The 57671-nt window shown below is 37.8% G+C and carries 40 protein-coding genes and 1 tRNA gene; 29 read left to right on the top strand and 12 right to left on the bottom strand.

Translation table 11 applies throughout. The features are described 5' to 3' along the window. Window positions 1–156 precede the first annotated feature (156 nt). From IEV57_RS11315 to IEV57_RS11300, 4 genes are read right to left on the bottom strand one after another with little or no spacing between them, the layout of a single operon-like run. Window positions 157–417 carry a CBU_0592 family membrane protein gene (locus IEV57_RS11315; RefSeq protein WP_188442842.1) on the bottom strand — a complete coding sequence of 87 codons (261 nt, stop codon included), beginning with the start codon at window positions 415–417 and terminating at the stop codon, window positions 157–159. 1 nt (window position 418) lies between these two features. Further along, window positions 419–1669 carry an alkaline phosphatase family protein gene (locus IEV57_RS11310; RefSeq protein WP_188442840.1) on the bottom strand — a complete coding sequence of 417 codons (1251 nt, stop codon included), beginning with the start codon at window positions 1667–1669 and terminating at the stop codon, window positions 419–421. Between the two features lie 60 nt (window positions 1670–1729). Beyond that, on the bottom strand, window positions 1730–3184 hold the full coding sequence (locus IEV57_RS11305) for a SusD/RagB family nutrient-binding outer membrane lipoprotein (protein ID WP_188442838.1): 1455 nt from the start codon (window positions 3182–3184) through the stop codon (window positions 1730–1732). Between the two features lie 11 nt (window positions 3185–3195). Continuing rightward, window positions 3196–6312 (bottom strand): SusC/RagA family TonB-linked outer membrane protein, encoded by a 3117-nt coding sequence (locus IEV57_RS11300; protein WP_188442836.1) that lies wholly within the window; start codon window positions 6310–6312, stop codon window positions 3196–3198. A 183-nt stretch (window positions 6313–6495) separates the two neighbouring features. On the opposite strand from IEV57_RS11300, the gene IEV57_RS11295 reads away from it, so the two are divergent. Both IEV57_RS11295 and IEV57_RS11290 read left to right on the top strand, forming a co-directional pair. Then, window positions 6496–7092, top strand: coding sequence for a TetR/AcrR family transcriptional regulator C-terminal domain-containing protein (locus tag IEV57_RS11295; protein ID WP_188442834.1), 597 nt, complete (start codon window positions 6496–6498; stop codon window positions 7090–7092). 277 nt (window positions 7093–7369) lie between these two features. Next, window positions 7370–9421 carry a transporter-like protein gene (locus IEV57_RS11290; RefSeq protein WP_188442832.1) on the top strand — a complete coding sequence of 684 codons (2052 nt, stop codon included), beginning with the start codon at window positions 7370–7372 and terminating at the stop codon, window positions 9419–9421. A gap of 388 nt (window positions 9422–9809) precedes the next feature. Here IEV57_RS11290 and IEV57_RS11285 read toward each other — a convergent pair. Next, window positions 9810–9882 (bottom strand) — tRNA-Met (locus IEV57_RS11285). 328 nt (window positions 9883–10210) lie between these two features. Between IEV57_RS11285 and IEV57_RS11280 the strand changes: the two genes are divergently transcribed. Beyond that, window positions 10211–10942 carry a LytR/AlgR family response regulator transcription factor gene (locus tag IEV57_RS11280; protein WP_188442830.1) on the top strand — a complete coding sequence of 244 codons (732 nt, stop codon included), beginning with the start codon at window positions 10211–10213 and terminating at the stop codon, window positions 10940–10942. A 1058-nt stretch (window positions 10943–12000) separates the two neighbouring features. Beyond that, a complete protein-coding gene (locus tag IEV57_RS11275; protein ID WP_188442828.1) occupies window positions 12001–12423 on the top strand; it encodes an energy transducer TonB in 423 nt (140 codons plus the stop codon). A 436-nt stretch (window positions 12424–12859) separates the two neighbouring features. On the opposite strand, the gene IEV57_RS11270 is transcribed toward IEV57_RS11275, so the two are convergent. After that, window positions 12860–13000: a hypothetical protein gene (locus IEV57_RS11270; RefSeq protein WP_188442826.1), complete on the bottom strand. Its 141-nt coding sequence runs from the start codon at window positions 12998–13000 to the stop codon at window positions 12860–12862. 123 nt (window positions 13001–13123) lie between these two features. Between IEV57_RS11270 and IEV57_RS11265 the strand changes: the two genes are divergently transcribed. Further along, on the top strand, window positions 13124–15337 hold the full coding sequence (locus tag IEV57_RS11265) for a histidine kinase dimerization/phosphoacceptor domain -containing protein (RefSeq protein ID WP_188442824.1): 2214 nt from the start codon (window positions 13124–13126) through the stop codon (window positions 15335–15337). A 32-nt stretch (window positions 15338–15369) separates the two neighbouring features. Here the strand turns inward: IEV57_RS11265 and IEV57_RS11260 are convergent, their stop codons facing one another. From IEV57_RS11260 to IEV57_RS11245, 4 genes are all read right to left on the bottom strand, one after another. Next, on the bottom strand, window positions 15370–15828 hold the full coding sequence (locus IEV57_RS11260) for a hypothetical protein (RefSeq protein ID WP_188442822.1): 459 nt from the start codon (window positions 15826–15828) through the stop codon (window positions 15370–15372). Continuing rightward, complete coding sequence (locus IEV57_RS11255) at window positions 15825–16754, bottom strand: calcium/sodium antiporter (RefSeq protein WP_188442820.1); 930 nt, start codon at window positions 16752–16754, stop codon at window positions 15825–15827. Before IEV57_RS11255 ends, IEV57_RS11260 begins: the two co-directional genes overlap by 4 nt. A 6-nt stretch (window positions 16755–16760) precedes the next feature. Further along, window positions 16761–17411 carry a uracil phosphoribosyltransferase gene (gene upp, locus IEV57_RS11250; protein ID WP_188442818.1) on the bottom strand — a complete coding sequence of 217 codons (651 nt, stop codon included), beginning with the start codon at window positions 17409–17411 and terminating at the stop codon, window positions 16761–16763. 70 nt (window positions 17412–17481) lie between these two features. Further along, entirely contained in the window at window positions 17482–18777 is a 1296-nt protein-coding gene (locus IEV57_RS11245; RefSeq protein WP_188442816.1) for an OmpA family protein, read from the bottom strand. 172 nt (window positions 18778–18949) lie between these two features. Here IEV57_RS11245 and IEV57_RS11240 point away from each other — a divergent pair, with 172 nt between their 5' ends. From IEV57_RS11240 to IEV57_RS11200, 9 genes are all read left to right on the top strand, one after another. Continuing rightward, a complete protein-coding gene (locus tag IEV57_RS11240; protein ID WP_188442814.1) occupies window positions 18950–19858 on the top strand; it encodes an aminopeptidase in 909 nt (302 codons plus the stop codon). A gap of 88 nt (window positions 19859–19946) precedes the next feature. Beyond that, on the top strand, window positions 19947–20474 hold the full coding sequence (hpt, locus tag IEV57_RS11235; RefSeq protein ID WP_188442811.1) for a hypoxanthine phosphoribosyltransferase: 528 nt from the start codon (window positions 19947–19949) through the stop codon (window positions 20472–20474). Between the two features lie 60 nt (window positions 20475–20534). Next, window positions 20535–21110 carry an adenylate kinase gene (locus tag IEV57_RS11230; protein ID WP_188442809.1) on the top strand — a complete coding sequence of 192 codons (576 nt, stop codon included), beginning with the start codon at window positions 20535–20537 and terminating at the stop codon, window positions 21108–21110. Between the two features lie 82 nt (window positions 21111–21192). After that, complete coding sequence (gene obgE, locus IEV57_RS11225) at window positions 21193–22185, top strand: GTPase ObgE (RefSeq protein WP_188442807.1); 993 nt, start codon at window positions 21193–21195, stop codon at window positions 22183–22185. A 137-nt stretch (window positions 22186–22322) separates the two neighbouring features. Beyond that, window positions 22323–22883, top strand: a complete 561-nt coding sequence (locus IEV57_RS11220; protein WP_188443097.1) for a nucleotide exchange factor GrpE — start codon at window positions 22323–22325, stop codon at window positions 22881–22883. A 5-nt stretch (window positions 22884–22888) separates the two neighbouring features. Then, on the top strand, window positions 22889–24004 hold the full coding sequence (gene dnaJ / locus IEV57_RS11215) for a molecular chaperone DnaJ (RefSeq protein ID WP_188442806.1): 1116 nt from the start codon (window positions 22889–22891) through the stop codon (window positions 24002–24004). Between the two features lie 80 nt (window positions 24005–24084). Beyond that, window positions 24085–24972 carry a toast rack family protein gene (locus IEV57_RS11210; RefSeq protein WP_188442803.1) on the top strand — a complete coding sequence of 296 codons (888 nt, stop codon included), beginning with the start codon at window positions 24085–24087 and terminating at the stop codon, window positions 24970–24972. A gap of 43 nt (window positions 24973–25015) precedes the next feature. Further along, a complete protein-coding gene (locus tag IEV57_RS11205) occupies window positions 25016–25918 on the top strand; it encodes an ABC transporter ATP-binding protein (protein ID WP_188442801.1) in 903 nt (300 codons plus the stop codon). Continuing rightward, a complete protein-coding gene (locus IEV57_RS11200) occupies window positions 25911–27218 on the top strand; it encodes an ABC transporter permease (protein WP_188442800.1) in 1308 nt (435 codons plus the stop codon). Before IEV57_RS11205 ends, IEV57_RS11200 begins: the two co-directional genes overlap by 8 nt. Before the next feature lie 59 nt (window positions 27219–27277). Here IEV57_RS11200 and IEV57_RS11195 read toward each other — a convergent pair whose 3' ends face one another. Further along, on the bottom strand, window positions 27278–27748 hold the full coding sequence (locus IEV57_RS11195; RefSeq protein ID WP_188442798.1) for a Dps family protein: 471 nt from the start codon (window positions 27746–27748) through the stop codon (window positions 27278–27280). Window positions 27749–27893: 145 nt separating this feature from the next. Between IEV57_RS11195 and IEV57_RS11190 the strand changes: the two genes are divergently transcribed. Beyond that, window positions 27894–29126, top strand: coding sequence for a sensor histidine kinase (locus IEV57_RS11190; RefSeq protein ID WP_188442796.1), 1233 nt, complete (start codon window positions 27894–27896; stop codon window positions 29124–29126). Between the two features lie 481 nt (window positions 29127–29607). Here the strand turns inward: IEV57_RS11190 and IEV57_RS11185 are convergent, their stop codons facing one another. After that, window positions 29608–32247: a DUF5686 and carboxypeptidase regulatory-like domain-containing protein gene (locus IEV57_RS11185; RefSeq protein ID WP_188442794.1), complete on the bottom strand. Its 2640-nt coding sequence runs from the start codon at window positions 32245–32247 to the stop codon at window positions 29608–29610. A 502-nt stretch (window positions 32248–32749) separates the two neighbouring features. On the opposite strand from IEV57_RS11185, the gene IEV57_RS11180 reads away from it, so the two are divergent. The 14 genes from IEV57_RS11180 (at window position 32750) to dnaN (ending at window position 57462) form a co-directional block, all read left to right on the top strand. Beyond that, a complete protein-coding gene (locus IEV57_RS11180; protein ID WP_188442792.1) occupies window positions 32750–35749 on the top strand; it encodes a SusC/RagA family TonB-linked outer membrane protein in 3000 nt (999 codons plus the stop codon). Window positions 35750–35767: 18 nt separating this feature from the next. Next, window positions 35768–37267, top strand: coding sequence for a RagB/SusD family nutrient uptake outer membrane protein (locus IEV57_RS11175; protein ID WP_188442789.1), 1500 nt, complete (start codon window positions 35768–35770; stop codon window positions 37265–37267). A 117-nt stretch (window positions 37268–37384) separates the two neighbouring features. Further along, complete coding sequence (locus tag IEV57_RS11170) at window positions 37385–40687, top strand: VCBS repeat-containing protein (RefSeq protein WP_188442787.1); 3303 nt, start codon at window positions 37385–37387, stop codon at window positions 40685–40687. Between the two features lie 20 nt (window positions 40688–40707). Next, on the top strand, window positions 40708–41277 hold the full coding sequence (locus IEV57_RS11165) for a hypothetical protein (RefSeq protein WP_188442785.1): 570 nt from the start codon (window positions 40708–40710) through the stop codon (window positions 41275–41277). Next, entirely contained in the window at window positions 41274–44591 is a 3318-nt protein-coding gene (locus tag IEV57_RS11160) for a VCBS repeat-containing protein (RefSeq protein WP_188442783.1), read from the top strand. The genes IEV57_RS11165 and IEV57_RS11160 overlap by 4 nt, the downstream gene beginning before the upstream one ends. Before the next feature lie 55 nt (window positions 44592–44646). Then, window positions 44647–47916: a VCBS repeat-containing protein gene (locus tag IEV57_RS11155; protein ID WP_188442782.1), complete on the top strand. Its 3270-nt coding sequence runs from the start codon at window positions 44647–44649 to the stop codon at window positions 47914–47916. Between the two features lie 76 nt (window positions 47917–47992). Then, window positions 47993–49336, top strand: a complete 1344-nt coding sequence (locus tag IEV57_RS11150; protein WP_188442780.1) for a vanadium-dependent haloperoxidase — start codon at window positions 47993–47995, stop codon at window positions 49334–49336. A gap of 227 nt (window positions 49337–49563) precedes the next feature. Further along, window positions 49564–50196, top strand: coding sequence for a 16S rRNA (guanine(527)-N(7))-methyltransferase RsmG (gene rsmG / locus IEV57_RS11145; RefSeq protein WP_188442778.1), 633 nt, complete (start codon window positions 49564–49566; stop codon window positions 50194–50196). A gap of 155 nt (window positions 50197–50351) precedes the next feature. After that, the gene (locus IEV57_RS11140; protein ID WP_188442776.1) at window positions 50352–51203 is read left to right on the top strand and encodes a purine-nucleoside phosphorylase; all 852 of its coding nucleotides are present in this window, start codon (window positions 50352–50354) and stop codon (window positions 51201–51203) included. Window positions 51204–51270: 67 nt separating this feature from the next. Then, window positions 51271–52152: a hypothetical protein gene (locus IEV57_RS11135; protein WP_188442774.1), complete on the top strand. Its 882-nt coding sequence runs from the start codon at window positions 51271–51273 to the stop codon at window positions 52150–52152. Window positions 52153–52299: 147 nt separating this feature from the next. Beyond that, window positions 52300–53211 carry a gliding motility-associated ABC transporter ATP-binding subunit GldA gene (gene gldA / locus IEV57_RS11130; protein WP_188442772.1) on the top strand — a complete coding sequence of 304 codons (912 nt, stop codon included), beginning with the start codon at window positions 52300–52302 and terminating at the stop codon, window positions 53209–53211. Window positions 53212–53214: 3 nt separating this feature from the next. Further along, the gene (gene gldF, locus IEV57_RS11125) at window positions 53215–53937 is read left to right on the top strand and encodes a gliding motility-associated ABC transporter permease subunit GldF (RefSeq protein ID WP_188442770.1); all 723 of its coding nucleotides are present in this window, start codon (window positions 53215–53217) and stop codon (window positions 53935–53937) included. Continuing rightward, the gene (gene gldG / locus IEV57_RS11120) at window positions 53934–55628 is read left to right on the top strand and encodes a gliding motility-associated ABC transporter substrate-binding protein GldG (protein WP_188442768.1); all 1695 of its coding nucleotides are present in this window, start codon (window positions 53934–53936) and stop codon (window positions 55626–55628) included. The genes gldF and gldG overlap by 4 nt, the downstream gene beginning before the upstream one ends. A gap of 709 nt (window positions 55629–56337) precedes the next feature. Next, window positions 56338–57462, top strand: a complete 1125-nt coding sequence (dnaN, locus tag IEV57_RS11115) for a DNA polymerase III subunit beta (protein ID WP_188442766.1) — start codon at window positions 56338–56340, stop codon at window positions 57460–57462. Window positions 57463–57671: the final 209 nt, after the last annotated feature.

Genomic DNA, 57671 nt, shown 5'->3' with positions numbered 1-57671 from the left:
ATTCATGATAATGATACTACATATCTATCCTTGATTGAATAATCGTATTTTATCTTATTATGAAGTTTTTACAACACTAAATATTCTACAATCATCCGAGTGCACCCACTAGACGGGTATGCCTGTGATAGCATAGCAGAATAATGTGTTTTCTGGTTATATTTTTGGAGATTTATCTTTCTTTTCTCTGTCTTCGATGAGCCCATAAATAGCAATAAGTCCCCAACATCCATTAATAAACACGCTTGGGAATGAAGCGTCATGAATAGTATTAAATACAAGTAGAACAGCACCTAATATATTAGCAAAATGGTATTTGAAACTTGTGGACTCCCATTTTTTTGTAATCAATAGAAAGTAAGAAACCAAAAAGCACAATGCCCCTAACCATCCAAAACTATCCATCCAGAATTTCATATTACTTTTCCTTTTTATCAGCCACTAACCATTTATTGACTGTGTTATGCTTTGCCTTAAATAATATTTTTAATTGTTCTTGCTCAAGTCTGTTTTTCGGAATTGAATAGCGACCTTTTTTACCTTTGACTTTTGCTAGAAGCGCGTAATCATCTTTCTTTCCAGAAGTCCTAAACTTATTGCTGCTTGATATCCATATCTCTACCAGTTCCTCTTTTTCTCCTGAATATTTCCAGCTCATTTTAATTTTATTCTTAGTCTTTTTTACTTCAGGCTGATAAATCGAAATAGCTCCGATTAAAGGCACACCATCTATTTCTTCAGAATTCTCTTCTGGAATAGAAATACCCAAGTGTCTAATCATAGTTGGTAAAATGTCTACAATAGCAACGTTTTCATTGTGGAAATAGGAGTTTAAATCTTGTGCATTAGTAGCAACCCATATTTCCCTCTCTCTGTCTGATTGGCCTCCATGGTGTAATCCAGTTCTTGGTTGTCTACCATGATCTGTTGTCACCACAATCAGCCAATCTTCTCCCTTTTTTATCCTGGATAATACGGTATCGTAAATTTGTCCAGTTTGTCTATCGGCTTCTTTGACAGCATCATATAGCTGGGGACTGTCACCAAACTTATGTCCCATATCATCAGGATATTCTAGATATACCCAACTCAAATCAGGACCATTTTCATAAATATATTTTGCTGCTTCCTGGGTTACATGTTCATCAATATTAAAAATATATCTTTTTTCAGGATCATGCGGATAGGCTATGGTATCCAACTCAAATCCGTCAAAGGAATAATCTAATTGTAAATTCCCTGTTGCCTCAAGATTTTCACCCAATAATTTTGTCCTATTGTCAAGCCAAGTAGAAAATATAGCCATTTTTGACTCAGGTTTGGTCTCTTTCAAATACCTGAAAATAGTCCAATAATGGTAATTTGGCCTTCTGATACTATTTCCGAATACATTATGCTTATTTACCCAAGTGCCTGTCAATAGGCTATTATACCCAACGGCAGAGATGGTGGGAGTTTCTGAATATCCTCCTTTGTCACCACCAACGTATGCTTTTGAAAAACCACCATCAGCAGATATCCTATCGATATTTGGAGTTTCTACCTGTTGAATTACATCGTATGAAATACCATCTAGAATTATAAATACTACTTTTTTAGGCTGAACCTGACTAACAGAAGAGAAATGAAAACTTAAGAGCGCTAATAAAATAAGTAAAAGCTTTTTCATAGGAATAGTAAAATGGACGGTTCCAACGAACCGTCCTGACTTATTAGGATTGAAAGATAATTATGGTTTGAGAAGCCACATCAACGAATTGATGTCATCTTGACCTCCAAATTGTCTTTGAAGTGCGGCATTCATATTTTGAAGATTAAGTTGTATCTCATTTTGTGGATACATCCATCTTTTAGGTATTCCTCCAGGATTGATGATTTGGTCTGATAAACTGAATGTTGGTATCCCTGTTCTTCTTTGATTATAAAACGCTTCCCATCCGGAATTCATAAAAAATGAAGTGTGTTTTTCTTCGAGTATCTTTCTTAGACCATCAGAAGTTGAATACTGCACAGCTTCTTGAGCAAGATAGTTCTCTATAGCCTCCTCTGAAATTTCATTGAATTCCATTGATGCTCTTATTGCTGCTTCATAATATTGAGATGTATTCAAATCAACCCAGCCTCTATGCGCTGCTTCTGCAATTGTAAATGCGAGTTCTGAATATCCCATTAATAAAGAAGGCTGATTTATAGGATCACTGTGATATCTTCGTTCTATTGGAGAACCTTCTCCCGAAAGGATTTGATTGGTGTTTTCTGCTAAAGGCTCAGCTCCTCCCATTCCTTCGTAAGCATTGAAGTTACTCTCTTCTAAATCACGTCCATTTGCAGTTTGATCTGCAAATGTGAATAGCCTTGGATCATTTTTAGATTTTAGCCTGTCGACAAAAGATTTCTCCATGTAGTAAGCCGTTCTCAATTCATTGGAATTGAAAAAAGGATACCTGTTTCCCTCTAAATCCAAAAATCTGAGCGCCCCATTATCCTGATTGTCTCGCATGATGGGATAGATCGTTGGAGCATTGATGATCTCAGCGAATCTACCTGCTAAATTAAGGCTAGAATCACCTTCTTTAATTGACATACTCATCAAAACACGCAAGGTAAAGGAATTGATCAACCTTTTCCATTTGTCCTGACTACCGTTGTAAATAATATCTCCTAGGATCTCACCACTTTCTGGATTCAATAATGAATTTGCTGTTTTTAAATCTTCTAAGACTTGCAAGAAAATACTTTCTTGAGAATCATATATGGGCAGGAAGTTTCCTTCTTGTCCTTTGATTGCCTCAGTGAATGGGATATCACCAAAAGTATTGGATAACTTAATGATGTAATATGATTGAAAGAACAATGCTAATGCTCTGTAGCTATCATTTTGAGTTCTATCAGCTTCTTCTCTAAGCTTCAAAACTTGTCTAAGTTGATCATAATCACCAAATCCAGATCGCTGCCATCCATAGTATTGATTGTCTGTAGCGGAATTAGTGTAAATTAATTGTCGCGAAGCTAGTGCAGCTCCTGCACTTACAGTAGAAAACGCATTGGCTTCTATAGCTGTTAAGATCAGGCTTGGTTCTGCCTGAACAGGTCTATTAGGATCTAGCTGAAGGTCCTCAAATGATTGACACGAGATCAACATAGAGAAGGCTAGCAAAAGAGAAAGGATATTTTTTAATTTCATGTCTTTGTTGATTAGAAGCTTACATTAATATTAAACCCTATGTTTCTTACTGATGGAGTTTGCAGGTTATCTACTCCGGAATCAGGATCTATATTTTCTACATTTGACCAGAGTAGCAGATTTCTACCTACCAATGAAATTGATGCATTTTGAAGTGAAGTTCTTTTAAGTAGACTAGGTGGTACTTGGTAAGTCAAACTTACCTCTCTAAGCTTAATAAAACTGGCGTCAAAATAGTGAGTATACTCTGCGTTTAGTGTGGTCTTATTCCAAGCGATGTAATTCACTGCTCTTTCATTTTCGGCATAAGTTCTTGAGTCTTCGAGAATATTACCAAAATCGTCATAACTTACACTTCCTCCAGTCACTACTACTCCATCAGCTACATAACTTCTGATCCCATTATTTGCATCCTCACGGAATTGATTAACTGTTCCAGGATGCGTACCGCCCCACCACATTTTTTCATGTGTTGTTGAATAGATCGTTCCACCAATTCTTCCATCAAAGCCAAATCCTAACCTAAATTGCTTATAGCTAAAAGTGTTTTGTATTCCGAGGATGTAATCAGGATTTTGGAACCCCATCATTCTTTGATATGGGTCTCTAATTGGAAATCCATTTTGACCTAAAATCAACCTTCCTTCTGGTGTTCTTTGATACTGACTATTGGAAAACAATTGATCTGTTCGTTCTCCAACTTGAATATTTCCAAACCGATCAGATCCATCAAAACTTTCTGTCAAGACCCTCTTATAAGTACTTAGGTTCAAAGAGACATTCCAGTTGAAATCATTTTTGCTGATGGGATTGGCATTAAGCATCAATTCCCATCCTTTTCTTGTAAACTCAGCACCATTTTCAAGCCTTGAAGTATACCCAGAAGCTTGAGAAACAGGAACTGAAATCAGGTTGTTAAAGTCTCGAATTTGAAAATAGGTCAAATCTAAGCCTAGTTTCCCTCTAAAAAATCTAGTGTCTAACCCAAATTCGAAACTGTCCGAGGTTTCAGGTTGAACGTTAGGATTAATCAAAGCAGATGGAAAAACCAATGATGGACTTCCACCCCAATTGATACCAGGACTGTAAGCTTGAATATGGCTGTAAGGATTGGAAGATATCCTTCCATCAGATACTTGTGACCATCCTCCTCTTACTTTGACAAAATCAATGACTCTCGGAAAAGTAACAAAGTCAGAGATAGTTCCTGCTAAAGTCACAGAAGGGTAGAAGAAGGAGTTGTTATTTACTGGCAAAGTGGAAACCCAGTCATTTCGACCTGTGACTGTTAAGAAAACAGCATTCATAAATTCGAAATCCACAGTTCCAAATACTGAATTTATTTGTTCTTGGGTAAGTCTATTCGACCCTTGTAATGGCTGTTCTGAATTCGCTACATTGTAAAAATTTGGTATCGCAAGTCCATCTGTATTCAAACTCTCACTTCTAAATCTAATGAATCTGTTTGATCCACCAGCATTGGTGTTAATTACAAAATTTTCTCCCAATTGCTTTTTATAACTCATGATGAAATCAGTATTCATGTTGATTTGTCCGGAGTTATAAATGTAAAAATTACCCCTTGACACCCGACCATATTTGACATAACTCTTTGGTTCCTTATCTGTCCTGTCTAGTGCGTAAACATTCATTCCAGACCGCAAAGTGAAGGTCAAATCATCAGTTGCCTTGTAATCTAATTTTATTTGTCCAAAAGTGTTGTCTTTCTGATATCCTCTGAGATATTCATTAGCCTGGAAGTAAGGATTGTTATAATAGCTGTTGTTAAAGTGTTTTTGTTGAAACCCTTCTTGACCAGCTACCCAATAATCTCTCAAATCCCTTACATCAACATCGGTTCCAGTCCATAAAACCAAATTGTAAAGATAATTTTCAGGTCCGTATGGGGTTTCAGGGAAATTCTCTGTGTATTGCCTATTGTAGGTTAAGGATGCATCCGCAGTTAGCTTCTCTGATAATTTGTACCCACCTGCAACAGTAAAGGAGGTGTTGTTAAGTTCTGTATTTGGTACAAGTCCTTTTTGATAAACATTAGATGCTGAAAGTCTAAAATTACCTTGATCATTGCCAGAAGTGACATTGATATTGTTAGAAGAAATTAAACCGTTCTGAAAAAAGTTTCTGATATTGTCTCTACCTCTTGATATAAATGGAATTGGAATTCTTTCTCCTGTAATTGGATCAATTGGACTGTTATATTGTGGTCTTTCTACAAAACCACTCGCAGTTGTAGGGTCTGGAACGTCCATTCTAGGACCCCAAATCCATCCAAAACCTTCAGTGCCACTTCCTGATCCATTAACATAAGCATATTGACCATTGTCACCATTGCCGTAGGTAGTTTGGACCTCAGGAATCACAAGATAACTTGGTTGAAACATCGTACTTGAGTTGATTTCAACGGTTGTCCCTTTCCCACCTCTTTTGGTCGTGATCATCAAAGCTCCGTTTCTACCTATCGCTCCATAAAGAGCAGAAGCGGTGGCACCTTTCAAAACATTGATACTTGCTACATCATCAGCATTGATTTTCCAGAAATCATTATCAGTACTTGGAATACCATCAATTACGATCAAAGGAACAGCACCTCTCAACCGAATAGCAGGATCTTGAAACAATGCTGTCGAATTGTTGATCTGTAATCCAGCAACTTGTCCTGTCAAAGAATTGATGAAGTTAGGCTCTCTTGCTTTATTAAGAGTCCTCCCGTCTACTTCTTGGACTGCATAACCAAGTGACTTCACACTCTTCTCAACTCCTAGTGCGGTAACCACTACACTTTCTAAGTCTGTAACGTCTGGGATCAACTGAATACTAAATAAAGTTCTATTGCCTATATTTTCCTCTACAGTTTTATAGCCGATATAGGAGAACCTAAGTATGTCGTAGGATTGTGGAACGGAAATTTTAAAATTACCATCAAGATCTGTTACTACTCCAATGTTAGAATTTTTCACCAACACAGATACTCCAGGAATTGGATCTCCCAGATCATCGATAACACTGCCAGAAACAGTTTTTTCCTGAGCATATAAAAGCTCAGAATTTGACAAATGCACTGAAATGGCAATTGTCAATAGAAAGAAATACTTGTAGAAATTTTTCATTTACCCTGATAATTATCGGTTCTTAATTTTTTACAAATAAAGCCCCACACTATTACTTTACAGGGAAGTCGTTTTTATGAGATCATTAATTAAATACATTCATAATTAATTTATTGTTAATTCAAATTATTGAATGGTCGTTCAATAAATAGTTTTTGAATATTTTTTACTTATTTTGGCATCATGGGACTATCAAACATTACCGTATTAAGAAAACGGGAGATCGTAAAAGCTTTTTATCAGACAGCTGTAAAAGAAGGTTTAGAAGGTACATCGATTGCGAAAATTGCAAAAACTCTAGAAATACAGCCAAGCCTAATTGTTCATTATTATAAATCTAAGGATGAGTTAATTACAGCTTTGATTGATCATTGTTTAGAACTTTATCTAAAGATCTTTGAGGAATCATATTCTTCCAAGAATGATCCACGTGCAATGTTAGTTGCTTTGATCAATAGAATGTTTTCTAAGGATTGGAATGACCTATTTGATGACGGGGTGTATTACAGCGCATACGCCATGGTATTTAGAGAGCCTGCCTTCAGAGAGAAATTCAGTAAAATCCACAAAACACTTAGAGAGCAACTTAGTGACTTACTCGAAAAATGTGATCAATCGGGAGAGATCAACTGTGAAAACCCTAGCTTGACTGCCAATAGAATATTTTTCTTACTCGATGGGACATATTTTTTTATCAATATGCTCAGCACCCAAAAAGAGCAAAATGAACATTTAAAACAAAGCAAATTGTTAGCTTTTGAAATGTTAGGGTTAAAGTAGAACATCTGAATGGATCAAACCACTTTTATTTTGGTAGCTAAATAAATAATTTATTTGTAAATAGGCTTTCATACCTGTAGCCACTAAAAATAGTCTAAATTCTAAATTTAAAGCACTGTGTACTGTTAGCTGTCGACACTCATGCGCCGCGGCGTAGTTGACAATTCTCTGTAAGATTACTAATGTTAAAATCACAAACCAGTGTCATTGTATTTAATCATAAAAATAAAAGTACCAATAAGCAACAAAGTCCACTAAATTTGAATTTTTACTTTCTATGGATAAAAATAAACAAGATTTAGAGAAGTTCTTCCAAACCTATTTCGAAGATGCTTCAGGGCAAAATGTAAACACAAAACTCGATTTATTGGCACAATTGGTCGACATGTTTAGGCCAAAAATGATTGATAATGCAGCACCCGTTTCTTTAAATCCCCTAATTGAATTATTAAAAAACAACAATACCTACAGGGAAAATTTTGCTCAGTATATCAAAGAGGTATTGAACGAGAAAATTTTTCATGCCGTGCTAAGTGACGCAGGTATCCCTAAGGAATCTGATTTCTTGTTTGAAATAAAAGAGAAATTATTCAATAAATTTTTACCGAGACAGCCAGAAGAAAATAACCTAGAGTATATTCTAAATCAAATTTTCTATAAATCAAACGATCCAGATTGGATAGAAGAAATTGACCAAAGTGAGCTAAGAAGTTTATTTACACTTTTAGAGTTCAAACCAATTCATTCTTCTGTAGAAGTCGATTCGCCATTATCCGAGTTGTTGTTCGCTTGTGAAGTAATGACTTTGCGCCTGTGCGGGAATGCACTTGAAACCAAAGTGATGAAAATGGTTCCAGAGTATAACAACCTGAAAAGTCCTTTTGTAGCCTTTCAAAACGATCTGAGCCTTATCGAAAAACGGATTTTAAATGACGAAAAACATTATATCAATCCAGATGATGAAGAATTTAAGCATCTTTTTGTGTTGCTTTCACAATGTCAAGATTACGTCAATCAAGCATTCAAAAACAGCAAAAAATTTGGAATCTCAATAAGGGTAAATCAAAGTTTAATACGCATAAGAAGACAATTGATTCGCTTGGAAGTTACCCTCCCTCTTCTTACTGCAGCCAATGAAAATGACTTAAGAGAAAATACAATTAACCTCGGGAAAAGACTGATTAAGCTCAATTGCCATAAGAATAAAATTAAAACGTTTTTTGACGAAGGCACACGACTGTTGTCTTATGAAATTACAGAGCAAACCGCCAAAACCGGAGAACACTACATTACCAAAAACAGAACAGATTATTTTAAAATGCTATTGACCTCAATTGGAGGGGGATTAGTGGTTGGTTTAATGTGTGTTTCTAAAATCCTACTATCAAAGTGGGAGCTAAGTAGTTTTGGGGAAGCTTTTTTCTACAGCATGAATTACTCCATTGGGTTTATCATTCTGTATTTACTCGGCTTCACTTTAGCGACCAAGCAACCAGCAATGACAGCGTCCACATTAATTTCAGCCTTAGACAAAGGAATGAAAAATGGAGACTCTAAGCCAACCAAACACAAAGCTTTTGCTAAGCTCTTTTCTGAAGTGTTTCGTTCTCAAATTGTTGCTTTCATGGGAAATCTTATAATGGCTTTTCCTGTGGCCATGTTGGTGGTATATCTGGTAGATCTCAATATGGACTACAATATTCCAGAAGCAAAATGGGAAGAGTTGATAAAAAATCTCAATCCTACTAAATCACTAGCAGTACTTCATGCAGCCATTGCAGGTGTCTTTTTGTTCTTGTCAGGGATTATCGCTGGAGTAATAGCCAATAGAAATAAATTCAACAACATCTATTCAAGAATTGGAAAACACCCTTTTCTTAAAAAGAAATTTGGTAAAAAATTTCCCTTGTGGCTCGCACAATTCATTGAGAATAAGTGGGCAGGAATAATGTCTAATTTCTGGTTTGGCGTATTTATGGGAAGTACAGCTTCCATCGGTATTTTTCTTGGACTTAATTTAGATATACGCCACATTGCTTTTTCCAGTGGCAACTTCGCCCTAGGAATGTATGGCGCTGGATTTACGCTTTCTGCTGACATGATCATATGGTCCCTTATTGGAATCTTCAGCATAGGCTTTATGAATTTTTGGGTAAGCTTCGGCCTTTCTATATTTTTGGCTTTTAGGACAAGACGAATTCCACTTTCTGAGTTTAAAGCAATAGCGCTCTCTGTATTCACTTATTTTTTAAATAGCCCAAGCGTTTTTGTATGGCCACCCAAAGAGGAACAAGAAGAAGAGGATATCAAGACAAAGCTGAATGAATAAAAGGCCCAAATTAGGGGGAATGGATATTAGCTTTCACGCTAGAAACAAATTATTTGTCAAGTATAAATTCTCTGAATTTCTTCTGCATAAATTGAATCAAAATAAACAGATTGATCAATTGATAGAGTGAATTTCATTTTAGGATTCCTTTTTTAGGTGAACCATCTCACAATGAATTCATTCAAGTACAGAAATCTTAATAGGAGTACTCCATTAAAGATGTTCTTACCTCAAATAATATCAAAACAATCTTCCAAGTATGCTACGAAGTGGCGGTGCTATTAACATTTGTCCGCCGTGCCTTTCTGCCGCGGCAGAGTAGGTAAGGGCTTAAAAACACGTTTATTTCAAAACAAAAAAAGGACACTGTTTCCAGTATCCTTCGAAGTAGCGGGAACAGGACTCGAACCTGTGACCTTCGGGTTATGAGCCCGACGAGCTACCAACTGCTCCATCCCGCGATATATTTTTATAAAATCTTATTGCTTTTTTTAAGACTTTATCAGCCTTTGCTGATATCGTGGTACAAAAGTAGAGGTATTTTTGATGCTAAGCAAATATTGAAGGATAATATTCAATATTTTTTCAAAAAACAGAGATTCCTGCTCTCTCTATATGGATATCCACTTTCTTACCCCTAGCCATTTACAATTTTGTATGAAGTTCATTTCCATCAACTGCCGACTATCTGAATAAAAAAACCAAGGATGATCTTTGGTTTTTTTTGTCTTACATATTTAACTTACATTCAATCTTTTATTTTTCTAACCACAAACTATTTGGAAGGCTTTGAATAAATTAAAAATTCTTATTGTTGAAGACGAGCTTGTTATTGCAGAGGATCTGAAGGATATATTAGAAGATCTAGGTTATGAAGTTTGCGGCATTGCAATCAGCGCTAGAGAAGCATTGGCCTTAATTGAAGAATGCAATCCTGATCTTGCACTTTTGGATATTCAAATCAAAGGAGGAAAAGATGGGATAGAACTTGCCGCTGAGATCAATGAAAACTATCACCTGCCTTTTATCATTGTGTCATCCTATTCAGATAGGCAGACACTCAATAGAGCAAAAGAAGTGCATCCTTTCGGATATTTAGTAAAACCATACAATGAAAAAGATATCTTAGCGGCCATAGAAATGGCTATGGCCAACTATGCGAAAGAGCAGGCAAAGAAATCGGAGGACAAATCAGAGGAATTTGTGCTCAAAGACAGCCTTTTTATCCGCACAAATGGCATGTTAGTCAAGCTGAAACTCGCAGACATCATTTATTTTGAGGCAGATGCCAACTACACACATGTATTTACCAAAGATAAAAAGTTCGTTATTCGATCCATCCTAAAAGAACTCGAAGCTAAATTGGATCCCAATCGGTTTGTACGAGTACATAAGTCCTACTTGATCAACCTCGAAGAAATTGAAGGAATACAAGCAGAAGCTGTTCATATCGCAGGCAAAGAAATACCTATAAGTAGAAATCAATACAGTTGGCTCCTTCATCAAATCAAATTACTCTAAATAACTCAAATCCAATTCCCCAATCTTTAAATCCCCCTAACTCTTATCGCGCAAGCCAACTTTCCAACTTTTCAACCTTACAACCTTCCAACATAACCTCCCAATCCCCAATTTCCAATCCCCCACGGCGGACAAGTTCTTCCAATCTTCAAATTTTTCAATCTTCCAATCCCTAATCCCCCAATCCCCATTCAACCAATAACTAATCCCCAATAACCAACCCCCAAATCTTCCAATCTTCCAATTTTCCAATCCCTAATCCCTAATCCCCAATCCCCAATCTTTAAATCCCCCTAACTCTTATCGCGCAAGCCAACTTTCTAACTTTTCAACATTACAACCTTCCAACATAACCTCCCAAAATCTTCCAATCCCCCACGGCGGACAAGTTCTTCCAATCTTCCAATTTTTCAATCTTCCAATCCCTAATCCCCAATCCCCAATCTTTAAATCACCCTAACTCTTATCACGTAAGCCAACTTTCCAACTTTTCAACCTTACAACCTTCCAACATAACCTCCCAAAATCTTCCAATCCCTAATCCCTAATCCCCAATCCCCAATCTTCAAATTTTTCAATCTTCCAATCCCTAACCCAACTAATCCCTAATCCAACTAATCCCCCCAATCCACCAATCCCCAATCTTTAAATCACCCTAACTCTTATCGCGCAAGCCAATTTTCCAACTTTTCAACATTATAATCTTCCAACATAACCTCCCAAAATCTTCCAATCCCTAATCCCTAATCCCTAATCCCTAATCCCCAATCCCCAATCTTCAAATTTTTCAATCTTCCAATCCCTAACCCAACTAATCCCCCAATCCCCAATCTTTAAATCTCCCTAACTCTTATCGCGCAAGCCAACTTTCCAACTTTTCAACATTACAACCTTCCAACATAACCTCCCAATCCCCCAATCCCCATCCCCCTCCCCACTTTTACATTTTTCCTCACTTCTTCCACATTTCATGCATGATGCTCCCATTAGAAATAAGCAGCATGTCTTTTCTGCCTAGATTCATTTATAATTTTTGAACAACCAAAACCAAATGAATCATGAAAAATGCACTAACAGTTTTCGCAGTATCCTTTTTGATTATTCTCTCTGCTGCCGCTCAAGAAGAAAGGCTACTGGCAAACAGCTCTAGTAAAGAAATTAAAGAAGTGAAATTAAGAGAAATGGAGCTCCCTGAATTTCTCGGTGGACAAGAAGCCATGACAGCCTTTATTCATCAAGAAATCACTTACCCAGAAATGGCTTTCAGACAAGGTGTAGAAGGGGTGGTATTGATCAACTTTAGAATCTCCAAAGAAGGAAAAATCTTAAAGCCATATGTTGCACAAAGTGTTCATCCTGAATTAGACAAAGAAGCACTAAGATTGATCCAAGAAATGCCTAATTGGTCGCCGGCATTACAAAATGGCCAACCAAGAGAAGTAGCTTACCAACTTCCTATACGATTTGAGCTAAGAAATTAAAGGTTATATGTTTAATCAATTACTAACTGTCTTCTATCTTAGAAGGCAGTTTTTTATTTGATTTAGAAATTTGAGATCATTCGCATCTCCATTTTCTTACCCATAACCATTTATTATAGACTATAAAGGTCATTCAATCAACTGTTGACCGTAGACTGCTGACTATCAATCGAATAATTATCTATGTAAACAACCATCTCCACTTACTTCCACCTAGCCATTTATAAAAGATTACGAAGTTTATTTCAATCAACTGTTGACCGTCGCCTGTCGACAAGTAAAGCAAATAATTATCCATGTAAACACGCATCTCCACTTTACTTATCTGTGGCTATTTATAATAGACTATAAAGTTCATTTCAATCAACTGTTGACAGTCGACTGTCGACCGTCGACTAGTTCAAGTCTCATGACTTGGACCATATCCTTGCAGTTTTCAAACTGCCATCAAAAGTCTCCAGACTTTAATCCCGAATGCCACAAAAGTAGCCATAGACAACATTCCATGAAGTTCACCTCCATCTACTGTTGACAGTCGACTGTCGACCGTCGACAACAAGACCTCGCTATCAATCACATTTCATTGCCTTAAATAAGAATATCTTACCAATATTTCTGTAAATTCAACCTACTTAAGTATTTTATTGTCAAATGATTGCCATACGCTTTTAAATTTCAAACTTTCTCAGCTTCTGAATCAATGAAACATAAGACCACTCTTTTCCTTGCCATATGCTTATGGATACCACTTTTCTCTTTTTCACAGAAGTCGCAGTGGCTAGTTGATTCCCTCAGTTTTTATCAAAAAGAATATCAAACTGCCATCAAAGCAGGAGATGTCGAAAAAGCGAAAAACAGCCTCTATAAGATCGAAACTGAAGGGATGGACAGCCTTGATCCTGAATTTTTTAATTTCTTCAATCAATCTATTCAAAGTAAAGAGATAAAAAATTTACCAGCAATCTCAGCTGCACTCTATAAGGGATTGGGTGTATTGGAATTTTATAGAGGTGAAATTAAGCTTGCGAAGAACGCATTTAAAAATGCAAAGATATTCTACCTCAAAGACAGTTCTCTGCGTGACGCTGCTGGAATGGCTATGAATTTAGGGGTTATGCAAGAGCGTTCTGGTCAATATGACTCTGCAATAATCAATTACAACGAAACAATTCCAATTTTTGAGTCTTTGTCGGATACCACATCGCTCAGTAAAGTCTATGAAAATATTGGGTTGCTGTACTATCAGCAGTCTGATTACCCTACTGCTCTGCAATATTTTGAAATGACAGACTCTTTATTAAATCTGATTCTTGACCCCATGAACATGCGATGGGTTGGGTTTTATATGAATAAAAATTCTGTATTCAGTCACACAAATAAGCAAGAGGAAGGCTTAGAACTCCTGCTTTTGGCCTTCCGAATAGCAGAAAGCAACAACAATGAATATTATATCAGTAAACTGAGCTCAGCAATGTCTGATATTTATGAGTTGAAAGGGGAAACTGATAAACAGTACGAAGCACTCTTAAGAAGTAAAGGTTTTTTTCAAAACAGAGGGAATCAATATGAAAATGCCATGCTCGATTATAAATTCGGAAAGTATCATTATCATGTCAACAGCATAGACTCGGCCTATTATTTCTCACAAAAAGCACTTCAATATTTTCAAGCTAAAGAGTTGGGAGAGGAGATTGGAATGGTCCTGAATCAAATGGGTAACATCGCTTTTTCCCAAGAAGATTATGACAAAGCAGCAGATTTTTATGAACAGACTTCTAGGTTTCTGAAAAATGAAAAAACAGAGGCTTATGCAGGTTTCCTATTCAATACTGGATATGCTTTCAATAAAAAAGGTGATTTCTCTAAGGCCCTAGGATACATAGAAAAATCACTGGAAATTAGAAAAGAGCTCAAAAACATAATCGGATTAAAGAATTCATATCAAGGACTTGCTGAAACTTATGAAGGATTGGGTGATTACAAAAAAGCATATAATAACTTGGCCCTTTTCCATAATTACAGCGACTCGGTATTGAATGAAGTTAAAAACAAGCAGTTAGCCGAGTTGGAAACACAGTACCAGACAGAGAAAAAAGATCAGGCCATAGCCGTCCTGGAAAGCGAAAAAGAAATCCAAGAATTGAGAGGAGAAAAACAACAGGCTCAAATTTACCTCAGTGTTGCAGGTCTGCTCTTATTCTTAGGATTGGCAGGCTTGTTTTTTGTACAAGCAAACACCAGAAAGAAACACAATGAAATCCTCTCTGCCAAAAATATAGAGATTGAAAAACAAAATAGCGAAAGAGAACTACTCCTAAAAGAGATTCATCATAGGGTGAAAAATAACCTTCAGATAATTTCCAGCCTTTTGAGCATGCAGACGCGAGGATTAGCTGATGATAAAGTAAAAGACGCCATGAAAGAAAGTCAAAGTAGGGTTAAAACGATGGCTTTGATTCATGAAAAACTCTATCAATATGAAAATTTGTCTAAAATAAATATGCAGGAATATATGCTTCAATTAAGTGATTTCCTCACTCAAACTTATAGATCTGACAAACAAATAGAGGTACACATAGAAGCTGATGAAATCAATTTGGATATGGATATGGCTGTTCCCGTTGGATTGATAACAAACGAATTGTTGTCCAATTCACTAAAGTATGCATTCGAAGACTTAGAAGTAGGAGATATTTATATCAAGTTCAGCCAGACAGCACCTGGTGCGTACCGACTTTTGGTGGAAGACTCCGGAAAAGGACTAGATGAAAACCTTGATATAGACAAAACCAAATCCCTTGGATTGAAACTCGTACGTACGCTGACAAGACAGATAAATGGAAAATTAAAAATAGCCTCCAATCCTGGCGCATCATTTGAAATAGCGTTTAGTGATGAAAGTATAGCCGCATAAAAGCAAAAAACTTGATGCCCTCAAAAACACTTTTAACCAAGAAACTTGTCTATAAATGGGATTGAAAGAATTTGCTCAATCGATGCACTCATCAGAATTGCCCAAAATAATCCACTCACAAACATGTAAATAAATACAATTTTTTTCTCCACACGAAAAGCACTCATAATGATGGTGCCTCCGATTGGGGTTAAAAGCATGGGAGTAATGGCAGCAATCCCAACAGGACCAAATTTCTGCCACACCTTTACGATTCTTCGGTTTTTCTTGGAAAATTTATTTCGCTTTTTTGTCACTTTGACATTCCAATTTGCCTTGATCCACTCTCCAAGATAGGTAATCAAAAATACAGAAGTCATCATCCCAGCGACGGTTACAATTGTACTTTCTAAAATAGAATATCCTGCTGCTGACCCCAAAATAGGGCCAGCTACAAATTTAAAAAGACAAGTGAGGTAAATTGCTAGGAATTTAAGCAAGTAAGCGATCATAAGATTGAAAAGAGATATACGGCATAGAACAATACTAAAAACGCACCTTCCCAACGGGAAACATTTAATCTAAATCTTAGAATAGGAAATAATATAACAGTCAAGACCAACATCCAAATAAAATCCTGACTCAAGAATTGCTCCGTAACCTCAATCGGCTGTACAAGGGCAGTAATTCCAATGATGCCGAGTACATTCATAATGTTGCTTCCCAAAATATTCCCAATAGCAATGTCGGTTTTTTTATTGATGGCGGCGATGACAGATGTGGTAAGCTCAGGCAGACTTGTGCCTATGGCAATTACTGTTACTCCGATGATACGTTCACTGACTCCAAATACTCTAGAAATCTCTACTGCACTATCTACAAACATGTCAGAACCAAAATAGAGGCCGGCTATTCCTAATACAATCAAGCCCGCTGCCTTCCATGTGGATTCCTTTTTCAATAATTCAGCTTCTTCTTCAGTAAGTTCTGGCTCGGTTCCTCTTAGTTTCTTGAAAATATATAGATTGACCAATATCAGAAGAATTACAAAAATAAGCCCTTCTAATCTTGAAATGACATTGTTATAAGATAGAATAAAGAATAGAGAAGAGGAGATCAACGTAAATAGGTAATCTAATTTCAAAACGTTGATATGCAATGCTATGGGGTAGAGAATAGCACTTATGCCCAGCACTAGTGAAATATTGGCAATATTAGAACCGACCACATTGCCGATAGCAATATCACTCGTCCCTTTCAATGCAGCATTCACACTTACCAGTAACTCCGGTGCGGAAGTCCCAAATGCAACAACTGTCAATCCAATTAATCCTGCACTTAACCCCAGCTTTGCAGCAATAGAAGAAGCACCATCTACCAGCAACTTACCCCCTAGAAGAAGTATTCCAAGACCTAGTATTAATATTAAATAGACCATTTTAAATTAAAGCTTTACTCCAAAGGCTAAATCACCTGCGTCACCTAAACCTGGAATAATGTATGATTTTGAGTTGAGTTTTTCGTCCAATGCACAAGTCCATATTTTGAATGGGATTGACATGGATGCGTTAATAAAATTAATTCCTTCTGGCGCAGCAATGACAGAGGCAATATGAATCATTTTTGGAATGCCATTTTGCATCATTGCTTCCACACTTTTGATAAATGACTTACCTGTGGCGAGCATCGGATCTATCAGGATGATTTCCTTTCCATTTAGATCTGGAGCTGCTAAGTAATCAAGGTCGATAGAAATAGCAGAATCAATAGAGTTCTCTTTTGCTCTGTAAGCGCCTATGAAACCTGATGGAGCTTGATCATAAAAATTAGAAAACCCTTGATAAAATGGTAAGGCTGCTCTTAATACACTAATTAGAATAGGTTGATTATCAAGTGTGTTTACACTTGTACTTTGCAAAGGGGTATGAATTTCTGTCTCTTTATAGTCTAGGTCCTTAGAGATTTCATAAGCCATAATCTCGCCAAGTCTCTCAAGATTTTTTCTAAACCTCAACCTGTCCTGATGAACAGAAATATCCCTTATTTCTGATAGAAAGTTATTAGCAATGCTATTGGTTTCATTTAAAATAAACATGATACTGCAAATTTAGGTACAAAAAAAACCCGATCCGTAAAGATCGGGTTTTCATTTGATATATTGTATCTTATTTAACTTCGAAGCTTGTTCTTCTAGCTAATTGTCTAGCATCAGCAGATTGCTTATCTACACTAGTATCTTCACCATATCCTTTGTAAGTCAATCTAGAAGCATCAATTCCAGCTGCTACCAACTGATCATAAACACCTTTAGCTCTTCTTTCAGATAACTTCATGTTGTAATCTTCAGGACCTAATTCATCAGCATATCCTTTGATCTCTACACTTACTCCTGGATTTCTCTTCAAGAAGTTAGCAACATAGTTTACAGAAGATGCAGAGTAACCAAGTGGATTAGCGCTGTCAAATGCAAAGTATACATTCACATAACCTTCATTGATTGCTTTCTTGAAGTAATCAACTTCTTTCACTTCTTCAACAGGACATCCATTGTTAGATGCTGGACCTGGAGCAAATGGACACTTGTCCAAGTGATCAGGAATACCATCACCGTCAGAATCCAATGTTCTACCATGTGAATCAACTCTAGCACCAGCTGGAGTATTTGGCTCTTTGTCTAAATAATCTGGAACTCCATCACCATCAGAATCTTTTAGCATATCTTTGATTTCACCAATCTGAGAAGCTAATTCTTCTTTAGTGGCATACTTGTCAGCAGCAATGTACCAATCAGCATGTGTGTCTTTGCTACCTAAGTAGAAGCTCAATCCTAATGTACCTGTCCACCATACAGCGTTAGCTCCATAGTATCCATTGTTAGTAGATGGATTAGGCATTGTACCTGGGTTGATGTTTGAAGCACCGTCAAATGAAGTTGTCTGTCTACCGTTGATGATTGTGCTGATGTCAGCATTCAAGGCAACTCTTTCAGACAATTTAACTTGACCAGTAAAACCAGCGATAAAGTTATAAACGTTATCATTGAAGTCTGCATTAGCATTCTCCTGTGGATTTACTTGACCTAAACCAGCCCCAAAGTGACCGAGTAGGTTAACTCTTCTTGAGAAAGTCTCCCAATTCATGATTCTGCCTAAATTGGCAACACCTTGAAGGTTCAATCTCCAATAGTTTGTAGAGAAAGAAGGGCTGTTACCTTCAGACTCACTGAACGAACCAAAACCGTAGTCTAGTTTCGCACCAAATTTTTCATTGAACATATAACGAACACCTAAGTCCGCATGTCCAATATTCAATGTTGGAGACAAATAACCGGCTGTTAATGGAGCCATTGGTTTATTGAAACCGCCATTTACTTCAAGAGACCATTTGTTGTAGTCTGTTTGGGCATTAACTCCTAAAGTCAATGCTCCGATCATTAATGTAGATAGTAGTAATTTTTTCATGGTAAAAAATTTTTTTTCAAAATTTTGAGTGTTTAATTGATTTCAATGCAAATTTATAAACTTTAAACTTAACACAAATGTATATTTAATTTTTAAATCTTTAAACTTTATTCCAATTCTTTTAGAATTTTCGCTATACATTCGCGTCAATTCAGTCATAAATAATGCCAAAATGAAACTTTTAAAAGATTTATTAGAAATACAGAGTGTGTCAGGTGACGAATCACCAATGCAAAAGTTTCTTATAAACTATGTCTTACAACGCATGCATTCATGGAAGGTTTTGCCAAAAGTCTACCAAGGTGAAAATTTCCACGATTGTATTTTACTAAAATTTGGTAATCCCCGTACAGCTGTATTCGCTCACATCGATACGATCGGTTTCATGACGCGATATGAAAATCAATTAATTAGCATTGGAGGTCCTGAATTAGAAGACAATACTTTATTATGTGGACAGGATTCTCTAGGGCCAATATTTTGTAGATTAAAAAATATTGATGGGGAGTTGTTTCACGACCTCCCAAGGGCGATAGATAGAGGTACTTGTCTTTCATTTGTTCAAAATGTTAGAATAGACGAAGAATTTATTCAAGCTGCCTATCTAGACAATAGGTTGGGTGTATATAATGCGCTTCAAATCTGCGAAGATTTGGAAGATGGCTGGGTAGTTTTTTCTACTTATGAAGAACATGGTGGCGGAAGCATGCCCTACTTGTTAAAATTTATCATGGAAGTAGCTCCTATTAAACAAGCTTTAATATCAGATATCACATGGGTGACCGAAGGTGTAGAACATGGTAAAGGTGTCGCAATTTCAATTAGAGATAAATATATCCCTCGAAGAAGTTTTCTAAATAAAATAATTGCCTTGGCTCATGAGAGTGGCGTTCCATTTCAACTTGAAGTAGAAGATGCGGGAGGAAGTGATGGACGAGAAATTCAATTCTCTCCTTATGCCATTGATTGGTGTTTTATCGGAGCTCCAGAAGACCATGTTCACTCTCCAAATGAAAAAGTGGCACTTTATGATTTAGCATCCATGACTGAATTGTACAGATTTCTGATGTCTCGTCTATAATGTATTAGCAAAAATATGAATGAATAGGAATCATTTTTTTATATATTTGTCATGCCCTTGATGATAAGGGCATTTTTATTTAGTAAAAATGATTGAAATACAAGGTAAAGAATTTGTCCCATTCATAAATGCAGAAGAAATCGATAACCGATTACAAGCAATTGGCGCACAAATTTCTTTGGACTTTAAGGATGAAACCCCGGTCATCATTGGCGTACTCAATGGGGCATTCATGTTTTTATCCGATTTGATTAAATATTTGAACATAGCTACCGAAATTTCATTCATTAAGGTAGCATCTTATTCGGGGACAGATTCCACGGGAAAGGTGACTGACTTGATCGGTCTAGAATCAGAATTAGAAGGAAGAAGGGTTATTATCGTAGAAGATATTATTGATACGGGTCTCAGCATGACTCACTTGATAAAGTCAATTCAAACCAAAAACCCTAAAAGTATAGCTGTAGCAACACTTCTTTTTAAGCCTGAGGCTTTGAAATATTCTGTAGATATTGATTACATTGGCTTCAAAATAGAAAATAAATTCGTTGTTGGTTATGGGCTAGATTACGATGGTTTGGGTAGAAATATACCATCAATTTATCAATTGAAATAAATATCATTTGATAAATTAGTTGATACTGACATAAATAAAATTAATTCCAAAAAATCTGTTATGCTTAATATAGTATTGTTTGGCCCTCCGGGAGCGGGTAAAGGAACCCAAAGCGAAAAGCTTATAGAAAAATATAATTTGACTCATCTTTCTACGGGAGATTTATTTAGGAAGCACCTTGGTGAAGGTACAGACTTAGGTAAGCTTGCTAGAAAATATATGGATGAAGGAAAATTGGTTCCTGATGAAGTAGTTATCGGGATGGTAGAAACAAAAATTAAAGATACGCTAGACAGCAATGGGTTTATTTTCGATGGCTTCCCTCGAACTGTAGCTCAAGCAGAGGCCCTTGACAAAGTTTTGGGAGATCTAGGACTCAAAATATCAGGAATGATAGCCCTTGATGTTCCGGAAGATGTTTTGAAATCTAGAATCCATGAAAGAGGTAAAACTTCTGGTAGAGTAGATGATCAAGATATCGCAAAGATCGAGACCAGAATCAAAGTTTACTTGGATGAAACACTACCTGTTGCAGGATTTTATGATAAACAGGGTAAACTTACAAAGATTCATGGAGTGGGAACCATCGACGAGATTTTCTCAAATATCTCAAAAGTGATCGATCAGTATTCATAATCAAATAATTATTACCTTTGCGGTTCAAATATTTTGGCTAAGCATATTTGCTTAGCCTTTTTTATTCCAAACAATAAATAAAGTGGCAGATTCCAATTTTATAGATTATGTGAAATTCTGTTCCAGATCAGGAGCAGGAGGAGCAGGTTCAGTGCATTTTCGAAGAGAAAAACACGTACCCAAAGGTGGGCCTGATGGAGGTGACGGAGGTCGTGGAGGTCATATTATTCTTAGAGGAAGTTCTCAGCTGTGGACATTGCTCCACTTGAAATATAAAAAACATGTGATTGCAGAAGCTGGGAAAAATGGCGAAGGAGGAAGGAGAACAGGGAGAGATGGACAAGATATCATCTTAGAAGTTCCTCTGGGCACTATTGCCAAGGACGCTGAAACTTTTGAATTGAGACACGAGATTACTGAAGATGGCCAAGAAGTCATCCTGACTCCAGGAGGCAGAGGTGGCTTAGGAAACGACCATTTCAAAACTGCAACCAATCAGGCGCCGCATTATGCGCAGCCAGGAGAAGAAGGTTTAGAAGAATGGATCATTCTAGAATTAAAATTATTAGCAGATATAGGCTTAGTGGGCTTCCCGAATGCTGGGAAATCGACCTTACTATCAAGCATATCAGCAGCACGACCAGAAATTGGAGATTATCCATTTACCACTTTAGTCCCTAATCTTGGCGTAATCCCATATAGAGATGATAAATCTTTTGTTATGGCTGATATCCCGGGGATTATAGAAGGGGCTGCGGAAGGAAGAGGACTTGGAATCAGATTCTTGAGACACATTGAGAGAAACTCCATCTTGCTATTTATGATTCCTGCTGACGCAGAAAGTATCAGCGAGCAGTATCGCATATTGCTTGGTGAACTGGAGAAATATAATCCTGAATTGCTCGATAAAAAACGACTCTTAGCAATTACCAAAGCAGATATGCTGGATGGGGAATTGATGAAAGAGATGGAGGCTGACGTTCCCAAAGACTTGCCTTATATATTTATATCTTCAGTGAGTACTTATAATCTAGACAAACTGAAGGACATGTTGTGGCAGGCAATCAACAGTTAATCTGTGTCACATTGTCAGTTTTGTGCCAATGGCAAACAAATTGATATTCTCGAAGAGTCCAATAGACAAATTATTGGGTAGAGTAAAGAAAGACTTAATTATTAGCGTCATAAATTCTAAACGTGACAGATAAAGATATGAGCAAAGAAAATATAGCTTCAGAAGCGGAAGAGTTGAACAAAGAGGAAGTAACCGCAAAGGAAGAAAATACAGAAACTACGACAGAAGAAATAGTCAATGAAGTTTCTGAAGAGGAGAAATTGAAAGTGGAAGTTCAGGAATTGAAAGATAAATACCTTAGACTTTATTCTGAGTTTGAGAATTACAGAAGAAGAACCTCAAAAGAGCGTTTAGATTTGATCAAAACAGCATCACAAGATCTGATGGCTGAAATCATTCCTGTGGTAGATGATTTTGAGAGAGCTTTCAAAGCGAGTGAAAACGAAGAAGATGCAACAAAAGTAAGAGACGGAAACCAACTTGTTTTCCAAAAATTCCAAAGAATTCTCGAAAATAAAGGATTGAAGTCTATGGAAGGATTGGTCGGAGAAACTTTCGATGCAGAGACACAAGAAGCAATCACTCAAATTCCTGCTCCATCAGAGGAGTTGAAGGGCAAGGTAATAGATGTAGTAGAAAAAGGATATACCTTAGGTGACAAAGTTGTCAGATATGCTAAGGTTGTCATTGGAGCGTAATTGATATGGCGAAAAGAGACTTTTATGAAATATTGGGCGTAGCAAAAAATGCTTCCCCAGAAGAAATAAAGAAAGCATACAGAAAACTTGCTATCCAATACCATCCGGACAAAAACCCGGATAATCCTGAGGCTGAAGATAAGTTCAAAGAAGCAGCTGAAGCGTATGAAGTATTGAGTAATCAAGAAAAGCGTCAGCGATACGATCAATTTGGTCACCAAGGAGTAGGTGGTAACGGCGGCTATGGCGGCGGTGGAATGAATATGGATGACATATTCTCACAATTTGGTGACATCTTCGGTGGTGGAGGCGGAGGAGGTTTTGAATCCTTCTTTGGTGGAGGCGGAAGAGGCCGTAGAACCAAAAAAGGAACTAACCTGAGGGTGAAACTCAAACTGAACCTCAAGGAAGTTGCTAATGGCGTAGAAAAGAAAATCAAGGTAAAACGTCATGTCCTAGCAGATGGAGTGACTTTTACCTCGTGTAGCACTTGTCAGGGTTCAGGTCAAGTCAAAAAAGTAGTCAATACAATGCTTGGTCAGATGGTTTCTGCTAGCACTTGTCCTGCTTGTGGTGGAAATGGTCAGATAGTAGATAAAAAACCTGCTGATGCTGACGCACGTGGCTTGATTCTCAAAGAAGAAGTAATTGCGATCAACATCCCGGGAGGTGTGGCTGATGGAATGCAACTTAGCATGTCAGGCAAAGGAAATGAAACTGCTGGTGGTATACCCGGAGACTTATTAATCGTAATAGAAGAAATAGAGGATGATACGCTACAAAGAGATGGGAATAATGTTGTGTTCGATCTTTATGTCAGCTTCATAGATGCAGCTCTTGGCGCTCAAGTGGAAGTGCCTACCATCGATGGCAAGGTGAAAATCAAACTTGACGCCGGTACGCAAAGTGGCAAAATGCTAAGACTAAAAGGTAAAGGGATTAAGGATATCAATGGCTACGGAAAAGGCGATCAGCTGATTCATGTAAACGTATGGACTCCTAAGCAACTCAGCAAGGAAGAAAAACAAACCTTGGAAGGATTGAAAGATTCAGAAAATTTCAAACCAGATCCAGGGAACTCTGAAAAAAGTTTCTTTGACAAAATGAAAGAATTTTTCTAAAAAATAGAGGCTGGAAATATTTCCAGCCTTTTTTATTGCGCTTTCATAACCTTTTCAAAGTATCTCCGTAATTTACCCGTATGTTGAGAGGATTGTGCTTAATCATTTGTTTCGTTTTCAGTGCCGAAATATCCCTAAAAGCCCAAATAGAAAAGGAATTTAAGATTGAAGAACGTAAAGGATTCAATATAGTACACGTGGATTTCAATGTGTATAAGGGGATTACTAAGCTTCATCGAGAACACGGAGATTCACCACTTCACATCAACTCTCACCTTTCAAAAGTAAATATCCTCCCAACTTTTTCGCATAGTATTAAGAATGGTGTTCTTTCTGCTCATCTTTTGCACAGAAATGTGGAGTCAGAGACACTAGGAAAAAGTCTGTCATACAAATTATTCTCAAGCGATTCTGAGGATTATGATCATAAATGGAACATCGGGTTAAGCGCCAATCATTTGTATGATTTGAACCTGTATTTTGGAATTGGTAAAGCTGATTTAGATTTTTCTAACCTCCCAATCTCAAATTGCAATATCAAATCAGCAAGTGCCGACATTAAATTGAATTATGCTAAAAAATTCTCCAATTCCGTTACGATGGATACGCTAAAGGTTTCGATCAATATGGGTAATTTAGAAGTTTCAAATATCAATTATGCTAACGCAGAAAACATGATTTTTGAAATCAATTACGGTACCCTTGACCTTTCTTTTTCAGACAATTTGCTTCATGATGCAAAAGTCTCAGCCGTAGTTGGTGCAGGAAAAGTAAACCTAACCCTGCCAGACCAATCGCAGCCTTATAAATTAAAAATCAAATCAACTCCAATGTGCAGGACATATTTGCCGAAATATCTAAAAGATATTGGAGACAAAACCTACGTAAGCAAAAGTTACAAAGCAGATGCGCCAGATTTACTTGAACTTACCATAGATGTTTCTGTCGGATCAGTTACAGTAAAGTAGATTTTTTCATTTCAAATCACTACTTTCATCTAAAGTAAAATCCTTGAATATACTAGAAATCACCAATCTCAAAAAAGTTTACGGCGAACACACAGCGCTTCAAGACATCAATCTCACCATTCCTCAGGGAACTATTTTTGGTTTATTGGGACCAAATGGAGCAGGAAAGACAACACTGATCCGAATAATTAATCAAATTATAGATGGGGATAGTGGGCAAGTATTTTTCAAAGGAGAAAAATTGAGTCCCAAGCATATTGCTCAAATTGGCTATTTGCCTGAGGAAAGAGGCCTTTATAAAAAAATGGAGGTTTGGGATCAGCTGATATATTTTGCCAGACTAAAAGGGATGCCCTTGGCGGAAGCCAAAACAAAAGTAGATTTTTGGCTTCATAAATTAGATATCCAAGCTTGGAGAAAGAAGAAAATCGAAGATCTTTCAAAAGGAATGGCTCAAAAAATTCAGTTTATCGCTACGGTTATCCACGAGCCGGAATTGCTGATATTGGACGAGCCATTTTCAGGATTTGATCCAGTCAATGCAGAATTGATTAAAAATGAAATCCTTGAATTGAGGGAGAAGGGAATTACTGTAGTCCTTTCTACCCACAGAATGGAATCGGTAGAGTTGCTCTGCGATCATATAGCCATGATTCACCAATCTAAATTAGTCCTAAGCGGATCACTACAAGAGGTTAAGAAGCAATTCAGAAAGAAAATCTTTAAAGTATCCCTAGAGCCTTATGCACCTTTGCATTTGAAGGAAGACTGCCAATTGATTTCTCAAGGGCAAATTAATACGCTACACATTCCTCTAAGGCACCTAAATCCAAACGAATTACTTTCAGAAATGATCTTGCTTGGAGAAATTCAGGAATTTTCTGAAATCATACCCACCATGGAGGAGATTTTTATTCAACAAATCAAAAACCATTCAGATGAATAAAGTTTTTCTTGTCATTCAAAGAGAATATTTAGCAAGAGTAAAGAAAAAATCCTTTCTACTTGCAACAATCCTGACGCCTTTGATTTTCCCAACTATTATGGGGCTCTTTTTGTGGATAGCTGTGGGTGAAGAAAAAGGAGAAGCCTTGAGGATCGTAGAAGTGGTGGATGAAAACAATTTATTCTTCTTAGAAAGTAGAGATCAATATGCTTTTTCTTTTTCTAACCTGAGTATTGAGGAGGGGAAAAAACAAGTGCAGTCTGGAGAGCGATATGGGTTTTTATACATTCCGAAGCTGAATTTAGAAAGTCCCTCAGGTATAATCTATTATGCTGCTAACAATCCAAGCATGAGCTTCATTTCTTCGATTGAGTCGGGATTGAAAAGGAGAGTAGAAGAACTTCGGATGCACGCGGCTGGAATTGATCCGGAAGTCTTAGAGGCTTACAGAACATCGGTCAGTATCCAAGCGATCACACTCAACAATTCAGGTGAGGAAAAGATGACGGATGCCACCATTAATTACGGAATAGGTTTTTTCACTGGTATTCTAATTTACATATTTATTTTCGCCTATGGCAATCAAGTCATGCAAGGTGTAATTGAGGAAAAGTCTAGCAGAATCATTGAGATATTGGTGTCTTCGATCAAGCCATTTGAATTGATGTTGGGGAAAATTATCGGGATTGGTGCCGTTGGTCTTACTCAGTTTTTGATTTGGATCTTTTTAATCGCTGGTGTTTCCACAATTGTGCTAGGGTATTTTGGGATGCAAATGCCGCAGCAAACTGCTATGGAAATGGCAAATCCAGAAATGATGGACTTAGTAAATATGGATAGCGATTTCCCTCATATATTAGCAGTAATCATGGAGATCAATTTCATTCAAATTGCGCTCACTTTTGTATTTTATTTTATCGGAGGATATCTGCTTTATGGTTCTTTTTTCGCTGCTATCGGTGCGGCTGTAGATACGCCATCTGATGCACAGCAGTTTGTACTCCCTATTACGATTCCTTTGTTGATAGCTTATTTTGGATTGTTTGCATTTGTACTCGTTGATCCTACAAGTAATGTGTCTTTTTGGCTTTCAGTCATCCCATTGACCTCCCCAATAGCAATGATGGGTAGAGCGAGTTATGGTGTTCCCTTCTTTGACTTGGCTCTGTCTATGTCGTTGTTAATCATAGGGTTTTTGATGACCACATGGATTGCTGCAAAAATATACAAAATAGGCATCTTGATGCATGGAAGCAAAGTAACCTACAAGACACTTTGGAAATGGATCAGAATGGGGTAAGCCAAAAAAATAAAAAGCCTGACTTTCGCCAGGCTTTCTCCAATCCTCAAAATTGAAATTTATTTCAGATATGCTGATAGCATCCATACAGTTTTCTCTTTTGCTGTAATGTAGCCACTCATCAAATCCACTGTACCTTCGTCGTTTTGTTCGGAAGCAATATCTAGTGCTTCTCTCTCAAGTTCTAAAAGCGTGTTCAAATTGTCTCTGACAGTCTCGACCATTGCTTTGGAATCAGAAACTTCCTTAGCCTCTTTGATTCTCGAATTGTTTAAAAACTCTTCGAATGAAGATAATGGCCTTTCGCCTAGTGTTAAAATCCTTTCTGCTGTTTCGTCAATACCGAGGTGAGCAATATCGTAAAGCTCCTCAAATTTTGCGTGCAACTCAAAGAAATTCGGACCTGACACATTCCAGTGGAAGTTTCTTAGGTTTTGATAATAAACTTCGTAATTGGCGAGAAGGCTATTTAACTTCTTTACTAAAATTTTACTGTCTTTTATTTCTAATCCTATATCGTTTGTGCTCATATTATTATATTTTTGGTTTCTTACTAATTATAGATCAAATATAACGCCATACTCCGATGAATTTATTTTTGTCAGGATTGATAATATCTATGACTTAATGGAGTTGTCTATTATACTACGCCCAAATCATCTTGTTGTTTAAAAAATGAGGAATACCCTTCAGGAAATAGCCACTCTGGACTTTTATAAGAATAAAAATAAAATCAAGTGGTTGATTTTTATATGTTCTGTAGTGATCAGTTTTGGATCAATCTACTATACCAACAATTTGGTGGAGGAGCTCAAAGAGCGAGAGAAAAGGCAAATAGAACTTCTGGCGCGTGCATTGGAATATGCTTCTATTTACACTGACAATTTGACCTTTATCAATCAGGAGATTATTCAACAGAATAATTCTATTCCATTGATCATCATGGATCAGTTTGGAAGCCCTGGAGAGTACAAAAACATCAATTTTGGAAAGAAGACTTCTGAAGAAGATAAATTGGAAGTCCTCAAGACTGAGTTACTCAAAATGAAAGAGGAGTATGAGCCTATTCAAATGGAAAATGGCTCCTTTATTTTTTATAGAAACTCTGAATTGCTCACTTCACTGAGATTTTATCCTTATGTACAGCTTGCCGTGATTATAGTCTTCGGCATCTTGGCTTATGCAGTTTTTAATCAATCGAAAATCGCAGAACAGAATCAAGTATGGGCTGGCCTGACCAAAGAAACAGCACATCAACTCGGTACACCAATCGCTTCACTAATGGCTTGGATTGACTATTTGAAAAACTCACCGGTATGGGAAGAGAACAAAGAAGTCATTCAGGAGATGGACAAAGATGTGGTCAAGTTAAGAATGGTTACAGAGCGATTTAGTTCTATCGGTAGTAAGCCTGTGATCCAGTCGGAGAATGTTTTTGCAGTAGTAGATGATGCGATTACTTACCTAAGGCCAAGAATTTCGAGTAAGGTGGAGATGACCGTCAATGGATACGCAAAGGACATAGAAGCAATGATCAATAAGCCACTCTTCGAATGGGTGATTGAGAATATTTGTAAAAATGCGGTGGATGCGATGCGTGGTCAAGGGAAAATAGAAATAGATATCATCAAAGAAAGCGAGCAATATGTGATCGTAGATATATCCGATACTGGTAAAGGTATGGAGAAAAGGATGTTCAAGCGGGTTTTTAATCCAGGTTTTTCTACTAGAAAAAGAGGATGGGGACTTGGACTGACTTTAGCTAAAAGAATCATTGAAGGCTATCACCAAGGGAAAGTTTTTGTCAAGCAGTCTGAAGTCGGTAAAGGGACGACATTCAGAATCATTCTCAAGGGAGTCAAAGAGCAAATGGACGAAAACACAAAAGATGATTTTTTCAGTTTTTAATAAATAAAAAAGGCTTCAAAGAAGCCCAGATAAAAGATAAAACAGCCAAAGACTGTCAAATCTTTCCATTTATTAAACCTTACAGCTTCGAATATAGCGTTCTAACTTAAGATTTCAAAATTTAAACAAGTAACATTCGCTTGAGAACTATTGTAATACTATCAATAATTTTTTTTCGAATGTTTTTGACCAACCAACCAATCGGACTATTTCGTCCCCAATCAAGCAAAAACTAAATCCTCTAATTGACCTAATTAACTGATCACTCAATCAACTAATAACTCCTTCCCCTAAATAACCCAATCACAGATCACTCAATTAACCAATAACTCATCCCCCTAATCAACCCAATCACTAATAACTCAATCAACTGATCGCCTAATCAACTCAATCGCCAGTCTCTAATAACATAAATCCCCAATTGACTAAATCAACCAATAAGCCAATCACCGATAACTTAATAATCTAATCAACCAAAATCTCAATTGATATTGATAAAACTAGCTACACCAAGTCTAACACCACCTCTTGAGTAGTTTCCGTTTTCGAATCCAGCACCGATTTCCACTCTAAATATTCTAAAGAGATTATCCAAAGAATAACCCACTTCCCAGTAATGTGGAGAATTGGCGGTCTTGAGGTAGTTCAAGAAAATATTTTCTCTTACTCCGGAGAAGCGTAGCATCGGTAATTGGGTTAAGAGGAATTTTCTAAATTGATAATGGACAATTCCACTCACATAATTTGATTGAGCGCTGTATTGGTAATAATCCATAAAGCGATAGTTTGACGCTACGCCCATATTGGCAAAAATGGTTCTATTGCCACCAAAGTGCTTATAATCTTGGAAATAGACCCTGTTGTTATTTAGGAAAGTCCCTGCTCTCAAATTGAAATCTAACTTGCCACTGACTCCAAAATTAAAGAAATGCTCTAGCCCAAATTCCGCCAAGTCAAAATCTGCCTGATCCAAGGAGTTTCCTGCCTTGATACCTTTGGTATAAGCAAACTTCAGCAAAGGTGCAGAGGAGTAGATAGGGCTTTTGCTGCCATTTCGAATGCTGTATTTGACACCAGGTCTCCATTCCACACTGCTATTCCAAATCAAAGCTCGATGATTGTCGAATGCATAAGGTGAATCTTCTACATTTTCAGGAATATTGCTCGTGTACTCTCTTCCAGGTCTATTGTATATGCTCCAGTTGTTTGTGTTTTCTAGTGTGCGTCTATTTGCAAAAGTAAAGTTAGTCCTGTAAGTAAATGCGTCATTGACACGATGGGCAAGGTATCCTGTGGCAAAATCCTGCTCGAAGAGCTTCATGTAATTCTGTCTAAACCATACCGAATACAAGGCGTTGACTTGTTCGTTGATGGGATTGTCTGTATTGTATTGGAAAATGTATGAGCCTCCTTTAAATCCAAAAGTGTATCCCGGCCTTCCTTTGGTAACTGATCGACGTAAATCTACTATACCATACAGCTGATCACTAGAAAAACCATACCTGACCTCAGGCTCAATGTTCCATGATCGATTGTAATAGCTAACACTGTCAGCCATTTTGGTCCTTTTCTCTATCCTGTAGAAAGCGCCGATTCCCATTTTATATCCTTCGACTGTGTTGAAGGAGATTTTAGTAAGGTTTGAATTGAATCCTGCTGACTTTCCATTTCCAAAGAAATATTTACCACCCGTTAGGATTTCCTGAATTCTGAATTTTCTCTTAGCTTTTTGTATGGTACTGTCATTGTCACTTTTTTTGGCAGCTTCTACTACAGCGACACTGTCGTCTCTTTGATACCCCTTGAGTTCGGCATCAGTAAGTTTCACAGGTCGAATACTGTCCCAATAGCTCAAATCTCTCTTTTTGGCGAGACTGTCAATTTTATAATTTCTTTCCGTTATTACTTCTGAATTTTCTCTTTCCTTCTCTGCTTCCTTTTCATATTCATTGATCAGCTTTCTGAAGTCTTTCCGCTTCATATTGTCTGCTTGCGCAATTTGTTCAAGTGCGGATATGTTTTTATTAAATGTGCTGCTGCCCTCAGGAATCTTATCAATTTTTTCATCAATAATTTCTGTTTCAACAATCAAATCCGGATTTAGCTTGACTTTATAATCCCTAGTGGAAGCGAGGTATTTGTACTCTCCAGCAAAGCCAAAGAATTTGCCCCCAAAAGTATAAGTGTGCGTTGTTGGCATCCAGACATTTTCTGCTACCTCAGCATAAAGCTGTCTCGCATTGATATCAAAACCAAGTAGGGAGGTTTTTAAGTCAAGACTGTGAATCGCCCATAAATCCTCAATGATAAAAATAAAGCCCTCAAAAACCCGCTCTCCTCGTGATCGTGGGGTAACTCTGATTTTATTTACGGTAACCCCATTTTCGATAAACGAGCCGTCAAATCGAAATCGATAATAAGCAAAAGCTGTTGGCGCCAAGGGAGAAATGGCTTCATTTATTCTTTCATTGTAAAAACTAGTAGCCAAATATGGAGCAGGGGAGGTTTGGTTGTTATCCCCGTTGGTCCGAATGCTGATTACGCGCTCTTCGATTTTATCTGGCTGTGAAAAGGTGATTTCAGAAACTGACTCAGTGGTGTAAGCTTCATTAAGTTTCATTCCATCTTTTTCCAATTGCTTTTTAATAAAAAATGGAGCATTGGTGAGTTGCCCTGTCCCTTTCAAGTAGACAATCATGCTGTATTCCTGGACTTGTAGTCGGTGGTATTTGGCTTTGGATATTGCCTTTCGCATGATCGTTAGCGCAGGATCTTCTGCTTTACTATTGATCGTTACTTCTTGCAAAGCATAAGTTTGTTGCTTCAGCTCGAAATCTAATTGAATCCAATCCTCTTTGATTTCCACAGTTTGGAGAACAGCAGCATAGCCAAGATATTGAACAACCACATCGTAATAGCCTGGCTTTAGTTTGTATTCATATTCACCATTCTGATTTGTGGGTACGCCATCGGCAAGATTTCGGATATAAACAGAAGCATATGCAAGCGGTTCACCAAGATCGGAAAGAACCTTTCCTCGGATACCTTGAGCCTTGAGTTCTGCTGTACCCAGAATGACCAAAAAGAAAAGCAATGTTTTAAAAGTAGAAGTATGTTTCATGTTGAATGGTTATTGCAAGAAAAGTAATCCAAAAAGATTAAACGGCCTGAATTTTCAAGAAGTTTTGACAAAATTTAACCTTTGTAGTTCATTTTGATAAAAAGCGTTTTATTTCTCTTTTATGAGCTTTTATAAGCGTAGATTTTTCCCCTAGATTTTTATCAATATATTATTTGGCAAATCACGGTCTCTAATTCTTTTGTGTCAATGAATTCACACTTTAGTAAGTGAATTCATAAAAAAGGTGTGATTTTTTCACATTTCTAATAAAATCCAAAAATTTTAACTATTCGAAAAGTTCAATCGTTTTCGGTTGACGATATGATAATATTATAAAGGTATTATTATGGATTAACAAAAAATACCATAATTCTGTTAACACTACTTATTTCAAAAGCCTCCAACTGCATATGTTAAAAATTGCAAAATTAAAATTAAACAATCAACTTGGATGAGAAATTAACTATTAAACCAAACCGTTTTTTTCAAAACAACAAACCCTATGAGAAATTATTTACAAAAAATGAAGGTATTTCTGATGGTTACAGTGCTGCTTTTCGCGGCTGTAATCACTGTAAATGCACAGAGCAGGGAGGTTTCAGGTACAGTCCTGGATAAAACCATGGGTGATCCCCTTCCTGGAGTTACAGTATTGGTCAAAGGAACGACCAGAGGTACAAATACAGACTTGGATGGTAAGTTCACCATTTCGCTTCAGCCAGGTGATCAGGTGTTGGTATTTTCATTTGTCGGTTTTACGGCACAAGAAATTACCGTCGGAAATCAAAGTATCATCAACGTAGAACTTGAAGAAGATATCACATCATTACAAGAGGCTGTCGTAATTGGTTATGGTACACAAGACAAGAAAGAAATTACCAGTTCGGTAGCAAGTGTAGGTGTTGAAGGATTCAATAAAGGGAACTTTACTAATCCTCAGTCTCTACTTACTGGTAAGGTAGCTGGATTGAATATTTCTACTCCAGGTGGTTCGCCAAATGCACAGCCAACTGTAAGATTAAGAGGTATTTCTTCCTTTGGTGCAAACTCGGCTCCTTTGGTTGTATTAGATGGAGTAATTGGTGCATCTATTGATGCGGTCGATCCAAATGATATCGAAACTATTGATGTACTGAAAGATGCTTCTGCTGCTGCAATCTATGGTACTAGAGGTGCTGCTGGTGTAATTTTGATTACTACCAAAAAAGGAAGTACTAAAAAGGGTTTCTCAAATGTGACGATCAATACTTTTGGTACAGCTGAGCAAGCTACAGGTTTGATTCCAGTTTTGTCTCCAGATGAATTCAGAGCAAGAAGACCTGAATCTGCTGATTTCGGTCAAAACACAAATTGGAGAGACGAAATCTTGAGAACTGCGCTGAATGGAACAACAAATGCATCACTTTCTGGTGGTTTTGAAAACACTTCTTACTTTGCCTCAGTTAATTATAGAAGTAATCAAGGAGTTGTGAAGAATTCAGGAAGAGAGACATTGAATACGAGATTAAATTTATCGCATGGCGCGTTAAACAATAGATTAAGAATGAATTTAAACTTAGCATTTACGGATACAGAAGCTAATGATGTACCAGGTGAAGCTTTGTTGTATGCTACTATTCTTAATCCGACCATGCCAGTTTTTGATAATTCGCCAAATGGTCTATTAAACGGAGGTTTCTTCCAGCCATCAGGGTTTGACAACAACAACCCAGTGGCTTTGATCAATACAAGAACGAATCAAACGAAAGTTAGAAATGCCTTGTATTCCTACAGAGCTGAATACGACATTACAGATGATCTAATTGTATCAGCACAGTTTTCGCAAGATGTTTTAAATACCTTAAATGGTCAATATAGTTCTCGTCTTGATGGAGCACCAGGAGGTGGTAGAGCAAATAATGGTATAGCTCAACAAAATACCTTTGATAGAACAAACACAATTATTTCTGGGAACTTGAGATATGAAAAAGAAATTGTTAACGGTTTGAATATGTCTTTACTTGGTGGTGTTGAGACGCAATTATCAAGTGAAAGAGCATTTGGTGTTCAAGCTAGACAGTTTTTATATGATCAAGGTTGGAATAACTTAGGAGCAGCGGGTATTAGGTTTGGTGAAAACACAAACTTGTATAGCAATGCTACTAAATCTACTCTTAACTCAGTTTTTGGAAGAGCTAATTTCAATTATAGAAATATCTACTTCTTTTCTGCTACAGTTCGAGCTGAAACATTCTCTGGTTTTGGTATCCAAAATCAAACAGGTTACTTCCCAGCATTCTCTGCGGGTGTTGATTTGACTCAGATTTTTGATATGGGTCCTTTCAATCAATTCAAATTAAGAAGTTCTTTTGGTATAGTAGGTCAGTTACCTGCATCTCCAACGCTTGCGATAGGTATCTATCAAAATGGAAATAGAATTCAACTTGATCCAACGGACTTAAATACAGCTTGGGTTGCACCTAGACAAAACACAAATCCAAATCAGTTTCTTCAGTGGGAAACTACTCGTGAAATAACCTTTGGTCTAGACTACGCACTCTTCAATGGTAAGATTTCTGGTAGTATGGACTACTACAGAAGAAATCTTCAAGACTTATTATTTGAAGTAGGTGTGAACGTAGGTCAGCCTAACCCTTTCAACCCAAGAGCAGATCAGCCAGGACAATTCTTCCCTTATACTGCGGGCTCTATATGGGCTAATATCGCGGGGCTTAATAGTGCTGGTTTTGAATTCTTAATGACAGCAGACAGAATCAACCTAGGTGGAGGTGTGACATGGACGCCAACAGCAATCTTCACTATCTACCAAAGAGCAAGAATCCAAGATATCGGTGCTGGTGGATTGACTTTACCTGAAATTAGAAGAGGTGTTCCTGGCGCTCCAGGTGTGAATAATGCACAAGTAATTAGAAATATTGAAGGCGAGCGTGTTGGAGATATTTATGGTCCAAGATTAGAAGGGATCCTTGATGATGGAAGAACAGTATTGTCTACAGAAAGTCCTGACGAGTTTGAGAGATTAGGAAATGCCCTACCAACAGGTGACTTTGGTTTTACGAATCAATTCAACTATAAAAACTGGGATTTGAACTTCCTTCTAAGAGGTTCTTGGGGACATCAAATGTTGAACTCATTCAGATTATTCTATGAAGGCGATGGAAACGCAACTTGGAACTCTGTAATCACAAGTAATACACCAACCGACCCAGTAATATCTAACGCACCAAGTCAAATCTCTGATTTTTATATCGAGAGAGGTGATTTTGTAAGATTGGATAACCTTCAGTTAGGTTATACTGTCCCTACGAAATCTCCATTGATATCTAATCTAAGATTTTATGCTGGTGTTCAAAATTTATTCACGATATCTAGCTTCACTGGTGTAGATCCTGAAGTAAGATGGACTGATGGAGGTGATCAATTAGCTCCAGGTATTGAAAGAAGAGATACATACTTTATTCCAAGAATTTGGACTACTGGATTAACAATAACCTTTAAATAACATAAACTGATTTATACTATGTTACGATCAATAAAAACAATATGTGTAGGAGGACTCGTGGCGCTGACGATGGTGTCATGCGAGCTGGAGCAGGAAGTATTGACCGGGGTCACTCAAGATAGATTGACGAACGAAGCCCCGCCAGAACTTGCTGAGGTTTTGAAGCAATCAGCTTATAGCCAATTAATGGGCAATGGAAGCTGGGGTGGTCATGGTGGTTTTTATAGCTACCAAGAAATTACCTCTGATGAAATTGCAATTCCTGTAAAAGGAGGTGACTGGAATGACGGTGGAATATGGGTAAGAGCGCATAGACATACTTGGAATGTAGATGATGGCGAATTGAATGGAGTTTGGGATACACCTTTTAGAGTTATTGCGGAAGCAAACGCTTTGATTCAGCAGTATCCTGATATCGAAGAGCTTACTGCTGAAATGAAAGTGTTAAGAGCATTTTGTTACTTAATATTACTTGATAATTTTGGTGGGGGTGTTCCATTGGTAATTGAAACTACTACAGATCCAAATCCGCCAAGTTCTTCAAGACAAGAATTATTCGACTTTATCGAAACTAGTGTTCTAGAAAATGCAGATATCTTAACTAGAGATAACAGAAGAATCAATTTGAACTTCTGGACTGCTCATATGATTCTAGCTAAGTTGTACTTGAATGCTGACGTATATATTGGTCAATCAAGACTTGCTGATGCTAATGCAATGCTTGATATAATTATCAATGATGGACCTTATAGTCTTGCGCCTAATTATTTCTCGAATTTCGCAGCATCAAATCAGAACTCAGTAGAGAACATGTTTACGCTTCCTTATGATGCAAATAACGCCGGTGGATTTAATATTCACCAAATGACTTTCCATTATGAATCTCAAAAAACTTTTGATCTAGTAGATCAACCTTGGAATGGTTATGCTGCTTTGGAAGAATTCTACAACAGTTATGATGACGATGATTTAAGAAAAGATAACTTTAGAGTCGGTCCTCAATTTGAATCAGATGGCGTAACCCCTTTGAGAGATGATGCAGGTTTCGATGGTGATCCTGATGGGGTAGAAGTGAACTTTACACCAGAGATCAATGAATTAGAGCCAGTTGCTTTCAGACAGGCCGGTGCTAGAATCAACAAATTTGAGATTTCAATCGGTGCACAACCTAATTTAAATAATGATTTCCCTGTTTTCAGATATGCAGATGTGATCTTGATGAAAGCCGAAGTTTTATTGAGACAAGGAAATGCTGCTGGTGGTTTGGCTTTTGTCAACCAAGTAAGAAGCAGAGCTGGTGTTGAACTGTTTACAACGCTTACAACGGATAACCTTCTTGCTGAAAGAGGTAGAGAGTTGTTCGCTGAAGGTTGGAGAAGATCTGATTTGATTCGATTCAATCGATTTGGTGCTCCATGGTGGGAAAAACCAAGCTCTCCACAAACTAGAACGATATTCCCTGTTCCTTTGAACAAAATTCAATCTAATACGAGCTTAACTCAGAATCCAGGTTATTAATTTTTAACCCTATATACAATTGATAAAAAGAAGTGTGCATTTGCGCACTTCTTTTTAATTTTAAGTCTATTAATAAATTTACCTCTGCTGAAGATTTGCATTCTTCTCTAACTTACTATGTTTGTCTCCTCTAGACTTTTCTTCATTTGTAATTTGATTGCTTTGCTGCTGTTTTCTTGTTCCACAGAGCAGGAGGAAGTTGTGCTTTTTGAATTAATGGATCAAAAGCTTACTGGTGTAGATTTTAAAAATGAGTTGACTTACACAGAGCAATTCAATCCATATACTTTTAGGAATTTTTATAATGGTGGGGGAGTAGCACTTGGCGATATTAATAATGATGGCTTAATAGATATCTTTTTCACTGGTAATCAAGTGGGGAATAAGCTTTACTTAAATAAGGGGAATTTTGAATTTGAAGATATTACCGAAATCGCTGGTTTAGCGGTTGAAAATATTTGGTCCACCGGTGTCAGTATGGCCGATGTAAATGGAGATGGCTTGCTGGATATTTATATCTGTAAATCCGGCCCACTCGGTGGCGAACAAAGATACAACGAGCTTTTTATCAACAATGGTGACCTGACCTTCACCGAAATGTCCAAGGAATATGGGATTGCTGATGAAGGTTTGTCTCAGCATGCAGTGTTTTTTGATTATGACAAAGATGGAGACCTTGATATGTATTTGCTGAATAATTCCGCAAGGTCGGTAGGGATCAATGACCTGAGAACAGGCCAAAGAGATATTCGTGATCCATTCGGAGGAAATAAGCTCTATCGAAATGATGGTGGGAAATTTACCGATGTTAGTGCTGAAGCGGGAATCTATGGGAGTGCGATAGGGTATGGTCTAGGAGTTACAGTTGCTGATATTAATCGAGATGGATGGCCTGATTTGTATGTTTCCAATGACTTTTTTGAAAAAGATTACCTCTACATCAACAATGGCGATGGAACATTCACTGAGAAATTAGAGTCCATGATGACAGAAATCAGCATGGGTTCTATGGGCGCTGATATTGCCGATCTTGACAACAATGGCTGGCCAGATATCTTTGTCACTGAAATGCTTCCTGCTGATTTGGAAAGAGTGAAAACCAAAACACCATTTGAAGAATGGGATAAATATCAGGCCAATGTACAGGCAGGTTATTTTCATCAATTTACCAGAAATACACTTCAGCGAAATATGGGAAGAAAACCCAATTCCGATGAAGTTCATTTCGTAGAAGTGGCTAGACAAGCTGGCGTACACGCCACAGATTGGAGTTGGGGGGCATTGATTTTTGATATAGACAATGATGGCTTACGAGATATTTTCGTAGCCAATGGGATTGTTAAAGATCTAACAGATTTTGACTACATGGATTATTATGTCAACAATCAGAACTTGATTTCTCAGTACAAAAAAGACTCGGTTTTGCTGACCAAAATGATTGATGAATTCCCATCTGTTCCTCAGCAGAATTTTTTATTCAAAAACAAGGGAGATTTTCAATTTGAAAATATCGCTGCAAGTGCAGGAATGAATCAACTCACTTTTTCAACAGGCGCAGCTTATGCAGATTTGGACAATGATGGTGATCTAGATTTGGTTGTGAATAACCTCAATGGAATGGCCTCCATTTATAGAAACAACAGCAACCTGATTTATAAAAATAATTACCTGCAATTGGATCTTCAAGGAAATTTTGGAACCAAGGTCACGCTCTATGCGGGAGAAAATACTTTTTATGCAGAACATAATCCTGTAAAAGGCTACATGTCTTCTGTAGATCATCGCATGCATTTTGGACTTGGGCAGTTAGATCAAATAGATTCTATGATTATCGACTGGCCTATTGAAGGATCTATGATTTTGAAGCAGGTAGGTATAAATCAACTCTTGGCTTTATCTCCTTCAACTGAGAGTTTGACTGCTGTCGCAAAATCAGAGAAAGTCGAAGGAGAAACTAGATTCGCAATTTCCAAAACTCAAATTCCTTGGAAACATCAAGAAAGTGATTTTATTGATTTTGACAGAGATCGCCTAAGGTTTCACATGATCAGCAATGAAGGTCCAAAAATAGCAGTAGGTGATATTGATGGAGATGGGTTGGAGGATTTGATCCTGCCTGGAGCAAGAGGTCAAGCAAGCCAAGTTTGGAAGCAAAAGCAGGACGGAAGTTTTGTCCAGAGTCAAGAATTTGTAGAAGATGCTTTGTCGGAAGATGTAGAAGCACTTTTGTTTGATGCCACAGGCAATGGTTTCTTGGATCTTTATTTAGCATCGGGAAGTATCGAGTTTGGCTTGAATAATCCAGCTTACCAAGACAGGCTTTACATCAATGATGGAAAAGGGAATTTCAAAAAATCAAGTAATCAGCTTCCATCAAGGTTCGAAAGCACTTCTTTTGTCAAAGCCTTTGATCACAATGGAGATGGGCATTTGGATTTGCTAGTAGGGGGAAGATCGATTCCTTTTGCTTATGGTATTCCTTTGGATTTGAGATTGCTGGAAAATGATGGCAGAGGAAACTTCACGGATTTGACAAATGAGATCGCTCAGGTTTTTCTCAAAACAGGCATGACCCGTGATGCGGCTATAGTAGATATTGATGGAGATGGGGAGTCTGAAATTATTGTGGTGGGGGAATGGATGCCTATCAAAATCTTCAAAAAAGTAAATGGAAGGTATGAAGATCAGTCTGAGAAATTTGGATTTGCTCGTACAGGTGGACTTTGGAATACGATCCAAATCCTAGACATCAACAATGATGGAAAGCTTGATTTCTTAGCTGGCAATATGGGACTTAATTCTCGCTTGAAGGCGTCAGCTGATAAGCCTATGCAGCTTTTTATAAATGATTTTGATCAAAATGGGAGCGTAGAACAAATCCTAACGCAGTATGTAGGAAGCACTTCTTTTCCTTTGGTTTTGAAGGGGACCTTGCTGAAGCAACTTCCTGCCTTGAGGAAGCAACTCCTGAATTATGATGCTTACAAGGACAAAACCATCGTTGATTTATTCCCAAAAGGTCTGCTTGAAAATAGCCTTGTACTCGATGTGCATACTTTGGAAACTCAACTTTTTATCAACAGTGGTGATGGGACATTCGAAAGTTCACCTTTGCCAAGCCTAATTCAAAGTAGCCCTGTCTATGCCATTCATGCTGAAAAAAATGAATCCAATCAGTGGGAACTGATAATGGGAGGAAATCAATCTAAAATTAAACCCGAAATAGGAATAAATATGGGTAGTTTTGGATGGTTTATGAGGGGAGAAAATGAACAAAATTTGAGAATGCGCTCTGCTCGGGAATCTGGAATATTTATCGAAGGAGAAATCAGAGATATAAAAATAATCCGAACGCAAAATGGGTCGAAATTGGTAGTCATCAGAAATAATGATAGCCTAATTTTGCTTGACAAGAATTAAAAAATAAAAATTAGAATAATATGAAATTGAAATTAGTTATCTTCATTTTAGGTTTTGGTTTGCTCTTTTCCTGTGATAGAAAAACAGAATATGAAAAAGTAAAACAAAGAGAGATAGAATCTGGAAAGATAAGTGAAGATATTTTTCTAGGGATACACTTTGGGATGCCTAGAAAGGAGTTTTTCAGAGTTTGTTGGGAGATGAACAAAGAAGGAATCTTAATGAATGGAGCACATGCACTGCGTGTTCAATATAAGCCAGAGTTACCATCCGGGGAAATGTCATACATGTACTTTTATCCTAAATTTGAGCAAGAAAAAATTTTTTACATGCAAGCTGAATTTCAATATGCAGATTGGTTTCCAACTAACCCGAAATTTAGTGCCGAGAATTTGGTGGATGATGTAGTTGCGTACTTTGAAGGAATCTATGGTGCGGGGTTTTTCAGAGTAGAAGACTCGGAAGGAACTTTTGCCATGGTGAAGATAGATGGGAACAGACTGGTTCGTGTGTATGTCAAAAACAGGAGTGCAGTGAGTGTGGATATTTTGGATTTAAGAGTCAAAGACATTAAAGATATTGCTTCATGAAATTGAATATAAAAACAGTTTTCATCCTACTTGGTCTGCTTGTTTGTATTTCTTCATGTAAAGAAGAGCAGCAGAAGAAGGATGTGCTTTTTGAGACTATCCCCTCTTCCATTTCTGGTGTAAATTTTAGGAATGACCTGGTGTTTGATGAAGCTTTCAATATTTTCACCTACCGAAATTTCTATAACGGTGGAGGAGTAGCTTTGGGAGATGTCAATAATGATGGCCTTTTGGATATTTATTTGACGTCCAATCAAGGAGAAAACAAGCTTTATCTCAATGAAGGAGACTTCAAATTTAAAGATGTGACTAATGAGTCGGGTGTCGCAGGCACGAGAGCATGGAGCACTGGAGTGGCCATGGCAGATATCAATGGTGATGGTTTGCTGGATATTTATGTGTGTAATTCAGGTGATTTGGCTGGTGACAACAAGCAAAACGAGCTTTTCATCAACAATGGAGACGGAACCTTTACCGAAATGGCGGAAGCGTATGGTTTGGCAGATCAAGGATTCTCTACCCACGCGGTCTTTTTTGATTATGACAACGATGGCGATCTTGACATGTATTTGCTCAACAACAGCTACACGGCTATAGGAAGCTTCAACAAAATGCAGAATGAAAGACCGCGTCGAGATCCTGTTGGAGGAGATAAATTATTTAGAAATGACGGAGACAAGTTCACAGATGTAAGTGAAGAGGCGGGGATTTATGGAAGTTTAATTGGCTTTGGCCTTGGCATTACCATCGGAGATGTCAATCAAGATGGCTGGATGGATATCTTCATTTCGAATGACTTCTTTGAAAAAGACTACCTCTACATCAATAATCAAGATGGGACTTTTACCGAAAGTTTGGAATCCTACATGCGCTCCACCAGTGCGGCATCCATGGGGGCTGATATCGCTGATGTGAACAACAATGGCTTCTTGGACATCTTCGTGACAGACATGCTTCCCGAGCCGATCGAGCGCTTGAAGCAGGTGACCACTTTTGAAAGCTGGGACAAGTTTCAATTCAACATTCAGCATGGATATCACTATCAGTACAACAGGAATATGCTCCATGTCAACAATGGCGATGGTACTTTCAGCGATATGGGAAGGCTTTCCAATGTAGAGGCAACCGACTGGAGCTGGGCAGCCTTGTTTTTTGATATGGACAATGACGGTCTCAAGGATGTTTTCGTAGCAAACGGAATCTATCAGGATATTACAGACCTCGATTATTTGAATTTTATCGACAATGAAGAAACTAAAAGAAAAATCATCACCCAACAAGGGGTAGATTACAAAGCATTGGTTGACCCGATTCCTGTAAATCCCGTTTCCAATTACGCCTTCAAAAACAATGGAGATTTGGTCTTTACCAATGTCATTCATGAATGGGGAATGGGCGAAGCGATTCACTCCAATGGATCGGCCTATGGAGATTTGAATAATGATGGCGCCTTGGATTTAGTTATCAATAATGTCAACAGAGAAGCAATTATCTATAAAAACAGAAGCAGAGAATTCTATCCAGAAAATAATTTTTTACAGATAGCATTAATAGGGAAAGCAGGAAATACAGCTGCCATAGGAACGCAGATCAGGCTGAAATCAGGTGATCAGATTTTTTATCAAGAAAATATGCCAAACAGAGGATTCCAATCTTCTGTGGATCCTAAGTTGACTTTCGGCTTGGGTTCGGTTTCAAAACTAGATGAAGTTCAAGTGAGATGGCCTGATGGAAAAATATCAGTGCTCAAAGAAATCACTGCCAATCAACTCCTTTCTTTGACTTGGGAAAATGCAGTAGAGCGTCCTGAAGAATTTGATTTCTTTGAAAAACCAGTGGGAAATTTATTCCAAAAAGGAAAAAACATCCTGGATTTTACCCATGTTGAAAATCAATTCGTGGATTTTGATCGGGATAGATTGACTTACCATAAACTTTCTACTGAAGGGCCAAAAGCTACTTTTGGAGATGTCAATAGCGATGGCTTGGAAGATGTGTACCTAGGTGGTGCAAAGGGTTCTCCGGGACAGTTATTTCTCCAATCTTCGAATGGAACCTTCACCAAATCCAATCAGCAAGCATTTGATTTGGATCAGTTAGCAGAGGATACTGATGCGGTATTTTTTGATGCCAATGGAAATGGGTTTTTGGATCTATTAGTCACTTCGGGGAGCAATGAAGCGGCTTTCGGTACAGCAGAATTAGCGGATCGCTTATACCTGAATAATGGAAAAGGTAACTTTACAAAAGCTGAAAATAGCGGTTTAGAATCTTTGCGTCACAGTACTTCTGTCGTCAAAGTATTGGACATCAATGGTGATGGAGCGATGGATTTATTTATTGGCGGAAGATTGATCCCATTTGTTTATGGGGTGAATGCCAGTAGTTTTATCCTCGTCAATGATGGCCAAGGGAATTTCAAAGATGCGACAGGAGAATTTGCACCTCAACTAAAGGAAATTGGCTTAGTGACAGATGCCGCATTGGTGGATTATGATGGTGATGGCAAAAAGGACCTGATTTTAGTTGGAGAGTGGATGGCGCCGACATTTTTCAAAAATACGGGTAAGCAATTAGAAAAAATCGAAATGCCCGAAATGCAAGCCTACAAAGGTTGGTATCGAACCATTGAAATCGGTGACTTCAACAAGGATGGGAAACCTGATTTTGTATTGGGAAATCATGGGCTGAATAGCAGATTCAAACCAACTGACCAAACCGCAGTGAGAATGTTTGTCAATGATTTTGATCAAAATGGAAGTGTAGAGCAAATCTATACGAAGCAGTCAGGCGATAGACATATTCCATATACTTTGAAACATGAACTTGAGAAGCAGATTCCGATTGTCAAGAAAAAGTATCTGAAGTACAGCACTTACAACAAAGAGTCGCTTGAAGATATCTTCGGTGCTGAAGCTCTGTCAAATTCCGTGGTTCAGGAATTCAATTTTGCTTCATCTGCTATCATGATGAACAAGGGCGATGGACAATTTGAGATTCAAGCTTTACCGAGAAAAGCGCAGAGATCGTGGATGTTTACAGCTTTGGTGACTGATGTGAATGGTGACGGAATACAAGACATCATCATGGCAGGGAATCTTGCCGGGGCCAAACCCGAAGTAGGTCAATATGATGCAAGTTATGGGGAGGTTTTGATTGGAAAAGGGGATGGGACCTTCGACTACCTCGAAAATAGAAATCATGGATTGAAACTCGAAGGAGATATCCGAGACCTGCATGAAGTAGAGATCAAAGGTCAAAGAATGCTAATGGTCGTAAAGAATAATAAACCCCTAGAATGGTGGGGATTTTAGACAGTGGATACTGTTGTCTGTGGGCTGTTGACCGTTGACAAAAATAAAATGATTCATGTATAAGTATATCATCACATTAGTTTTCTTTGGCTTGCTTTCTTGTTCCAAAAAGGAAGAAGAGGTGAAGCTATTCTCTTTACTTCCATCATCGCAAACAGGCATAGATTTCAAGAATGATTTGGTTTCCACAGAGGAGATGAACATTCTCGAGTACTTGTATTTTTATAATGGAGGAGGAGTGGCCGTTGGAGACATCAACAATGATGGTTTGGTGGACATATATTTCACTTCCAATCAAGGAGAGAACAAGCTTTATCTCAACAAAGGAAATTTTCAGTTTGAAGATATCACGCAAAGTGCAAGCGTGACAGGCGATGGCGGCTGGTCCACAGGAGTGACTATGGCGGATGTGAATGGTGATGGCTTGCTAGATATCTATGTCTGCCAAGTTGGAGATTACAAAGGGCTTTCAGGGAGAAATAAACTCTATATCAATAATGGAGACTTGACTTTCACCGAAAGTGCTGCTGCTTATGGGGTTGATTTTATGGGTTTTTCCACCCATGCATTATTTTTTGACTATGATCAAGATGGAGATCTAGACCTGTACTTGCTCAATCATTCCATCAAAAAACCAGAGGTTTTCACTCACGCAGATACCAAATTCAATAATCAAGATGAAAAAGGAGGAGACAAACTCTTCAAAAGTCTAATCGCTCAAGGAGAGCAGAAAATGGAGGAAGTAACCACAGAGGCGGGGATTCTTTCAAGCAGTCTTGGGTTTGGTCTGGGAGTTGGAATAGGTGATGTCAATGGCGATGGATGGATTGATATTTATGTATCCAATGATTTTACGGAAGATGATTATCTCTACATCAATCAAGCGAACGGAACTTTCAAAGAATCTCTGAAAGAATACATCAGCAGTACAAGTCGCTACAGCATGGGCAATGACATCAATGACATCAATAATGATGGTTTGCCTGACATTTTTACTACAGACATGCTTCCTGAAGACCCTACAATTTGGATGAAATCTATTGGTGAGGACAAACAGGAAGTTTATGATATTAAAAAGAAATTCGGCTATGGGGATCAATATGTAAGAAATCACCTTCAACTTAATCAAGGCAATCAGCGCTTTGCTGAGATCGGACTTTTAACAAATACATTCGCCACGGACTGGAGTTGGTCTCCTTTGATTTTTGATATGGACAATGACGGTTACAAGGATATTCATATCACAAATGGCATTGTCAAGCGACCAAATGACCTGGACTTTGTGCAATACAGTCAGTCACCCAATCCAAATCTGACAGAGGAGGAAGTTTATAACCGCTTGATCGAATTGCTCCCAACCATGAAACTTTCGAATTATACTTTCCGAAATAGAGGGGATTTGGATTTTGAAAGTGTATCAGCAAAATGGGGGCTAGATCAAGTTTCTTATTCCTCAGGTTCAGCCTATGCGGATTTGAATAATGACGGAGCATTAGATTTGATAATCAACAATATCAATGATCAGGCTTTTATTTATCAGAATAAGTCGAAGGAAATTTTGGGTAATAATTTCATCCAAATTGACCTTAAAAGTGATCAGAGCAACTCCTTTGGAATAGGTGCAGAGGTAACGGTTTATGCACAAGGTGACAAGTTTCATCAGATGTTGAGTACTTCCAGAGGTTTCCAATCCGGATCATCTACTACCCTAACATTTGGTTTGGGGAAAAGGGAAAAAGTAGACTCGGTTCTTGTCAGATGGAATGCATTTGAGCATGAAGTTTTCTATGAAAATACAATCAACGAGAAGCACCTATTGAAGAAAGGTGAGGGTAAAGTGTATGTTCCTAGAATATTAGAAAAAGAAAATGTTTTTACTGTAGTTGACATAGGCATCGATTGGACGCACGAGGAGAATCTTGAATTTGACGACATGCGTCGAGAATATTTGATTCCTAGAAAATATTCTACCGAAGGTCCAGCTTTGGCTGTTGGCGATGTGAATAATGACGGTTTGGAAGATATTTACCTTGGAGAAGCAAAAGGCCAAGCATCAGCACTTTATCTACAAAAATCAGATGGTACATTTTCCCGTCAGGAAAACTCCTTTTTTGAAATGCTAAGCCCCGCTGAAGATGTGGTGGCAGAGTTTGCCGACTTTGATGGAGATGGTTATATGGACTTGTATGTAGGAAGTGGAGGAAATGAAAACCCGCAAGGCCATGTATTCAATTTCGATCGCCTTTATCTCAATGACGGTAAGGGGAATTTAAAATTTTCTCCTAATTCATTACCACCATTGGGAGAAAACACCTCTTCCATCGCGATTCACGATGTCAATGGAGATGGTGCTCCAGATATTTTTGTGACTACTTCGGTGGTAACAGGTAATTATGGCGCTAAACCATATAGTTATCTTTTGATCAATGATGGAAAAGGAAATTTCAAAGATGAGACGAGGAAGTATTTTGGGGATTCATTTCATCCCGGAATGATACAAAAAGGAGCATGGATTGATGTAGATGGAGATCAAAAAAAGGAGTTGGTTTTGATAGGAGAGTGGACTGCAGTCCAAGTATATAAGCAAAATCAAAAAGGTACTTTTGAGCAGATCATTATAGATGAAAAAGCCGGGCTTTTCAATGCTGTAAGTTCTTTTGAAGATAAAGGAGAAGAAATAATCCTTTTGGGGAATCTTGGTGAAAATAGCAAGTTGAAAGCGAGTGTTGTGAAACCATTATGGCTTTATCACCATGATTTTGACAGCAATGAACAGGAAGATCCATTGATCTTTCATTATATGGGAGCGCAGTTGGTGCCCTTTGCATCGAGAGATGATTTGATCAAGCAAATTCCAAGCGTGAAGAAAAAGCATGCGAGCTATGTCGAATATGCCCAAATCAAAAAGCCAGAAGACCTATTTGATACAAAAATCCTCGACAAAGCTTCAAAGCACAAAGTGGAAAATTTACAATCTGGTCTACTGATTAAAAATAAGTCAGGAGATTATGATTTCAATCCATTTCCAAAAGAAGGTCAATTTGCACCCATTAAGGATTTCTATACTTGGGAAAAAGATGGAATAAGACATATCCTTGCTGTTGGAGGATTTTATGGGTTTAGGAATGATTTGGGAAGAGCTGATGCGATGCCGATGGCGCATTTTATTTATAAAGATGGACAAGTTTATTTTCAACAAATGAACATAGACTTCAATCAGATAAAAGGTGAATATCGAGCGCTGAAAACCATTACTATCCAAGGTAAATTACACCTCTTGGCAGTTAGGAATAATGCAAAACCGGTTATCTTGAGCGTGAATTGAGAGCGTCAAGTGATTGAAGCTTTGCCACTCTAACAAGTATTTCGTAATTTTGAAATAAATATTGAAGAATCCGAAAATGAGATTATTGAAAAGTATATTTAGTGTTTTTGCGATAGCAGTGATGCTCTATTCCTGCCAGCCAAAAGACTACTCCAATGCGATAAGTGACGGTTCTTATCAGTTTGCGGCGCAGAATAAATTGACTGAGATCATCATCAACGATATTTTTTCTCCGCCTGTCGCTAGTAGAATTTACGCTTATCCAGCCATTGCGGCTTATGAAGTGGCTGTATTGGATCGTTCGGGAGAATACCAAACGCTAATGGGACAATTGAATGATTTTGAAAAGACGAATTTTGAAATAGAAGAGAATGTTTATCTTCCACTTGCTTCTCTAGCTGCTTACTATAAAGTGGGAACAGCATTGATTTTTTCTGAAGAATTGATGCAAGAGCACAAGGAAAAAGCTTTCAAAGAACTGAAATCCAAAGGTATTCCAAATGATGTTTTTGAAGCGTCACTTGCTTTAGGGGAGCGTGTAGCAGATCATGTCATTGCTTACTCCAAAAAGGATAATTATCACCAAAGTAGGTCTTTTCCAAAATACTCAATCAGCAATGATCCAAATGCCTGGCAGCCTACTCCCCCGATGTATATGGAAGGAATCGAACCGCATTGGAATAAGATCAGACCTTTTGTTTTGGAAGCCTCTGATCAATTTAAGTCTGCACCTCCAACGCCATTTGATACTGAAAAGGGGAGTGACTTTTACAGAGAGGCAGAGGAAGTTTTTAATGTGGTCAAGAACTTGACAAAAGAGCAAAGTGACATTGCTTATTTCTGGGATTGCAATCCTTATAAAGTCAATGTCAAAGGTCATGTAATGTTTGCAGAGAAGAAAATTACTCCTGGAGGGCATTGGATGGGGATTGCAGCGATTTCATCTAGGACTGCAAAGCAGGATTGGAAAGGTGCAGCAGAAACTTTAGCCAAAACATCAATTGCTGTTTTCGATGGATTTATTGCTTGTTGGGATGAAAAGTACCGAAGTGTGCTAATCCGACCTGAAACGTATATCAACAAATACATCGATGAAGATTGGTTGCCTGTCCTTCAGACGCCACCATTCCCAGAATACACAAGCGGACACAGTGTCATCAGCAATGCTGCCTCAGAGACGCTTACGAGTTTATTTGGAGATAATTTCCATTTTGTAGATTCCACAGAAGTTGCTTTTGGGCTTCCCGTTCGTGAATTTAAATCTTTCAGATTGGCTGCAGATGAAGCAGCAATCAGCAGAATGTATGGAGGAATTCATTATATGCCGGCAATTGTCAATGGTGCGTCAAAAGGAAAAAAAGTAGGAGAATTTCTCGTCAATAAAATCGATACAAAAGCAGAGAAATTGGCAGCTAAGTAATCTTTTGGAATACAAAATGTATTAGGTCTTTTTTTCTTTTGGTATTTATTTAATGTAATCAATTGATTTTCAGCTTTTGTTGACTGAAGTCGGAGGTCTGTTGACGTTTTCCGCATAACTTAAAGAATGAAGGATACTTACTCGGATTGCGGATAATACAATAGTAAAATTAAAATATTTAAATAGATTCGGCCTATTTTTGTTCTTTCTTAAAATAGAATGCGATAATGGATATCATCTTAAAATATTTTCCTGACCTCACAGCAAAGCAGGTTGAGCAATTTTCTCAACTTCAGGATCTGTATGCTGATTGGAATGAAAAAATCAATGTGATCAGCAGAAAGGATGTGGATCATTTTTATGAAAGACATGTGCTTCATGCGATGTCCATAGCCAAAGTGATGCAATTTGAGCCAGGCACAAAAGTCTTGGATATCGGCACAGGTGGAGGTTTCCCGGGTATTCCCCTCGCGATATTGTTTCCTGATACCCATTTTCATCTGGTAGATTCCATCGGAAAAAAAATCTCCGTTGTCAAAGATGTGGTGAAGAAACTGAAACTTTCCAATGTGGAAGCGCAGCAAGTCAGAGCGGAGAGTTTGGTAAGAAAATATGATTTTATAGTCAGCAGGGCAGTAACACGCTTTGCCAATTTCCTCCCATGGGTTAAAGGGAAATTCAAAAAAGAAGATTTCAACGAATTTCCAAATGGCATTTTCCTTCTAAAAGGCGGTGATATCGATGAGGAAATGGAAGAAAGAGATGTAAGCTACGTAACCTATCACCTGGATGACTATTTCACCGAAGAATTTTTCGAAACAAAGAAAATAGTCTTCGTCCCTTGGGAAGGGAAAAGGTAAAGGAAAGGATGACGGAGGAAGGATGAAGGAAGAGTGAGGACAAATCGAAATAACAGTCTCACAATCCACCCCGGATAAGTTCATCCAATCCCCCAATTTATCGCTAACCAAAAACCTTCTAACCTTACAACTTTAAAACCTTTTAACTTTTCCCCATGACCTACCTCGAAAAAGCAAAAGCCGCCGCTGAATACATTCAATCTCAAATTAACCAACGAGCGGACACTTTGGTGATATTGGGTTCTGGTTTGGGTGGATTTGTAGAGGTTTTGGAAGAAGCTGTTTCCATTCCTTATGGTCAGATTCCATATTTCCCTGTTTCTACTGTTGCTGGTCACTCAGGCGAGTTGATGCTGGGTAAGGTTGGTGAGAAATGGATCTGGGTAATGAATGGGCGGTTTCATTACTATGAAGGCTATGAATTGGACGAGACCGTGTTTCCTGTAAGAGTTTTGAGTTTGCTGGGAGTAAAAAATCTGGTCGTATCCAATGCTGCGGGTGGCTTAAATCCTGATTTCAAAGTGGGTGATTTGATGCTGATCACAGATCATATCGACAAGTTTCCTTCAAATTCACTCAGAGGCAAAGATGCTACAGATTTTGGAGTAAGGTTTCCCGATATGAGTGAGCCTTATGATCTAGAGTGGAGAAATTTAGCGAAGGAAAAAGCAAAATCCTTACAGATCAACCTACGAGAAGGTACTTATACAGGTGTAACTGGTCCAAGTCTAGAAACCAAAGCAGAAATCCAATATTACAGAACTTTGGGTGGTGATGCAGTCGGCATGAGTACAGTTCCAGAAGTCATTGCTGCCAATCAAATGGATATGAAAGTTCTCGGCATCTCAGTTATCACCAATGAATGCAATCCAACTGACAACAAGCTCTTTGCACATGATGATGTAGTAGAAGTAGCCACCAAATCTGGTAAAGCAATGCAGGAGTTGGTGAAATCTATTTTAGTCATCGAAAAAGGAGATAATAAGCAAAATGAATTTTTCAACTAAAAAGTAATATGCTAAATTGAAATTTATATTGACTAAGATGTTTTATTGATGAATTAATCTATGAATTATGCTTAAAAGAATAATTATTTTACTACATTTTATTTTTATTTCATTTTTTAGTTTTGGTCAGGTATCATTTAAAATTGTATCTCAGGAAGACTCCATACCTATTCCAAATGTATTGTTAATTCAAAAATCTGAAGGAAAAGGAGTAGCCTCTGATAGCAAAGGAATCATTGAATTACCTGAAACCGCCATTTCATCAAATTCTGATTTTATTTTGTCAGCAATTGGTTTCGAAGATTTGGATATTAATTCAAAAGATATTTATGAAGGAAAGGTTTTTTATTTGAATCCAAGGGTTTTTGAATTAGATTCATACACAATTAGTTCAGATAAGCTGGTTCCTGTTTATCTTGGTGATACCATTTCTTCTATTGAAAAACCAATATCATTAAGATCGAGCAATCCAGAGAAAGTTTCAAATTTGAGATTTGCATCTTATCTGAACTTTAAAGACAATAAAGATAGAATTATTTCAAATGTTTGGGTCTATTTTGGTGAATTTGCTGGGAGTGAATTAAGAATCAGATTTAGGTGGTTTGTTTCTAATGAAATTAGAAAGCCAAAGGATGGTAAAATCTATTCATCAGATGATTTTTTTGATGTAGGTGAAAGCAATGCAGTTTATAAAATTGATAAAATCAATGCTTGGAGTAGATTTGACTTACTTCAAGATGAAATTGTTATTCCAAAAGGTTATAAAGGTTGTTATTTCGTGATTGATGCTATACCTAATGAATATGGAAAAATCACGAGTATTAAAATTCCTTTTCAAAACACCAAAGGGAACCGAATTTCGCCTGCGTTCTATTTTGGTTCAGGCAAAGGTATTGGTACTTATGAAACATATGGCTGCTTTGCAATGATGGTAGAATATTTACGATGACAATTTATCTATTCCTAATCAGCCCTTGATAAACCCTTGCTTTAGTTGACTTGATCATTAAAACTCTCAATAAACTCATTTCTTATATTTTTTGCTACTTCCCTACATCTGCTTAACTTCGTCGGAGAATTTCCTTATCAATCGACTATGTCCCTGATCGTTCAGAATCTAACCAAAATCTATGCACAGCAAAAAGCCCTAGATCAAGTTTCTTTTGAGGCTGAAAAAGGGCAGGTTTTGGGTTTTTTAGGTCCTAATGGCGCTGGGAAATCTACCACCATGAAGATTGCCACAGGTTTTCTTCTTCCCGATGAAGGCGATGTGCTGATCAATGGTATTTCGGTTTTACAATCTCCCAAGGAAGTTTCCAAGTTGATTGGCTATCTTCCAGAGCATAATCCATTGTATTTGGAGATGTATGTAAAGGAGTTTTTGGGATTTATCGCTGGACTTTATGGGATAAAGGGGCGGCAAGCAAAAAAGCGAATCGATGAATTGATTCCGCTTTGTGGTTTGGAGGTAGAAGCACACAAAAAGATCCATCAACTTTCCAAAGGATATCGACAGCGTGTCGGTTTGGCCAAAGCACTAATCCATGATCCGGAGGTGATTATCTTAGATGAACCGACCACAGGTCTTGATCCCAACCAATTGGTGGAAATACGTGCGCTAATCAAGAAAATCAGCAAGGAAAAAACCCTGATTCTCAGCACACACATCATGCAGGAAGTGGAAGCCATCTGCGAAAAAGTAGTCATCATCAACAAAGGAAAGATCGTAGCTTCTGACCTTTTATCCAACCTGAAGTCTGAAGCTGGTAAAGTAGCACTGACTTTAGAAACAGAAGAGCCTTTAGAATTGGCTTGGTTTGAGGGGATTGGAAAAGTTGAATTTGTGCCCGACAAGCAATCTGCTGTTTCGATTCTCGTTGAAGATGGCAGTATAGGCAGGAAGGCTTTGCTTCAAATCGTACAAGAAAAAGAGTTGAATTTGATTAGCATTCAGCAAAAGGAAAAGAATTTGGAATCTATTTTTCAACAAATCACCCAAAGTAAATAATTGATGCGCGCATTATACTGGAAAGAAATCAACGCGTTTTTCGGAAACCTATCGGGGTTCCTGATTTTGGCTGTTTTCTTGATTTCCATTGGTTTGATGGTCTGGGTATTTCCTGACTCTTCAGTGTTGGCTTATGGTTTCGCAGATTTGGAGCCGCTATTCGTCTATACACCTTATGTTTTCACCTTTTTGATTCCTGCGACCACGATGAAAATGATTGCGGAAGAAAGGAAATCAGGGACTTGGGAGATTCTGAGAACTTCACCACTAGGAGATTTGGCAATTATACTAGCGAAGTTTCTAGCTGCTTTTACACTGGTTTTTATCGCAGTCTTGCCCACTTTAGTCTATTATTACAGCATTGTGCAGCTAGGTGAACCTGTAGGGAATATTGATCATGCTGGATTCTTTGGATCTTGGATTGGGCTATTGCTGATTGGGGCGGTCTTCGCTTCCATTGGGATTTTTGCCAGCGCATTGACAAGTCATCAGATCATCGCATTTATTTGGGGAGTTTTTATGATTTTCTTGCTTTACTTCGGATTGACGGCATTGGTGCAGCTGCAAGTGATGTCTTCCTTTGCACTTTTGCTGGAGGAGTTGAGTTTGAGCTACCACTATGAAAGTATGAGTAGGGGTGTGATCGAAGCGCAAAATGTAGCTTACTTTCTCTCCATCATGATATTGATGTTAGGTTTGACTGTTATTTTGATTCGAAGAAAATGAAAAATAAGAGCAGCAAGCAAATCCTCAAAATACTCGGTGTCATCCTCCTGACCATCGTTGTCGTTAATGTGCTTTTTAGTCTGATTGATTTTAGAATTGACTTGACAGAAGAAAAAAGATATTCGCTACATCCTGCAACTATTGAGGTATTGGAGAACTTGGAAGATCCTCTCGAAGTGGAAATTTTGCTCTCCGGAAACCTGCCTGGAGGGATGCGAAGATTACAAAGATCGATCGAACAAACAGTTAGAACATTCAATGCTTACAGTTCTCAGAAAATTAGTTTTTACTATTTAGATCCTTTGACTTTGCCTCAGGCAGAACAGGAGGATTTTGTAGTGGCATTGACAGAATATGGAATACAACCCACCAATTTGTTTGTCACAGAAGATGGGGGTCAAAAGACAAAAATGATTTTTCCTGGCGTGCTTGTCAAGGATCCTGAGTACGAGACTGGAGCGTTGATTCTGAAAGGTGAAAAAGGGATGTCGCCTGACGAGATATTAAATAACTCTGTCGAAAATCTTGAATTTGAATTGATCAATGCCATCCGTAAACTTGTCAGTAAGCAACAATATGCAGTCGGCATGTTGATGGGCAATGGTGAGTTGGAAGGTGATGATGGGTTTGGAATTGTGGAGGCCTTGGTGGAAGATTTTGAGGTGTTCAAAATTCCACTGGATCAAGCCAAAAAAGTGGATGACTTAGATCCTTTCGATGTTTTGATTATTTCCGGCCCAAAAGAAGCCTATGATGAAAGGGAGATTTACCTCGTAGATCAGTATTTGATGAAAGGCGGAAATTTGATTATTCTCCCAAATTCACTCGCATATAATCTGGATGAAGCAGGTGGTGAAGGGACTGTTGCAATGCCATTTGAAAATGGTTTGGAACAGCTTCTTTTTCGCTATGGCGTCAGAGTGAATAAGGATTTTGTTCAAGACATGAATTTTGGATATTATCCTGTGATGGCTGGGAATTTTGGTGATCAGCAGCAGTTGGTGCCATTGCCTTGGCCATTTTATATTGCTGCTGGAAGGATGGCCAAGCATCCCGTGACCAAAGGGCTTGATCAAGTAATTTTTAGATTTACGTCAAGTTTGGATACTGTAAAAGCAGATGGAATTAAGAAAACACCTCTTATTTTCGGTTCTGATTTTAGCAGAAAGTTGACCGCGCCGGTAAGAGTAGCTTTTCAGGATATGGAAAATGGTCCGGACTTGGAGTCTTTTGGACTTAGTAATTTGCCTTTACTCTACTTATTGGAAGGCGAATTCACCTCTGTATTCAAAAATAGATTTTTGCCTGATGGAGTTTTGAAAGAAAGCTTTTTAGAATCAGGAAAAGAAGGAAGGGTTTTAGTTGCTGGAACAGGAGACCTTTTCGAGAGTTCTTTCGATCCACGCAGTGGGGAACCTTTACCCTTGGGTATTGATCCTTTTTCCGATACTCAATACGCCAATCGCTTATTGCTTCAAAACATGATTTCATACTTGGTCGAGCCAGATGGCATCATTGCGACAAGAACGAAACAATACCAAATTAGGCCTTTAAATAAGGTAAAGGTCAGTCAAGAAAAAACCAAATGGCAGCTGATTAATGTGATTTTGCCTGTTTTCATCATGGGTTTGCTTTCCTTAATGTGGATGTTTGCTCGTAAAAGTAGGAGAGGTGCAAAGGGGAAAAGTTGAAATGTTTATTTTGATTGTCAGATTATAAAATCGAAATATTGAAAAGTTCGACGGCTTGAAAGAGGTTAGATACATCGGTTTTTATGCGATTCACCGACCACGAAGTGGTCAAACCTTTCAATAGCCTCGGGTGAAACCCGTGGGAATAAATGACAAAGTCACTACCAACTTCCGACCCTGAAAGGGTCGAATTCTCATTCACAAAAAGGTTAATCATTTTAGGGCTATTGATCTCTCCTTCGTATTACGTCCTGAAAATAGTTGATACTTTTTTCAATTAAAGGAGTTCAACCCCTTTCGGGGTTGTGGATTGTCGATAATTTTTTTTCCGTGGGTTTAAAACCCACGGCTATTGAAAAGTTTAACTACTTCGTAGTTTGTTCATTTAGGATTTGAATGGGTTTATATCAAAAATCTGATGAATCAATAAGCTTTTAAGCTGCAGGTTCATTGTTCTAAAATTTTTTTGTTTTACATTTTTGATATTTTCTTTCGGGTTTTAGTAGCCTATTTTCTGCCACTCCTAAAATTCCTCATCATTCCTTTGCTCCTTTGAAATCTTCGCGAGAAGCTTTTCCTCCTTCATCCTTTTAAATTCTACCTTTCCACTACTTTTTTTCAATGAAAATCCGAGTCATTAGCTGTCTTTATGATTTTATTTCTAAATTTACCCTGTTATAATATTTCGACATAAAATAAGCTATTCGATATGAAATTTATTGTTTCTTCTTCTGCGCTCTTAAAGCAGCTTTCCGCGATTAACGGGGTAGTAACTACCAATCCTGTAGTTCCTATTTTGGAGAATTTTCTTTTTGAAATCAAAGAAGGAAAACTAACCGTAACTGCCTCTGACCTGCAAACTTCCATGATGACTGAAATTGACGTGGAGGCAAAAGAAGATGGGAATATCGCTGTTCCAGCAAAGATTTTGATTGAAACGCTTAAGAATTTGCCTGAGCAGCCAGTTACATTTAGTATTGACCACGAGACTTATAGCATTGAGATAAGTTCTGACAATGGTAGATACAAGCTTGCAGGTGAAAATGCCACAGACTTCCCTAAGATTGCAACAGTTAGCAATGCAACGACTGTAGACATGTCAACAGAAGTTTTGAGCAGCGCAATCAGCAATACAATTTTTGCAACAAGCAATGACGAATTGAGACCTGCAATGACTGGTGTTTACATCAACCTAAGCAGTACCAACGCGACATTTGTAGCGACTGATGGACATAGATTGGTGAGATATAGAAGAGTCGATATCGCTTCTCCTGATGCGGCAAGCATCATTATTCCAAGAAAAGCACTTAACCTTTTGAAATCTACACTTCCTTCTGAAAATGTGCCTGTGACTGTTGAATTCAACAGTTCCAATGCATATTTCAATTTTGGTAGTATCAAGATGATCTGTAGATTGATAGACGAGCGCTTCCCTGATTATGAAAATGTCATTCCTGTGGATAATCCAAACCACATGACAATAGATAGAATTGAGTTCTTGAGTTCTTTGAGAAGGATAGCTATTTATGCCAACAAGACTACTCATCAAGTGAGATTGAAGTTAGCAGGTAGTGAGTTACAGATTTCTGCTGAGGATTTAGATTTCTCTAACGAAGCAAACGAAAGATTGTCTTGTGAGCACGATGGCGAGGATATCGAGATCGGATTCAATGCGAAGTTCTTGGTAGAAATGTTAAATAATATTTCTTCTAAGCAAGTTACACTTCAATTCTCAGCACCAAACAGAGCAGGTTTGATCGTTCCTTCTGACAAATCAGACAACGAAGACATCTTGATGTTGGTGATGCCAGTGATGTTGAACAATTATGTATAAAAGATATTAATGGATATTTTGCTTTCGCAAAATTGATATTTGTAAATATTTTGAAACCACAAGTTGGTTTACACCGGAAGCTCCAGCTGGAAAGTTGGAGCTTTTTTTTGGTAATGTGGTCAAAAATAGTTGGTGACTTTTGTTGAAAAATTTCTTAACATGCCATGCAGATTCGAAGAGGACGTAAGCTCTGCTGAGGAGCAACTTAC

Source organism: Belliella aquatica, assembly GCF_014637795.1.
Classification (GTDB): domain Bacteria; phylum Bacteroidota; class Bacteroidia; order Cytophagales; family Cyclobacteriaceae; genus Belliella; species Belliella aquatica.
This window is presented reverse-complemented; position numbering and strand designations above follow the sequence as displayed.

Bases quoted from the DNA above. Each gene is read 5' to 3' on its own strand.
- IEV57_RS11155 (WP_188442782.1), top strand. From the start codon at position 44,647: ATGTATAAGTATATCATCACATTAGTTTTCTTTGGCTTGCTTTCTTGT.
- IEV57_RS11180 (WP_188442792.1), top strand. From the start codon at position 32,750: ATGAGAAATTATTTACAAAAAATGAAGGTATTTCTGATGGTTACAGTG.
- IEV57_RS11265 (WP_188442824.1), top strand. From the start codon at position 13,124: ATGAAACATAAGACCACTCTTTTCCTTGCCATATGCTTATGGATACCA.
- IEV57_RS11195 (WP_188442798.1), bottom strand. From the start codon at position 27,748: ATGAGCACAAACGATATAGGATTAGAAATAAAAGACAGTAAAATTTTA.
- IEV57_RS11165 (WP_188442785.1), top strand. From the start codon at position 40,708: ATGAAATTGAAATTAGTTATCTTCATTTTAGGTTTTGGTTTGCTCTTT.
- IEV57_RS11150 (WP_188442780.1), top strand. From the start codon at position 47,993: ATGAGATTATTGAAAAGTATATTTAGTGTTTTTGCGATAGCAGTGATG.
- gldF (WP_188442770.1), top strand. From the start codon at position 53,215: ATGCGCGCATTATACTGGAAAGAAATCAACGCGTTTTTCGGAAACCTA.
- IEV57_RS11240 (WP_188442814.1), top strand. From the start codon at position 18,950: ATGAAACTTTTAAAAGATTTATTAGAAATACAGAGTGTGTCAGGTGAC.
- IEV57_RS11260 (WP_188442822.1), bottom strand. From the start codon at position 15,828: ATGATCGCTTACTTGCTTAAATTCCTAGCAATTTACCTCACTTGTCTT.
- IEV57_RS11220 (WP_188443097.1), top strand. From the start codon at position 22,323: ATGAGCAAAGAAAATATAGCTTCAGAAGCGGAAGAGTTGAACAAAGAG.
- IEV57_RS11160 (WP_188442783.1), top strand. From the start codon at position 41,274: ATGAAATTGAATATAAAAACAGTTTTCATCCTACTTGGTCTGCTTGTT.
- IEV57_RS11170 (WP_188442787.1), top strand. From the start codon at position 37,385: ATGTTTGTCTCCTCTAGACTTTTCTTCATTTGTAATTTGATTGCTTTG.
- upp (WP_188442818.1), bottom strand. From the start codon at position 17,411: ATGTTTATTTTAAATGAAACCAATAGCATTGCTAATAACTTTCTATCA.
- IEV57_RS11210 (WP_188442803.1), top strand. From the start codon at position 24,085: ATGTTGAGAGGATTGTGCTTAATCATTTGTTTCGTTTTCAGTGCCGAA.
- dnaJ (WP_188442806.1), top strand. From the start codon at position 22,889: ATGGCGAAAAGAGACTTTTATGAAATATTGGGCGTAGCAAAAAATGCT.
- IEV57_RS11140 (WP_188442776.1), top strand. From the start codon at position 50,352: ATGACCTACCTCGAAAAAGCAAAAGCCGCCGCTGAATACATTCAATCT.
- IEV57_RS11190 (WP_188442796.1), top strand. From the start codon at position 27,894: ATGAGGAATACCCTTCAGGAAATAGCCACTCTGGACTTTTATAAGAAT.
- rsmG (WP_188442778.1), top strand. From the start codon at position 49,564: ATGGATATCATCTTAAAATATTTTCCTGACCTCACAGCAAAGCAGGTT.
- IEV57_RS11135 (WP_188442774.1), top strand. From the start codon at position 51,271: ATGCTTAAAAGAATAATTATTTTACTACATTTTATTTTTATTTCATTT.
- IEV57_RS11175 (WP_188442789.1), top strand. From the start codon at position 35,768: ATGTTACGATCAATAAAAACAATATGTGTAGGAGGACTCGTGGCGCTG.
- hpt (WP_188442811.1), top strand. From the start codon at position 19,947: ATGATTGAAATACAAGGTAAAGAATTTGTCCCATTCATAAATGCAGAA.
- IEV57_RS11305 (WP_188442838.1), bottom strand. From the start codon at position 3,184: ATGAAATTAAAAAATATCCTTTCTCTTTTGCTAGCCTTCTCTATGTTG.
- IEV57_RS11185 (WP_188442794.1), bottom strand. From the start codon at position 32,247: ATGAAACATACTTCTACTTTTAAAACATTGCTTTTCTTTTTGGTCATT.
- IEV57_RS11300 (WP_188442836.1), bottom strand. From the start codon at position 6,312: ATGAAAAATTTCTACAAGTATTTCTTTCTATTGACAATTGCCATTTCA.
- IEV57_RS11200 (WP_188442800.1), top strand. From the start codon at position 25,911: ATGAATAAAGTTTTTCTTGTCATTCAAAGAGAATATTTAGCAAGAGTA.
- IEV57_RS11295 (WP_188442834.1), top strand. From the start codon at position 6,496: ATGGGACTATCAAACATTACCGTATTAAGAAAACGGGAGATCGTAAAA.
- IEV57_RS11245 (WP_188442816.1), bottom strand. From the start codon at position 18,777: ATGAAAAAATTACTACTATCTACATTAATGATCGGAGCATTGACTTTA.
- IEV57_RS11290 (WP_188442832.1), top strand. From the start codon at position 7,370: ATGGATAAAAATAAACAAGATTTAGAGAAGTTCTTCCAAACCTATTTC.
- IEV57_RS11255 (WP_188442820.1), bottom strand. From the start codon at position 16,754: ATGGTCTATTTAATATTAATACTAGGTCTTGGAATACTTCTTCTAGGG.
- gldG (WP_188442768.1), top strand. From the start codon at position 53,934: ATGAAAAATAAGAGCAGCAAGCAAATCCTCAAAATACTCGGTGTCATC.
- IEV57_RS11230 (WP_188442809.1), top strand. From the start codon at position 20,535: ATGCTTAATATAGTATTGTTTGGCCCTCCGGGAGCGGGTAAAGGAACC.
- IEV57_RS11275 (WP_188442828.1), top strand. From the start codon at position 12,001: ATGAAAAATGCACTAACAGTTTTCGCAGTATCCTTTTTGATTATTCTC.
- IEV57_RS11310 (WP_188442840.1), bottom strand. From the start codon at position 1,669: ATGAAAAAGCTTTTACTTATTTTATTAGCGCTCTTAAGTTTTCATTTC.
- gldA (WP_188442772.1), top strand. From the start codon at position 52,300: ATGTCCCTGATCGTTCAGAATCTAACCAAAATCTATGCACAGCAAAAA.
- dnaN (WP_188442766.1), top strand. From the start codon at position 56,338: ATGAAATTTATTGTTTCTTCTTCTGCGCTCTTAAAGCAGCTTTCCGCG.
- IEV57_RS11315 (WP_188442842.1), bottom strand. From the start codon at position 417: ATGAAATTCTGGATGGATAGTTTTGGATGGTTAGGGGCATTGTGCTTT.